The following is a 53,915-nucleotide window of genomic DNA, read 5'->3' as shown; positions in this document are numbered from 1 at the left end:
ATGTCCTCGCCGGGACGCGCGGCGGCATCGTCCGACTTGATCAGCAGCCAGTTGTCGCGCTTTTCACCCGCGCGCGGCTTCAGCCGCACCAGATGCCAAAGGCCGTGCAGTTTGTGCCCCTTGAGCTCGAAGCTGATATGGCCCTTCTTCATCGCCTTGGCCGGGTCGATCTCGGGGACCCAGGTGCCTTCGTCCCAGACGATCACCGAACCACCGCCATATTCGCCCTTGGGGATTGTGCCTTCGAACGGTGCATAGTCGATCGGATGATCCTCGACATGCACGGCCAGCCGCTTCTCATGCGGGTCGAGGCTCGGGCCGCGCGTCACCGCCCAGCTCCACAGCACGCCGTCATGCTCGAGGCGCAAATCGTAGTGCAGCCGCGTCGCGGCGTGCTTGTGGATGACGAAGATGCCGCCGGCCTTGGCTTTGGTGTCGCGAGAAACCTTGCCGGCCGGCTCGGCGGTCTTCCTGAAATCGCGCTTGGAATGATACTGTTCGAGGCTGGCCATCGCTTCGTGTCCTCAGGCCGATTTGCGCTTGGGCGCGCCGGCTTTCGGCTTGGCGCGTTTGGCCTTCGCCGAAGCCTTCGTTGAGTCGCCATCCGACGACAGGCTCTTCTTCAGCGCGTCGAACAGATTGACGACATTGGAGGGTTTGGGCGCCGCCTTGGCGTTGGGCGCCTTTCTGCCCGCCTTCTTGGCGCGGACCAGCTCGAGCAGCGCGTTCTCGTATTCGTCCTCGAATTCCGCTGGATCGAACTTCGCTTTCTTCTTGTCGATCATCAGCTCGGCCAGCTCGGTCATCTCCGGATCGGTCTTCACCGCCTTGACGTCGCCGAACACCGTGTCGGGCTCGCGCACCGTTGTGTCGTAGCGCAGCGTCGTCAGCACCATGCCCATGTCGAGCGGTTCGATCACCACGGGGCGCTCGCGTTGATAGAGCACGATGCGCGCCAGCCCGGCCATCTTCTTGCCTGCCATGGCATCGCGGATGACGGCGAACGCCTCTTCCGACACCTTGTCGGCCGGCGTGACATAGTAGGGCGTGTCGAGATAGATCTGCTGGATCGAGGCTTTGTCGACGAACCCGTCGAGAGCCAGCGTATGCGATGCTTCGATCCGCACAGCCTCGATCTCGTCCTCCTCGATTTGAAGGAATTCGCCGTCGTCGACCTCATAGCCCTTGATCTCATCGCCGTCACCGAGCGGCTTGCCGGTTTCGGAATCGACATAGATGCGCTTCACCGTGTTGCCGGTCTTGCGGTTCAGCACCCGAAACGAGACCTTCTCGGCGTGGCTGATGGCATTGGTCAGCTCGACGGCACAGGTGACCAGCGACAGCTTCAGATAGCCCTTCCAGGCTGGACGCGGCGCCATGACTTTTCCCTTCCACGACCCGATGAGGGTGAGAACGGACAGAGCCCGCTCCAGTTCCGCCATCGCGCGACGAATGGAGGTCCAGGTCGGTTTGCGGCGCCGAGGCGCCAAGCACGGAAATTTCGCGGGCGCGGCAAAAGTTGAAACAGAACCGCGCGCAGGCGACATTCAAACGAAACATATGTGATGCAAAAGTCACATTGGCCGGAATGCCGACCAACTGCACGGAAAGACCCCGAATCAGCCGCATTCCAGCCACGAAGCAAGGCATTTTTGACCAGATATTAACATCACGTTCACCGACTATTCACGCCTCGACGCTATGATGACCGCAATTCGGAAGGGACATCCGAAAATCGGGACAGGGACCAAGTAAATGAACTTCCTCGCGCACCTCATCGGCTATGCCGCCGCCATCCGCGAATTCGTCGCGCCGACCTATCGGCCCGAGCGCTATTACATGCGCGGCCCCGGCCCGGCCTGCGCCCGTCGCGGCAATTCGCTGGGCGCGCACTGATCATGGCTTTCGAAAATCGCCACGACAGCCGGATTTGCAGGCCCGCCGCCTCTACCCGCGCCACCACCTATCGCGCCGAGCGTCCCGCTTTCGTCGACAGGCGGCGTGCGACATCGCCACGGCTTTGATGCCATTGCTGGCTGGCTTAGTGTCATAGGACAGCCGAGGCCAGCGTGACCGACCGTCCCAAGTCGGATCGTCCCTCCGAAATATCCAACGACGCACGCCATCCTCATCGTTTTCGATGGCGTCCTGCGTTCTGTGCTCCGGTTTCGTGGGCATGGTGGTCAGGCTCCCTCCGCTCACCGGATTGATCGTGCGCTATCGCGGCTGGCTCGTGCCGTCCGACCCGCACGGTTCCAGCACAATGGAGGCGCCAGCCGCCCTGCCCAGTTCACGGCAGCCCTGAACCGTACACAGCGTCCAGCCGTCGCCGGTGGCACCCGAGGCAGCGAGCACGACGCGCCGCTGCGGACCGACATCAGGCGTATAAATCCACCAGCCGTCTTTCAGCACCGCGCCTTCCGGAGGTTCCATGCCGGCGCCAGAACCTTCGATCCGCGCCTCGACCACCTGCAGGCCGGAAGGCGTCAGCTTCCAGTCCTCCTGCCAGCGCGTCCGTTCCACCGAATGGGTCCAGGACAGCGTGAAGGCGGCAACCGAGAGCGTCACCGTCTTGCCGGCGGCCAGGATGCACAGGCTCATGCGGAGATCGACGCCTGCCGCGTCCGCCAGCAATGCCAGCCGATCCAGGCAAGCGACAGCGCCCAGCCGGCCTCGTCGGTGAGCGGTACCGCGGCGACCAGCAGCACGCCGGCGGCGAAGGCCAGCAGGCGCTCCCACCACGCCATGCGCCTGACGAGGAAGCCGACGGCGGCGGCACCCCACAGCATTATGCCCATGCACGCCTTGGCGACGATGTAGGCGACCTCGACCGGATAGCCGAACTGGGCGGCGATCGGCCCGGCATCCTGCAGCATCAGCGCCGGCGTGTAGACCGCCATGAACGGCACGACGAAGCCGGCAATGGCAAGCTTGGTCGCCTGGATGCCGATCTTGAGGCCACTTTCCTTGGCCATCGGTGCCGCGGCAAACGCGGCCAGCGCCACCGGCGGCGTCAGGTCGGCCATGATGCCGAAATAGAAGACGAACATGTGGCTGACCAGCAGCGGCACGCCAAGCGACAAAAGCGCCGGCCCGGCCAGCGACGAGGTGATGATGTAGTTGGGAATGGTCGGGATGCCCATGCCGAGCACCAGGCAAGTGACCATGGTCAGCACCAGCGACAGGAAAAGATTGTCCTCGCCAATCGAGATGATCCAGCCGATGAAGGTCGAGGCGATGCCGGTCAGCGTCAGCGTGCCGATGACGATGCCGACGATGGCGCAGGCGATGCCGACCGGCAGTGCGTTCTTGGCGCCTTCGGCGAGCGAATCGACGCAGATCCGCAGCGTTTCGCGGCCGCCCCTAGAGGTGAAGCAGGCGACGACCAGCGCGGCGATGACGAGGCCGAGGAGGTTGACGCCGAATTTCATGAACGAAGCCGCCGCAAGCCCGAGGGCCAACCAGAACACGATGCGGAAGGCGAGCGGCCCGATCGCCGCCGCCAGCGGCGTGCCGAGGATGAGCACGATGGTCAGCGCCAGGCCCATCGTGCCCGCGAAGATCGGCGTATAGCCGGCGAACAAAAGATAGATGAGGGCTGCGAGCGGCAGCACCAGCGGCCAGTGCTGTTTCACCGCGTCCCACGGGTTGGGCAGGTCCGCCTTCGCCATGCCGTGCAGGCCGGCCTTGCCGGCTTCTAGATGCACCTGCCAGAAGCAGGCGCCGAAATAGAGCAACGCCGGGATGATCGCCGCCTTGACCACTTCGGCATAGGGCACGTTCAGCGTTTCGGCCATGATGAAGGCGACCGCGCCCATCACCGGTGGCATGATCTGGCCGCCCATCGAGGAGGTCGCCTCGACGGCGCCGGCGAAAGCCGAGCGGAAGCCGAAGCGCTTCATCAACGGGATGGTGAACTGGCCGCTGGCTACCACATTGGCGACGCCCGAGCCGGAAATGGTGCCCATCAGCGCCGAGGACAGCACGCAGACCTGCGCCGGGCCGCCGCGCCATGTGCCGACAAGGCCCAGCGCGAAATCGTTGAACAATGCGATCATGCCGGCGCGTTCGAGAAAGGCGGCGAAGACGACGAAGATGAAGATGTAGGCGGCTGAAACATAGATCGGCGTGCCGTAGATGCCTTCGGTGCCATAGGCGAAGGTGTCGACGAGTTGGGCGAAATCATAGCCGCGATGGGTCAGCGGCGGCGGCAGATGATTGCCGACGAAGCAGTAGGCGAGGAAGATGAAGGCGATGACCGCCAGCGGCAAACCCATCAGCCGCCTCGCGGCCTCGAAGACCAGCACCACCAGCACGGCGCCGACGATAAGGTCCGGCGTGGTCAGGAAGCCGGAGCGGCGGATGAGGTCGGTATAGAACACCCAATTGTACAGGCCGGTGCCGAAGCCGAGCGCGCCGAGCGTCCAGAACGCGGCTTTCGCCGGCACGCTGGTGGCGCGCAGATTGGCGATCAGGCCGAAGCCGAGCAGCAGCAGGAAGCCGACATGCATGGCCCGCACCACCTGGCTCGGAATGCTGCCATAGGCTGCGACGTAAATCTGGAACACGGAAAAGGCGACGGCGATGAGAAAGGCGGCCTTACCGGCGAGCCCTTCGCCGAAGCCCGGCGGCAGGCCTTCTACCTGCTCTTCGGCGGGCGCAAGCACGGTCGGGGTTTTCGGATGGACGTCAGTCATTGGCGGGTTCCTGGCGGTGCTTTCCCTCCCCCTCGAGGGCAGGGCCGAGCGAAGCGAGGCGGGCGGGGTCATTGCGGCAGTGCGCGGCCTGGACCGACCCCACCCGTCCACCCGCCTTCGGCGGCTGTCCACCCTCCCCTCAAGGGGAGGGAAAGGCGCTTACTTCAGCAGCCCCTTCTCCTTGTAATACCGCTCAGCCCCCGGATGCAGCGGCACCGGCATGCCGTCGAGCGCCTTGGCCGGGTCGATCGCCTTGGCGGCCGCATGCGCCGCGGCAAGCTGGTCGAGATGCTCGAACAGGAGCTTGGTCATCTGATAGGCGGTTTCATCGGAGACATCGGCGCGGGTGATGAGGAAATTGCCGACGGCGGCGGTGGCGACATCCTCGCTCTGGCCCTCATAGGTGCCCTTGGGAATGACCACCGAAAGATAGGGCGCACCGATCTTGGCGACGTCCTGCTCTGGCACGGCAACGACGTTGATCGGCACGGAGGTGGCGAGGTCGCGGATCGAGGCGACGCCGAGCCCGGCCGATTGCAGCGTGGCGTCGAGCTGGCGGTTCTTGATCAGCTCGACCGATTCGGCGAAGGGCAGATATTCGACGCGGCCGAGATCCTCGTATTTCAGCCCGGCGGCGGCGAAGATGGCGCGCGCGTTGAGCTCGGTGCCGGAGGCTGGCGCGCCGACCGACAGGCTCTTGCCCTTGAGATCGGCCAGCGTCTTGATGCCGGATTCCTTGCTGGCGACGATCTGGATGTAGTTGGGATAGATGGCGGCGATGCCGCGCAGTTTGTCGAGCTTGCCTGGATATCCGGCCTCGGTGTTGCCCTCGGCGGCCAGCTTGACGGAATCGCCGAGCGCAAAGGCGATCTCGCCCTTGCCCTGCTGCAGCAGATTGAGATTTTCGACCGAAGCCTTGGTCGCCTGCACCTGGGTGCGCGCGCCTTCGATGCCCTTGCCGTAGATTTCAGACAATGCGACGCCGAGCGGATAATAGACACCGGACGTGCCGCCGGTCAGCACGTTGATGAATTCCTGTGCCTTGGCTGAGACAGCGCCCAGGCCAAGCGAGAGCGCCACGGCGCCGGCCGCAACGAATTTCGTTCTGAAATGGAACATCGGATCTCCTCCCTGAAAATATCGACGACCGCACCGCCTCCCAGGTGCGAACCGGAGCGAGTTTAGACAGCGAGCCGCAAATGCCAACCCGCAATTGTGCTCGTTGGACGAACGGTTGAGGGATCGGGAAACAGATGGCGGCTTGCGCAAAAAGCCAGCGCAGCCGAAAGTTTTTTTGAGCTGCCTGTCGAAATCGCGCGCTGCCGCGCGACATACGTCCGGCTCGCAACGAAGCGGCCTTCGAAACAACGGGAGAAGACCATGCGATACATGATTTTGATCAATAACGACGAAGCCGCATTGGCGAACACGCCGATCGAGAAGGCCCAGCAGATGAGCGCGGCCTATGGCGCCTATACCGAAGCGTTGAAGAAATCCGGTGCGTGGCTGGCTGGCGAAAGGCTGCGCCCGACCCAGGCAACCACCTCGGTGCGGATCGCTGACGGCAAGACCAACGTGATTGACGGCCCCTATGCCGACACCAAGGAGCAGCTTGCCGGCTTCTACATGATCGAGGCGGCCGACATCGATACAGCCATCGAATGGGCGGCACGCTGTCCGGCGGCCAGCACCGGCACGGTCGAGTTGCGGCCGATCTGGGAAATGGCCGACTACATGCCCAAGAAATGACGAGGTGATGGACAGTCGCCCGGAGATCGCCTGGGCGGCGGCGGAAACCGCCGCCCGGCAAAGCTACGGCAAGCTGGTCGCCTGGCTCGCGGCGCGCACGCGTGACGTGGCCGCCGCCGAGGACGCGCTGGCTGACGCCTTTGCCGCGGCGCTCGAACGCTGGCCACGAACCGGCGTGCCCGAAAAGCCGGAAGCTTGGCTGCTGGCGGTGGCAAGGCGGCGCCGCGTCGATGCGGTGCGGCGGCGGCTGACCAGCGAGGCCGGCCGCGAGCATCTCAAGCTGATTGCCGAGGAGATGGAGGCGCGCATGACCGACGAAGACCTTCCCGACGAACGGCTGCGGCTGATGTTCGCCTGCGCCCATCCGGCAATCGAGCCCGGCATTCGTTCGCCGCTGATCCTGCAGACCGTGCTCGGGTTCGACGCGGCAACGATCGCCTCCGCCTTCCTGGTGTCACCGGCAACGATGGGCCAGCGCCTGGTGCGCGCCAAGAACCGCATCCGTGAAACCGGCATTCCGTTCCGCGTTCCAGACCGGACCGAACTCGGCGAAAGGCTGGATGCGGTGCTGGAAGCGATCTACGCCGCCTTCGCAGAAGGCTGGTCCGATCCCGCGGGCACCGAAACGCGGCGCCGCAATCTGGCCAGCGAAGGCATCTGGCTCGGCCGCCTGATGGCTTCGCTGATGCCGGAAGAGCCCGAGGCGCTGGGCCTGCTGTCGCTGATGCTGTTCGCCGAGGCGCGGCGCGCGGCACGGCGCGATGCGGCCGGAGATTATGTTCCGCTGGCCGAGCAGGATCATACGCTGTGGGATGGCGCTTTGGTCGACGAAGCGGAATCCCTGCTCCGCCGCGCCGCCACCATGGGCGTCATCGGCCGCTACCAGCTTGAGGCGGCGGTTCAGTCCGCACATGCGGCACGACGGCTGACCGGCCGCACCGACTGGGTGGCGGTACGCGAGCTCTACGACGCGCTGCTTTCGATCGCAGGATCACCGGTGGTAGCGATCAACCGCGCGGTGGCGATCGCCGAGGCCGAGGGTGCCGTGGCTGGACTGGCGGCCCTCTACGTGCTGGGCGACGACAAGCGGCTTGATGAGTATCAGCCCTATTGGGCAGCCCGCGCCGGTCTCCTGGCCAGGCTCGGCCAGGCACCGCGGGCGTGCGAAGCCTATGACAGGGCGATCGGCCTGGAGCGCGACCCAGCGGTGCGCCGGTTCCTGCAGGGCAAAAGGGCAGCGCTCAAAAATTGAGCCTCGCTAACGGCCGTCAGTTCAGCCTGGCCACATCTCATGCGATGTGTTGAGCGTCTTCATCAGGGGATGCTCGCGCAGCTTCGACCACAGACGCTCCATATCAGGCCAGGCCGCCCGCGCCCTTTCGGCGTCGGGATGCCAGGCCACCAGCATGGCGAGGTAGATGTCCGCGAGCGACATTCGGTCGCCGACCAGCCAGTCACGGCCTTCGAGAGAGGCATCGAGGACGCCGAAGCCGCGGTCCATCTCGGCGACGGCTGCCTGCTTGACCGCGTTGGTGCCTTCGGCATCGGTCGTGTAACGATGCGCGTAGTAAAGCCGTAGGATCGCCGGATAGAGCACTGATGACATGAAGGCCATCCAGCGGAGGAAGTCGGCGCGGGCAGGCGCGTCGGCCGCCGGCGCCAGGCTGGCATTGGGATGACGCTCGGCAAGCAGGATGCAGATCGCCGCCGATTCGGTCATCGAGCTTCCGTCCGGCAACGTCAGCACCGGCACTTGGTTCAAGGGGCTGATGTCGAGGAAGGCCGGATCGGGCCGGTCCGTCTTCGGCACGTCGATCTGCTCGAACGGCGCGTTCGCCATCGCCAGCGCCGCCTCGACGACGAAGCCGCCGCTGCCCGGACGAGTGTAGAGCTTGTACATGAAATCCTCCCGGGCCGCGAAAGGCGGACCGGTGGGATATGAACCGGAAGCAGGGTGCCGCTCAAGCCGGTGGCTGGCGCCACGAGGGACTTTTTTCAGCGGGCCAGCCTAGTCGCGAAGAAGCGTAGGACTACGAGCCCAGCCCCTCGAACAGGATGGTCGACAGATAGCGCTCGGCGAAGGACGGGATGACCACGACCAGGTTCTTGCCCTTGTTTTCCGGCCGCGAGCCGACGACGATGGCCGCCTGCAGGGCGGCGCCCGACGAGATGCCGACCGGTACGCCTTCGAGTCGGGCGACGAGGCGGGCATTTGCGACCGAATCCTCGTTCGACACCGTGACGATCTCGTCATAGATCGTCGTGTCGAGGATTTTGGGCGCAAAGCCGGCGCCGATGCCCTGGATCTTGTGGGGGCCGGGCTGGCCACCCGACAGAACCGGTGAGGAGTCCGGCTCGACCGCGACGACATGCACCGAGGGCTTGCGCTTCTTCAGCACCTGGCCGACGCCGGTGATGGTGCCGCCGGTACCGATGCCGGCGACGAAGATATCGACCTCGCCATGCGTGTCGTTCCAGATTTCCTCGGCCGTCGTCGTGCGATGGATTTCCGGATTGGCGGGGTTCTCGAACTGCTGCGGGATGATCGCGTTGGGGATCGTCGCGGCCAGTTCATCGGCCTTGGCGATGGCGCCCTTCATGCCTTTCGGGCCCTCGGTCAGCACCAGCTCGGCGCCAAGCAGCGCCAGCATTTTCCGGCGCTCGATCGACATCGTTTCCGGCATCGTCAGGATCAGTTTGTAGCCCTTGGCGGCGGCGGCGAAGGCAAGCGCTATGCCGGTGTTGCCCGACGTCGGTTCGATCAGCGTGGTTTTGCCGGGAGAAATCTTGCCGGCTGCCTCCAGCGCCTCGATCATCGCCACCCCGATGCGGTCCTTGACCGAGGAGATCGGATTGAAGAATTCGAGCTTGGCGATCAGATTGGCGACGATGCCCTTTTCCCGAGCGAACTTGTCGAGCCGCACCAGGGGCGTGTCGCCGATCGTATCGGTGATGGAATCGTAGACACGGCCGCGACCGGGTACACGGGCAGAGGTGACGGGCTTGTTCATTGGTTTCGCTCCCAGAATTTCAGGCAAGTGGAGAATTTCAGGCAAATGGAATTCAAGCCGGCAAGATAGGGCCTTCGGCCGCGCAAGATAGACTGTCGGCTGAAAATATCCGAGTGGGACCTGTGTCGAAAACGTCGCGCCCCCGGAAAAGCATTTCGCGAAAAGGCCTGTTTACGAAATACTTTGGCCGAAAAGCCCCCTATTGCCGGGCGGCAATCGCCGCGGCGGCGCCGACCATGAAGCCGGCGGCGGTGCGGTTCAGCGCCTTGAGCGCGCGCGGCGACTTCAGGAACCAACGCGCCTTGGCCGCCAGCGCCAGATACGGCACCAGCACCACCAGAAGCACGACGACCGTCAGCGCGACGAGAATGCCGTAATCGATCAGTGTGATGGTCTTCAGGTCGACGATGGTCGGCGTGATCGCGAGGTAGAAGATCATCGTCTTCGGATTGCCGAGCGTGACGGTCAGGCCCGCAAGGAAGCTCGACAGCAGCCCGCCCTTGCCCTTCTTCGCCTCGACCGTCTCGAGCGTGATGCCGCTGTTCCAGAAGCGCCAGCCGAGGAAGGCGAGGTAAGCGACACCGAGCCATTTGATGGCGAGAAAAACCATGCCGAAGGTCTGCGCCACGAAGGCGAGACCGAGCACCACGGCGGTCAGATAGGTGAGGTCGCCAACCATCAGGCCAAAGGACATCGCCAGGGATGAGCGGAAGCCGGAGCCGAGCGCACGCGCGACGAGCGCGGTGACGCCGGGACCAGGAATGGCGGCGGCGATGCCGAGGGCGGCACTGTAGGCGAGGAATCCGGTGAGGGTCATGGTTGCGGCCTTGCGCGCGACGCTGTTGTCGCAGCTTCCTATCGCACAAAGTCCGCCAGACGTGAATTCCCTGCCCCCGAATTCGATTGCACCACGCCGGCATGCGAATTTGCGCTCAGGAGCGACCGCCGTCATGGGTGACGCGCCAGATGGTGCCGTTGCCGTCCTCGGTCACGATCAGCGCGCCGTCCTTCGCCACCGCCACGCCGACCGGCCGACCCCAGACCTCGCCGTTGGAGACGACGAAGCCGGCGATGAAATCCTCGTATTCGCCGGTCGGCTTGCCGTCGCTGAACAGCAATCTCACCACCTTGTAGCCGGTCCTGTTGCCACGGTTCCATGAGCCGTGCAGAGCGACAAAGGCGTCGCCCTTGTATTCGGACGGAAAGTTCTTCCCTTCGTAGAAGGCGATGTTGAGCGGCGCCGAATGTGCTTGCATCAGCACGTCGGGAATGGTCGCCTTGCCGGCAAGATCGGGGCGCGCGCCCTTGTGGCGCGGATCCTCGTTGTTGCCGATATAGTACCAGGGCCAGCCATAGAAGGCGCCCTCCTTGACCACGGTCGCATATTCCGGCGGCACATTGTCGCCGAGCGCATCGCGTTCGTTGACGACGCACCACAGCGCGCCGGTCGCCGGCTGCACGGCCATGCCCGAACAGTTGCGCAGGCCAGTGGCGACGATGCGACCGTTCTTGCCGTTGGGATCGAAAGCCAGCACAGCCGCGCGGCCATCCTCGGGACCCCAGGCAGCGCCGAGCGGCTGCGACTTCGCCCAGGCGTCGAGGCCGCCTTCCGGTTCGTTGCCCATATCCTGCGCGGCGTTCGAACCAGACCCGACCGATAGATAAAGCGTCTTGCCGTCCGGCGAGAAAGCGATATCGCGGGTCCAGTGATGACTTGAAGGGATGTCGTCGACGATGGCCTCCGGATCGCCTGATGCCTTCAGGTCGCCATTGCGATAGGCAAAGCGCACCACGCTGTCGCTGTTGGCGACATAGACCCATTGCGGGTCGTTGCCCGGAGGATAGAAGCCAATGCCATAGGGCTGGTTGAGATTGCCGGCAAAGATGCCTTTCTCGGTGGGCTTGGCACTGCCGTCGGCGAGGCGGTAGACGCGGATCTGGTTGGCCTCGCTGTCGGCGACGAACAGGTCGCCGTTCGGCGCGACGCGCACGACGCGCGGATTGTCGATGCCCGACGCGATCAGCTCGGCCGAAAAGCCCGGCGGCAGTTTCGGCTTGGCGCCTGCCGGTCTTTCGGCGAGGCCGGCGCTGTTGGAGGCGGAATTGGTGACGTCGGGCTTTGGCAGATCGTTCGGCTTGATCAGGCGGCGCACACCCGGCCTGTCGGCACGCCAGTCGCCGAAGGCGGCGGCACCTTTCAATACGGGCTCCGCCTGCTGGGCGAATGCAGCGGCGGTGAGAAACACCGCGGCGGAGATGGCCAGCCCGGCCAATCGGATCATTCAATCCTCCAAACCCGGTCACACAATGAACGGCCGCAAAGGGGCAAACGAGCGGTTTCGTCTGTTGTTCCGCGGCACACGATCAGTTGAAGTGAAAGCGGAGGTTTTTTGCCTCAGGTCCCAGCGGCGTAGAAATCGTCGTCGAGACGTTTTTCCAGTTCGACGAGATCGGCCGGCAGCGGCAGGCCCATGGCGCGCATTTCCCGCAGTTTTTCACGCAACTGCTCCTGGATCTCGTGCTGGTCTTCCGGCTGGTTGACCATCTCCTCGAGTAGCAGGCTGATCCGGGCTTTGAATTCTTCGAGCGCCATTCTTTTTCTCCTCGGAGGCCTTAGGTTTGGATCTAAGGTGCTGAGATTCAGGTCAGGCCGGCATCCCCGGAATATCAATACACCTAACGCAGCATGCGGGAAATCAGCTGTGCGGTATAGTCGACCATCGGCACGATGCGGGCATAGTTGAGCCGGGTCGGGCCGATGACGCCGAGCGCGCCGACGACTCGGGCGTCCTTGTCTCGATAGGGCGCGACCACCAGCGATGAGCCGGACAGTGAGAACAGTTTGTTTTCCGAGCCGATGAAGATGCGCACGCCCGATCCTTCCTCGGCGAGGTCGAGCAGCTGGATCAGCCCGTCCTGCGTCTCCATGTCCTCGAACAGGTGCCGCAACAGTTCGATATCGGCCTGGGCGGTGACGTTTTCGAGCAGATTGGCGCGGCCGCGCACGATCAGCCGTGCCGGCAGGCCGCTGTCGGCGCCGGCCCACACCGCCAGCCCCTTTTCGACCAGGTCTTGCGACAGCGTGTCGAGGGCGGCCCTGGTCTCTTCCTTGATGCGGGCGATCTCGATCCGCGCCTCGGCCAGCGTGCGGCCGCGGATATGGGCGTTGAGGAAGTTCGAGGCCTCGTGCAGCTGCGAGACGGTGATGCCGGCGGGCAGCTCGACGACGCGGTTTTCGACATCGCCATTCTGCGACACCAGCACCGCCAGCGCCTTGGTCGGCTCGAGCTGGATGAATTCGATGTGCTTCAGCGCCACCTCGTTCTTGGCGGCAAGCACCAAGCCGGCGCCGCGCGACATGCCCGACAGCATCTGGCTGGCCTCGGTCAGCATGTGTTCCAGCGTCGCGCCCGAGCCGGATGCCCGCACCTGCGCCTCGATGGCGCGGCGCTCCTCGTCGGAGAGATCGCCAAGCTCCATGAAGGCGTCGACGAAGAAACGCAGGCCGGCCTGCGTCGGCAACCGGCCGGCCGAGATGTGCGGCGCGTAGATCAGACCGAGATGCTCGAGGTCGCTCATCACGTTGCGGATGGTGGCCGGCGACAGCGAGGACGGCAGGATGCGCGACAGGCTGCGTGATCCCACGGGTTCGCCGTCCTTGAGATAGGAATCGACGATGCGCCGGAAGATGTCGCGCGAGCGCATATCCAAAGATTGAAGCGCGGGCGACTGCGAACTCGGGTCGACTGGCTTGGTCATTGCGGCCAAAAACCTCCGACCCAAGGATATAGACTTCGCTACGGCCCGCGCAACCCGGTGTGTGCGCGTCAGATCACCCGGTGTCTGTGTCGGATCGTCGGGCCATTTTCCTTTGCGCCGTGCGTCCCATGCGGTTACAAGCCGGCCAAGATTCCGAAAATGACAAGAAAGCAGTCTGAATGCGCCCTTCCAAACGTCAATTCGACGAAATGCGTGCCATCTCCTTCGAGCGCGGCGTCTCCAAGCATGCCGAAGGCTCGTGCCTGGTGAAGTTCGGCGACACGCATGTCCTGTGCACGGCCAGCCTCGAAGAGAAGGTGCCGGGCTGGATGCGCAATTCCGGCAAGGGCTGGGTGACGGCGGAATATGGCATGCTGCCGCGCTCGACCGGCGAGCGCATGCGCCGCGAGGCTTCCGCCGGCAAGCAGGGCGGCCGCACGCTGGAGATCCAGCGGCTCATCGGCCGCTCCTTGCGTGCCGTGGTCGATCTGCAGGCGCTGGGCGAGCAGCAGATCACCGTCGACTGCGACGTCATCCAGGCCGATGGCGGCACCCGCACCGCCTCGATCACCGGCGGCTGGGTGGCGCTGTATGACTGCCTGCGTTGGATGGAAGCCCGCCAGATGGCCAGCGTCGCCAAGGTGCTGAAGGACCATGTCGCGGCGATCTCCTGTGGCATCCATGACGGCCAGCCGGTCATCGACCTCGACTATATCGAGGACTCGTCGGCCGGCACCGACGCCAATTTCGTCATGACCGGCAAGGGTGGCATCGTCGAGATCCAGGGAACCGCCGAAGGCGAGCCTTTTTCCGAAGGGCAGTTCGCGGAATTGATGGGCTTGGCCAAGAAGGGCATCCAGCGCCTGGTCAGTTTGCAGCAGATGGCAGTGGCTTAGGTTTCGAATGCCGAGCCAAGGCACCCCCCTCTGGCCTGCCGGCCATCTCCCCCGCAAGGGGGGAGATCGGCTGTGGTTGCGGGTTTCGCCAATCACCAACTTTGCAAGTCATGAGCCGGCGCTGATGCTTCCAATCTCCCCCCTTGCGGGGGAGATGCCCGGCAGGGCAGAGGGGGGTGCCTCGTGACGCCCTCTGCTATCCTGGAATCCGCCCTCTACGTCACCGACCTTGCCGCCGCCGAAACCTTCTACACCGGCGTTCTCGGCCTCTCCGTGCTCGGCAAGGTCGACGGCAGGCACCTGTTCTTCCGCTGCGGATCCGGCGTCCTGCTCATCTTCAACGCCGAGGCAACCAAAATCCCGCCGGCGCCCGACGCTAGGCTGCCGGTGCCGCCGCACGGCACGGTTGGCGAAGGCCATCTCTGCTTTGCGGCGACCGCCGAGGAAATCGTGCGCTGGAAAGCGCGTCTCGAGGCAAAGAAGATCGCCATTGAAAGCGAATTTGAGTGGCCGCAGGGCGGTCGTTCGATCTATATACGCGACCCCTCGGGCAATTCGATCGAATTCGCCGAGCCACGAATCTGGGGCCTTTGATGCATTCTCTCGATGGAAAGAAGATCGTCGTCGCCAGCCACAATGAAGGCAAGCTGCGCGAATTCGCCGATTTGATGGGGCCGTTCGGCTTCGAAGCGAAGTCGGCCAAGGAGTATGGCCTGACGGAGCCTGACGAAACCGGCACCACCTTCGAAGAGAATGCCTACATCAAGGCGCTGGCCGCCGCGAAGGCGACCGGCCTGCCGGCGCTGTCGGACGATTCCGGCCTGTGCGTCGACGCGCTCGACGGCGCGCCCGGCGTCTACACCGCCAATTGGGCCGAGACCCCTGACGGCTCGCGCGATTTCCGCATGGCCATGCAGCGCACCGAAGTGGCGCTGCAGGAAGTCGGCGCCGCCTCGGCCGAACAGCGCAAGGGCCGCTTTGTCGCCGTCATCTGCCTGGCGTTCCCCGACGGCGAGGCCGAATATTATCGCGGCGAGGCCGAAGGCACGCTGGTCTGGCCGCCGCGCGGTGACCTCGGTTTCGGTTACGACCCGGTGTTTTTGCCCGATGGCTTCGAAAAAACCTTCGGCGAGATGAGCGCCGAGGAAAAACACGGCTGGAAGCCCGGCCAGCCGACGGCGCTGTCGCACCGCGCCCGCGCTTTCCAGAAATTCGCCAAGGCGAGATTGGGCTCGACATGAGCATGCTGCTCGACCGGGCGCCCGGCTTCGGCGTCTATATCCATTGGCCGTTCTGCGCGGCCAAATGCCCCTATTGCGATTTCAACAGCCATGTCCGCCATCAGCCGGTCGACCAGGATCGTTTTGCCAGCGCCTTCGAGGCCGAGCTTGCGACGATGCACGAACGCACCGGGCCGCGCGAGGTGACCAGCATTTTTCTCGGCGGCGGCACGCCGTCGCTGATGAAGCCGGAAACGGTGGCCAGGGTTCTGGACGCCGTGGCTAGGAACTGGACCGTTCCTGACGGCATCGAGGTGACGCTTGAGGCCAATCCGTCCTCGGTCGAGGCCGAACGTTTTCGCGGCTACCGGGCGGCGGGCGTCAATCGTGTCTCGCTCGGGGTGCAGGCGCTGAACGACAAGGATTTGCGCTTCCTCGGCCGGCTGCACAATGTCGAGGAAGCGCTGCATGCGATCGGTTTGGCCCGAGAGATCTTTCCCAGATTGTCCTTCGACCTGATCTATGCGCGACCCGGCCAGACGCTGGAGGCTTGGGCATCGGAACTCGAACAGGCGATCGGCCACGCCGCCGATCATCTGTCGCTCTACCAGCTGACCATCGAGGAAGGCACGCCGTTTCACGCGCTGCATGCGGCGAAGAAATTCATCATCCCCGACAATGACCACGCCGCCGACCTTTATGCGCTGACGCAGGACATCACATCGGCGCACGGCCTGCCGGCCTACGAGATTTCCAACCACGCCAGGCCGGGCGCCGAAAGCCGGCACAACCTGACCTACTGGCGCTATGGCGAATATGTCGGCGTCGGCCCCGGCGCGCATGGTCGCTTCGTCGAGAACGGCCGCCGCACGGTGACGATCGCCGAACGGATGCCGGAAACCTGGGCCAATCTGGTCGAAGCCAAGGGCCATGGCGTCACCGGCGGCGAGATCCTGACGCGTTCGGAAGAGGCCGACGAGTTCCTGCTGATGGGCCTGCGGCTGGCCGAGGGCATCGACCTCTCCCGCTACGAAGCGTTCTCCGGACGCGGCCTGTCGAGCGCGCGGCTATCGATGCTGCAGGGCGAGGGGCTGGTGGCGCCGATCGGCAATGCGCGGCTGCGCGCCACGCCGGCCGGCATGATTGTGCTCGACGCCGTGGTGGCGGACCTGGCGCGATAGATCATCTGCCGTTAACGCAAGTTTCCTTCAACGAGAATCTCCAGTATCGTTCCGCATTGGGGGGTGTGGAATGACAAGGGACGAATGGCGACTAAAATCTAGGATATTTGCGCGAACTGCGCGAGTGCTTCTAAACAGCAGTGAACACGACGCGGCATACTACATGTCAGGAATTGCCGTTGAATGCGCCCTGAAAGCGAAAATTGCTTCCGCATTTCGGGCCAACGATCTGCCTGATAAAAACTTTGTGAACCAGATCTATAACAACGGCCACAAGTTGGGTGAGTTGGTGAAATTGGGGCAATTGGCCGCCGCTTTGGCAGCAGAGGAGCAAGCAAGTGCCGCTTTTCGAGCTTACTGGAACACAGTGAAGGCTTGGGATGTCGATTCGCGATATAAGTTTTGGACTTCAGCAGAAGCGACTAACATGGTCACGGCGGTGACCCGTGGCAAAACAGGTGTGTTGGCATGGATAAGACGACACTGGTAGAATCCGACATTGAAGCCGGGTTGACGGCGGTCAAAGCGCTGGAGGCTGCGGGACTGCCCATAGCAGCGGCTATGTGGCTACGGCTTCACGACTCCTCGAAATGGGAACTCTATATCGCGTCGCCCGACGTAGAAACGCACGGGCCGACGACCGTAAACAGATTTATCGACCGTATCCTGCTAGCAATTAACTCACCTATTTCTCTTGACGAAGTGACGGTGGCTAATACCACGAACCACTTCATAAATAAGGCATCTTTGTTGTCAATTCTTACTGGCGGGAGATCGAATTCTTTTACCGTGGCGAGTAATCTAATGCGATTCGCAAATAGCACATTTGACGGTGTTGAGGTGGATGAAGGAGTAATTTACAAGATTGCTCCGGGCGTTAAGGCCTCAAGGGAGGCACCTAAGCCGGACGGAACGGCATTGAAGAAAGCTAGGGCTCTCGCTGCCTAATGAACCTGACCGTTTCCTCCTGGCAATTCTGGGCTCTGCTGTCGGCTGCGTTCGCAGCGCTCACGGCGATCTTCGCCAAGGTCGGCATCGAAGACATCAATTCCGATTTCGCCACCTTCATCCGCACGGTCATCATCCTGATCGTGCTCGGTGCGATCCTGCTGGCCAGCGGCCAATTCCAGTCGCCGGCGACGATCTCGGGAAAGACTTGGGCTTTCCTCGGCCTGTCCGGCCTGGCGACCGGCGCCTCGTGGCTTTGCTACTTCCGTGCCCTGAAGATCGGCAATGCGGCGCAGGTGGCGCCGATCGACAAGCTAAGCGTCGTGCTTGTGGCGGTGTTTGGCGCGGCCTTTCTCGGCGAGCGACTCTCCGGTGCGAACTGGCTTGGCGTCGCCCTTATCGCGGCGGGCGCGGTGCTGGTCGCCTATCGGGGATAGCGGCTCGCCGTTGCGGGCGTTTTTCGTTTCAAGACGGGTGATGAAAATGTCGAAGCGATTGGGCATCGTCCGGTCAGTGCTCCGTCGTGCTGTCGGGCTTGGTGTCGGAAAGCCTGACGTTCGTGGGCAAGCGGGCCTGCTTGGCCAGGCTGGCGTCGGTCTTGGCGGTCAGGCGCTTGTCCTTGCGTACGGCCACGCGGTCGCGGTCGGCATGATAGGGTTCGAAAGCGTCCTGTATCTTCAGGCTATCCATCCTGTCCTCCTCGGGAATCAGGGGGTAAATCTGCCGTAGCCGGTTTCGTTCCCTACTGTGGCAAAGGAATGGCGAGTTCCTTACATCGACGTCAGCTTTTGCAAGCCGGCGCCGGCCGTGCCAAACAGGGCTGAATGGAGAAGGCATCAGTGACCGGCGAGACGGGCAAGCGCAGCTATGTGGTCGGTCAGACCGAGATCGCGGCGCGGCCGCTCGAGCCGGCGCTCTATCTGGTGGCAACGCCGATCGGCAATCTCGCCGACATCACGCTGCGCGCGCTGGAGACGCTGGCCGCCGCCGACATCGTCGCCTGCGAGGACACGCGGGTGTCGCGCGTGCTGCTCGACCGCTACGCCATTCGCCGCCGCACCACGGCCTATCACGAGCACAATGCCGGCGAGGCCGGGCCGAAGCTGATCGCGGCGCTCCAGGCAGGACAGAGCGTGGCGCTGATTTCCGACGCGGGCACGCCGCTGGTGTCCGATCCGGGCTACCGGCTGGTCGGCGAGGCGCTCGACCACGGCATTCGCGTCGTGCCCATCCCCGGCCCGTCGGCGCCGCTCGCGGCGTTGACGGCATCCGGCCTGCCGTCGGACGCCTTCCTGTTCGCCGGTTTTTTGCCGGTCAAATCAGGGCAGCGGCTGACGCGGCTGGGGGCACTGAAGGCAGTGCCGGCGACGCTGATCTTCTTCGAATCGCCGCGCCGGCTGGCAGAATCCCTCGGCGCCATGGTCGAAGCGCTCGGCGGCGAGCGCAAGGCCGCGATCGGCCGTGAATTGACCAAGACCTTCGAGGAGATGCGCACCGGCACCCTGCAGGCGCTGGCCGACCACTATGCGGCGGCCGATACGCCCAAGGGCGAGATCGTCGTCTGCGTCGGTCCGGCCGAGGCCAAGGCCGACGAACCGGCCGATATCGACCGGCTGTTGCTGTCGCTCGCCGCCGAGATGCCGGCCTCCAAGGCGGCGGCGGAAGCCGCGAAAATGACAGGCGGCCAGAAACAGGCGCTCTATCGGCGGCTGCTTGAGCTCAGGGATGCCGCTGGAGAAAGCGACGTTGGCTGAGCGGCCGAGCGCAAGCCGCCAAAAAGCCTATCGGCGCGGCCATCGCGGCGAATGGCTGGCGGCGGCGGCGCTGATGCTGAAGGGCTACCGGATCCTCGCGCGCCGCCATCGCACGCGCTTCGGCGAGATCGACCTGATCGCGCGGCGCGGCGATCTCGTGCTGTTCGTCGAGGTCAAGGCCCGCCGCACGCTGATGGAAGCCATGGAGGCGATCGGCCATGAATCGGAGCGCCGCATCGAGGGTGCCGCCGATATCTGGCTGTCGCGCCAGACGGACTACGGCCGACTGTCGATGCGCTTCGACATGGTCGCGGTGCTGCCCTGGCGCTGGCCGGTGCATGTCGAGAATGCGTTTTATGGGCGGAGTTGAGGGTAAGCTCACCCCCAGATCATCAAGCCAACCAACCCCACACCACCCACCACCAGCCGCCACCAGCCGAACAGCGAGTATCCGTTGCGAGAGACGTAATCGAGCAGGAAGCGCACGACGATCAGCGCGGTGACGAAGGCGGCGACGAAGCCGACGGCGATGATTGGCAGGTCGGCGCTGCTCAGCACGTTGCGGTTCTTGAACAGGTCGAAGGCGAAGGCGCCGACCATCGTCGGGATGGCGAGGAAGAAGGAGAACTCCGCCGCCGCCCGCTTGTCGACGCCCAGCAGCAGCGCGCCGACGATTGTCGAACCCGAGCGTGACGTGCCGGGAACGAGCGACAGGCACTGGAAAAGCCCGATCTGTAGGTAAAGCCGGGTCGGGAATCGCTCGACGTCGCGATAGACCGGCTTGAGGTTCATGCGGTCCACCGCCAGCAGCACGAAGCCGCCGATGATCAGCATGATACAGATCATCCGTGGCGATTCGAACAGCACCGTCTTGATGAAATCATGCGCCAGTGCGCCGATGATCGCCGCCGGCAGGAAAGCGATCAGGATGCCGATGGCGAAATGACGTGTCAGCCGGTCACGCGGCAGGTCGACCAGCATTTGCCACAGCCGGCGGAAATAGACGCTGAGGATCGCCAGGATGGCGCCGAGCTGGATCAGGATCTCGAAGGCCTTGCCGGTCGAGTGGAAGCCAAGGAAATGGCCGGCGAGCAGGATATGGCCGGTGGATGAGACGGGGATGAACTCAGTCAGCCCCTCCAGCAGGCCGAGCAGCAGGGCTTCGACGATTGGCTGGCTTTCCATGGCTACCTCGGAATTGGCGTGACGGCTGACAGAACGGCTTGCTTGTCATGGCGTGCAAGTCCCCCTATAGGTCGCAACACCCTGACGGCCCGCTAACCGGGCGGCCAAGACTTACCGGTGCGCCCTGCGATTCGCCAGTGCGCTTTATCATCGCGGAACCATGCTGACGCTTTTCCACCATCCCATGTTCGCCACCTGTCGCTTCGTCCGCCTCGCTTTCGGCGAATATGGCGAGGAGCTGGCCCTGATCGAGGAAAAGCCGTGGACACGGCGCAAGGAGTTCCTGGCGCTGAACCCGGCCGGGACACTGCCGATCCTGCTGGCCGAAGGCGACGTGCCGATCGTCGGCGCGACGGTGATCTCGGAATATCTCGATGAAACACGCGGCGTCTTGAAGCGCGAAAAGCGGCTGTTCGCCGAGGATCCGATGCAACGCGCCGAAATACGCCGGCTGATCGACTGGTACCTCAACAAGGCCGAAAGCGAAGTCACCCGCCATCTGGTGCGCGAACGGGTGCTGAAGCCGGTGATGCCGGAGACCGCGGGCGGCGGCTCGCCCGATTCGGGCGCGATCCGGGCCGCGCGCGCCAACATCCGCCAGCACATGAAATACACCAACTGGCTGGCCGGCACCCGCCATTGGCTGGCCGGCCCAAGGGTCACCTATGCCGATCTGGCCGCCGCCGCGACGCTGTCGGTGCTCGATTACCTCGGCGAGATCGACTGGCGCGAGCACCCTGCGGCGCGCGAATGGTACACGCGGGTCAAGTCACGGCCCTCCTTCAGGCCGCTTTTGACCGACCGGGTGCGCGGCCTGTCGCCGGTGTCACATTATGCGGACCTCGACTTCTGACGCCGCGAAACTGCGCGCGCTGATCGACGCGGAGGCGCGTCGCGCCGGCTTCGATGCCGTCGCCGTCACCACCCCCGATGCGATCCCGCTGGCGCCGGCGCGGCTGGCCGAATTCGTCGCCGACGGCTTTCACGGCTCGATGGACTGGATCGCCGAGACGCTGCAACGCCGTGGCGAACCGACGGCACTGTGGCCGCAGGTGCGCTCGATCATCGTGCTGGCGATGAATTACGGTCCCGACCATGATCCGCGCGGCGTGCTGGCCAAGCGCGACCGCGGCGCGATCTCGGTCTATGCGCAGAACCGCGACTATCACGACGTGATGAAGGGCCGGCTGAAGGAAATCGCCGGCAAGATCGTGGCCCGTGCCGGCGGCGACGTGAAGGTGTTCGTCGACACCGCACCGGTGATGGAAAAACCGCTGGCCGAGGCCGCCGGGCTTGGCTGGCAAGGCAAGCACACCAACCTGGTCAGCCGCGAATACGGCTCCTGGCTGTTCCTCGGCACCATCTTCACCACCGCCGAACTGGTGCCCGACCGGGCGGAGATCGATCATTGCGGCTCCTGCCGCGCCTGCCTCGACGTGTGCCCGACCGATGCGTTCCCGGCGCCCTACCGGCTCGATGCGCGGCGCTGCATCTCCTATCTCACCATCGAGAACAAAGGCCCGATCCCGCATGAATTCCGCGAGAAGATCGGCAACCGCATCTATGGCTGCGATGATTGCCTGGCCGCCTGCCCGTGGAACAAGTTCGCCCGGGCGGCCTCGGAGGCCAAGCTTGCCGCGCGCGACGAATTGCGCGAGCCACCGCTCGCCGACCTGTTGCGATTGGATGACGCGGCGTTCCGCGTCTTCTTCTCCGGTTCACCGATAAAACGCATCGGCCGCGATCGTTTCGTCCGCAACGTGCTGATCGCCGCCGGCAATTCCGGTGATGCGGCACTTGCCGGCACGGTGCGTACCTTGCTCGGCGATCCGTCGCCGCTGGTGCGGGGCGCGGCAATATGGGCGCTGGCGCGGTTGGTGCCCGATGCCGAATACTCAGAACGGGCAGCTATCAGCCTGAAAACCGAGACCGATGCAGCCGTGCGCGACGAATGGCGTCTGGCGCGGCCAACCAGGACGCATGTATGAGCGAGAAACAGGTCTTCATCTTCGGCGCCGGCTATTCCGGCAAGGCCTTTGCCCGCGCCAACAAGGGGGCCGCCAACATATTCGGTACGACGCGGTCGCCGGAAAAGTTCGAGGCGCTGCGCCAGGCCGGCATCGCACCGCTGCTGTTCGATGGTGTGCTGACCGACGAAGTCGCGGATGCGCTGGAAAAAACAACGCATCTGGTGATCTCGGTCGCCCCGGAAGAGACCGGCGATTCCGTTCTGAATGCCGCGCGAGAGGCAATCGCTCAAATGCCGGCGCTCGAATGGATCGGCTATCTCTCGACCGTCGGCGTCTACGGCAACTACGACGGCGCATGGGTCGATGAAAACGCCGAATGCCGGCCGGTGTCGAAGCGCTCGGTGATGCGGGTCGCCGCCGAACAGGACTGGCTGCAACTGGGCAAGGACATCGGCCGGCCGGTGGCGATCCTGCGCCTGTCCGGTATTTACGGGCCGGGCCGCAACGCCCTGGTCAATCTGGAAAACGGCACCGCAAGGCGGCTGGTCAAGCCGGACCAGGTGTTCAACCGCATCCATTGCGACGACATTGCCGGTGCGCTTTGGCAGCTGATCGAAGGAAACACAGGCGGCATCTTCAACGTCACCGATGATCTGCCGGCGCCGCCGCAGGATGTCGTGGCCTATGCCGCTTCGCTGATGGGTGTCACACCGCCGCCCGAAATTCCCTTCGACGACGCCCAACTTTCGCCCATGGCGCGGTCCTTCTATGGCGAGAACAAGCGTGTCGCCAACACGGCGATCAAGGCGGCGGGCTATCGCTTTCGCTTTCCGGACTACCGCGCCGCCTTCGACCACATGTGGGCAAGCGGCGACTGGCGTGACGGCGAGCCGCGCAGCCCGATGAAGCGCTAACGGTCGAAGCCGCGGGCGCGGCGTGCTATGATTCGACCTCGGGATTGCGGTGGGAAACCGGTTTCATGAAAACAGCGATGCGGCCATTTCTAAGCAAAAAACCACTGCTGGCAGCCGCGCTCGGCCTGTTTGCAGTGCTCGGGCTCGCGTCGCAGCCGGCAGCGGCCGAGGAACGGGCAAAAGACCTGTTCGGCGCCAAGAAGCTGCCGGCGGCGGCCGCCGCGCAGTCGATCGGCTTCTATTCCAAGGGCTGCTTCGCCGGCGGCGTCGCCATTCCCATGTACGGTCCTACCTGGGAGCTGATGCGGCCGTCACGCAACCGCCGCTGGGGCCATCCGGCGATGATCGCGGTGATCGAGAAATTGTCGCGCGACGCAGCGGTCGATGGTTGGCCCGGCTTGCTGATCGGCGACATTTCGCAGCCGCGCGGCGGCCCGATGATGACCGGGCATGCCTCGCACCAGATAGGGCTCGACGCCGACATCTGGCTGACGCCGATGCCCAGCCATCCGCTGTCGATGGCGCAGCGCGAATCGATGAGCGCCACCTTGATGGTCGACGAGAAGACCCATCTGGTGAAGGACGCGCTGTGGACGCCCGCGCATACAAGGCTTCTGAAGCGGGCGGCGAGCTACAGCCAAGTCGAGCGCATCCTGGTCAACCCGGGCATCAAGAAAAAGCTCTGCGACACCGTCAAGGGCGACCGCTCATGGCTGCGCAAGATCAGGCCGTTCTGGGGTCACGACTATCATTTCCACATGCGCCTCGGCTGCCAGCCGGGTTCGCCCGGCTGCAAGGCGCAGGAAGCGACGCCGGACGATGATGGCTGCGGCAAGCCGCTGGCCTGGTGGTTTACCGAGGAGCCATGGCGCCCCAACAAGAACCCGGATGCGCCGAAGGCACGCGACCTGATGACGATGGCAAACCTGCCCCAGGAATGCCGCGCCGTGCTCGACGCGCCGGGGCCGGCCTCCGCCGAGGCCGCGACCTACCATGGCGGCGCCGTGCCGGTTGCGGTGGCCACGTCCGAACCCGAAGCGCCGTCGCTGCCCGCCACCCCGGCCGCGGCCGGATTACCAAGCTCGCTGAACGCCTTCACCGCGACCCCCGAGATCGGCATCCCGCTGCCGCGGCCACGGCCGCCTGGAAACTGACCGTCAGGGCGCGCTCGAGCTCCAACTTGTGCTGGAGACAAATTGTTTGCCGAAGCTGGCAGGCAGGTGAGGGGCAGCGCCAACGCTGGACGGGTAAGCCCTGGCCCGACGCCGAAGCGGCTTTCCCTTTGCAAGGTCATGCGCTAGTCAACGACGAGGCGGTGAGAGGCTGCCAGGAACGAGACGGACAAAAGCATGGCAGGTGACGACGATACTTTGTTGCGGTTTCCGATCCTGATCGGCGACATTGGCGGGACCAATGCGCGCTTTTCGATCGTGCTCGACGCCAATTCCGAGGCCGGCGAGCCGACCATCGTCCAGACCGCCAATTACAACACCATCGACGAGGCGATCCAGGCGGCCGTGCTCGACCGCTCGTCGGTGCGTCCCAATTCGGCGGTGCTGGCTGTGGCCGGCCCGGTCGACGGCGACGAGATCGAGCTCACCAACTGCCCGTGGATCGTCAAGCCGAGAAAAATGTTCGCCAGCCTCGGCCTGAGCGACATCGTCGTGCTCAACGATTTCGAAGCGCAGGCGCTGGCCGTCGTCGCGCTCGGCGAGGAGCACATGGAAAAGATCGGCGGCGGCACGCCGGAGCCCAATGCCGGCCGCGTCGTGCTCGGTCCGGGAACCGGGCTCGGCGTCGCCGGGCTGGTCCATGCGCTGCGCCACTGGATTCCAGTGCCCGGCGAGGGCGGCCATATGGACATCGGCCCGCGCTCGGCCCGCGATTTCGAGGTTTTCCCGCATATCGAGAAGCTCGAGGGTCGCATTTCGGGCGAGCAGATCCTGTGCGGGCGCGGTCTGGTCAACGTCTACCGGGCGGTGGCCAAGGCGGATGGCAAGCCGTCGCCCTTCACCACGCCGGCCGAGGTCACCGCCGCCGCACTGGCGAAAGCCGATGCGGTCGCGGAGGAAGCGCTGGAGACCTTCGTCACCTGCCTCGGGCGCACCGCCGGCGACCTCGCTCTGGTGTTCATGAGCCGTGGCGGCGTGTTCCTCACCGGCGGCATCGCGCAAAAGATCGTGCCGGCGCTGAAAGCCGGCAATTTCCGCGCCGCCTTCGAGGACAAGGCGCCGCACAGCGCGCTGATGCGGACCATGCCGGTCTATGTCATCACCCACCCGCTGGCCGCACTCCTGGGCCTTGCCGCCTACGCCAGGAACCCCTCGCTGTTCGGCGTCCAGACAGAGGGCCGGCGCTGGCGCGACGAAGTTAGTCATCCCAAGGCATAGGCAAGCCGGCTCCTTGGCGTTAAGAGGGGTGCCGAATTGCCCGGCCGCGGGAAGCGGAAACCTACGAAGCGCTCCGATTTGACATTTCAGCCCCCCAACCTGTCGAAACCCCGTGCGGGCGAGATCGTGGCGGTCATCCGCCGCATCCTCCAGGAAAACGGCCGCGAATATCGAGGCGCGTACATCTTCACGATCCTCTGCCTGCTGACCGTGTCGGCGACGACGGCGCTTGCAGCCTGGATCATGAGCCCTGTCGTGAACCAGATATTCTATGAACGGCGCGGCGACCTGATCCCATGGATCTGCGCGGCACTGCTCGGCGCTTTCATCCTGCGCGGCCTTGCCGGCTACGGCCAGGCGGTGACGATGGCCAGGATCGGCAACAATCTGGTGGCGCGCTACCAGCAGCGCATCTTCAACCATCTGATGAAGCTCGGCGTCTCCTTCTTCAACGACACAAGGTCCGGGCGGCTGGCCGCGCAGGTCAACGAGAACGTCAACGGCATTCGCGACCTGTTGTCGATGACGGTGACCTCGACGGCGCGCGACGCCGTCTCGCTGATCGGCCTGGTCGGCGTCATGATCTACCAGGATCCGATACTTTCGCTGAGCTCGCTGCTGATCGGGCCGCCGCTGATCTGGACCGTCACCTACCTGATGCGCCGGGTGCGCCGCATCACGCGCGAATCGGTGCAGATCAACTCGCGGCTGATCGGCGCCATGCAGGAGGCCACGCAAGGCATCGCCATCGTCAAGGCCTTCACCATGGAAGACGAGCTGTCGCGCAGGATCAGCAAGCTTGCCGAGGATGCGGAACAGCGCTCGAACAAGATCGCCCGCGTCTCCGAGCGGCTGACGCCGGTTTCCGAGCTGCTGGCCGGCATCGCTTTCGCCAGCGTCATCGCCTATTCCGGTTATCGGGCCACCGTCCTCGGCCAGCCGCCGGGCGCGGTGTTTTCTTTCATCACGGCGCTGACGCTCGCCTATGATCCGGCCCGCCGGCTGGCGCGCATGCAGGTCGGCATGGAACGCGCGCTGGTCAATGCGCGCATGATCTATGAGCTTCTCGACATCGAGCCGCAGCAAAGTGACGCTGCTGGCGCCGCCGAGGCGAAATTCACCTCTGGCGAAGTGCGCTTCGACAAGGTCTCCTTCCGCTATGTCGAGGAGGCGCCGGTCCTGCACGATCTGAGCTTCGTCGCCGCCGCCGGCAAGGTGACGGCCATCGTCGGCGCCTCGGGCGCCGGCAAGACGACATTGGTGGCGCTGCTGCAGCGCTTCTATGACGTCGACGCGGGCAGAATCGAGATCGACGGCCAGGACATCTCGAAGGTCACAAAGCAGTCGCTGCGCGGCTCCATCGCCTATGTCTCGCAGCAGCCCTATCTGTTCGAAGGCACCATCCGCGACAACATCCGCTACGGCCGGCTGAGCGCCACCGATGCCGAGATCGAGCAGGCCGCAAGGCAGGCCGCGGCCGACGATTTCATCCGCCAGCAGCCGCAGGGCTATGACACGCCGGTCGGCGAAAACGGCGTGACGCTGTCGGGCGGCCAGCGCCAGCGCGTGTCGATTGCGCGCGCCATCGTGCGGCAGGCGCCGATCCTGTTGCTCGACGAGGCGACATCGGCGCTCGACAACGAGGCCGAGGCCCGCGTCCAGCAGGCGCTCACAAAGGTCATGGAAGGCCGCACCACCATCGTCATCGCGCACCGGCTGTCGACGGTGGTCAACGCCGACCACATCATCGTCATGGAACAGGGCCGGCTGGTCGAAGAGGGCACGCATGCCTCGCTGATGGCCGATCCGCACAGCGTCTATGCGCGTTTCCACCGCATCCAGGGCGTCAAGGGCCTGGGGCTTGTCGACGACAGCGCTCCGATCCAGACTTCGGCCCAAGGCCCAATTCGCAACATCCAGACGCAAAGCATCGCCGGGAGCACGACATGAGCGAGACGCCCGCAACCGACAGGATCGCAAGCGATATGGGCCTGGTGGTGGTCGGCGCCGCCGGCCGCATGGGCCAGACGCTGATCCGTGCCATCCACACCATCCCGGGTGCTCGCGTCATCGGCGCGGTCGAGCGTGCGGGTTCGCCCCATCTGGGCAAGGACGCAGGCGAACTCGCCGGCGTCGGCCGCATCGATGTGGCGATCGGCGATGACCCGCTGCCGGTCTTCGCCAAGGCCGATGGCGTGCTCGATTTCACCACCCCGGCCTCATCAGTCGAGTTCGCCGGCTACGCGGCGCAGGCGCATATCGTCCATGTCATCGGCACAACCGGATGCACGGCCGACGACAACGCCAAGATCACCGCGGCGGCGCGTCATGCGACGATCGTCAAGTCGGGCAATATGAGCCTTGGCGTCAATCTTCTGGCGGTGCTGGTCGAACAGGCGGCGCGCGCGCTCGATGCAGACGATTTCGACATCGAGATCCTCGAAATGCACCACAAGCACAAGGTCGACGCGCCGTCGGGCACCGCACTTCTGCTCGGCGAGGCCGCTGCCGCCGGGCGTGGCATCGCGTTGGCCGGCAATGATGTGCGCGTCCGCGACGGCCATACCGGCGTGCGCAAGACGGGCTCGATCGGCTTTGCCACGCTGCGCGGCGGCTCGGTGGTCGGCGATCACAGCGTGCTGCTGGCCGGCACCGGCGAGCGCATCACGCTGGCTCACCATGCCGAGGACCGCGCCATCTTCGCCCGCGGCGCCATCAAGGCCGCCCTGTGGGCGCGCGGCCGCAAACCGGGACTGTATTCGATGCGGGACGTGCTCGGCCTCAGCTGAGCGGCCAATCCGCCAACTTGCCGATCTGCCAACCCGAAGGAGCAAACATGTCGAGAACCCTCGTGCTCGTGCGCCACGGCCAGAGCGAATGGAATCTGAAGAACCTGTTCACCGGCTGGCGCGATGTCGACCTGACCGAGCAGGGCCACGCCGAGGCCAAGGCCGCCGGCCAGAAACTCAAGGCGCGCGGCCTGAAGTTCGACATCGCCTTCACCTCGGCGCTGATCCGGGCGCAGAAGACCTGCCAGCACGTTCTCGACGCCGTCGGCCAGAGCGATCTGAAAACCATCCGCGACCAGGCCCTGAACGAACGCGACTATGGCGATCTTTCCGGCCTCAACAAGGACGACGCCCGCAAGAAATGGGGCGAGGAGCAGGTGCATGTCTGGCGCCGTTCCTATGACGTGGCGCCGCCCGCCGGCGAAAGCCTGAAGGACACCGGCGCCCGCGTCTGGCCCTACTACCTGCACGATCTGCAGCCGCATGTGCTGCGCGGCGGCACCGTGCTGGTCGCCGCGCACGGCAACTCGCTGCGCGCGCTGATCATGGCGCTGGACGGCAAGTCGGGCGAGGAGATCGTCAAGCTGGAACTCGGCACCGGCGTGCCGGTCATCTACCAGCTCAACGCCGATTCGACCGTGGCTTCGAAGGAAGTGCTGGAGGGCTGACAGTCCTTGAGCCGGCAAGCAGCAAACGGCTTTGAAAAAAGCGCGTTGACACACATCGCTTGCCCGCTTACATGAGCCCGCACCAGCCCAGATGGCGGAATTGGTAGACGCGCACGGTTCAGGTCCGTGTTCCGCAAGGAGTGGAGGTTCGAGTCCTCTTCTGGGCACCAAATTCCCGTTTCGAACCATTCGACGGTTCAGAAACTCAGAGAAAAAGCCCGGTTCGTCCGGGCTTTTTCTTTGCCGCCAACCTCCCCTTCCGGCCAGTCCCCTAACAAACCGCTTCAAACTCCGCGGCCGCTTCGATACGCTCGAAGCCATGTCGCAATCCACCAACCCGATCTTCGGCGCTCGTCGCGATCAAGCCTTCCCCACTCTGGCCGAGGCGGACATCGATCGCATGCGCCGGTTCGGCGAGGCCAGCACCTATGCCGCCGGCGAACCCATCGTTAAAGCCGGCGATGTGGCGCCCGGCCTGATCGTGGTCCTTTCCGGTAAGGTGGACATCACCCAGGATGGTGGGCTCGGCCGGCGCGAGACGATCGTCACGCATGGTGCGGGCAGTTTCGTCGGCGAGCTGGCCCAGCTTTCGGCGCGTCCGTCGCTGGTCAATGCCGAGGCCGCCGAACCGGTGGAGGCGTTCGTCATCCCCTCGCAGAGGCTGCGCGATCTGATGGTGCAGGAGGCCAATCTCGGTGAGCGCATCATGCGGGCGCTGATCCTGCGCCGTGTCGGGCTTTTGGAAAGCGCCACCAGTGGGCCGATCATCATCGGACCTGTCGCCAATGCCGACGTCTTGCGGCTGCAGGGCTTCCTGGCCCGCAGCGGCCAGCCGCACCGCGTGCTGGATTCCGACAGCGATCCTTGCGCCAGAACCCTGGTCGAGCGCTTCGAGGTCGACCCTCACCATCTGCCGATCGTGCTGTGCCCGAACGGCAGGCTGCTGCTCAATCCCGGCGAAAAGGACCTCGCCCGCTGCATCGGCCTGCTGCGGCCGATCGATGCCGACAAATTATACGACGTCGCCATTGTCGGCGCCGGACCGGCGGGGCTGGCGGCCGCGGTCTATGCGGCGTCCGAAGGGCTGTCGACCATCGTGCTCGATTGCCGTGCCTTCGGCGGACAGGCGGGCGCCTCGTCGCGCATCGAGAACTATCTCGGTTTCCCCACGGGCATTTCGGGCATGGCGCTGATGGCGCGCGCCTACAACCAGGCGCAGAAATTCGGCGTCGAAATGGTGATCCCCGACGAGGCGAAGCTTTTGAGTGCAGCCACTGACGGCGCCCGCTACAGGCTTGACGTCGGCGACGGCGAGACCGTGCGCACGCGCAGCGTGGTGATCGCCAGCGGCGCGCGCTATCGCCGCCTCGATGTCGCCAATCTGGCGCGGTTCGAGGGAACGTCCGTGCACTATTGGGCGTCGCCCATCGAAGGCCGGCTTTGCGCGGGCCAGGAAGTGGCGCTGGTCGGCGCCGGCAATTCGGCTGGGCAGGCGGCTGTCTATCTGGCCAGCCATACGCGGAAAGTGGCGCTGCTGGCGCGCGGCGGCAGCCTCGATGCCAGCATGTCGCGCTATCTGGTCGAGCGCATCAGGGCGCAACCGAACATCGAGGTCCTGACCGGGACCGAAATCGTGGCTTTGGAAGGCGACGAGGGCAATCTTGCCACTGTGCGCTGGCGCAACCGCGCCAGCGGCGCGGAAACGACGCGCCCGATCCGCCATCTCTTCCTGTTCATCGGCGCCGACCCGAACACCGACTGGCTGGCGAACTGCGACGTGGCGCTGGACGCCAAGGGTTTCGTGCGCACCGGACCGGAGCTGGGATCGGCGCAGATGGAGACAAGCCGCAGCGGTGTGTTCGCCATCGGCGACGTCCGCTCCGGCTCGGTCAAGCGCGTCGCGGCGGCTGTCGGCGAAGGCGCCCAGGTGGTCGCGGCATTGCATGCATATCTCGCGGGCGGCAACGCCGACGCACCTCAAACGGCAGGGAGACCATGATGGATGAATGCAGACATACGCGCGACATCAGGAAGGTGACGCCGAGTGCGCTCGGCTGCGAGGAATGCCTGAAGAGCGGGTCGGAATGGGTGCATCTGCGGCTGTGCCGCACCTGCGGCCATGTCGGCTGCTGCGACGACTCGCCCAACCGCCACGCCACCAAGCATTTCCACGCCACACGCCATCCGATCATCGAGGGCTACGACCCGCCGGAAGGCTGGGGATGGTGCTACGTCGACGAGGTCTTTCTCGACCTCGGCGATCGAACCACGCCACAGAACGGCCCAATCCCGCGCTTTTATTGAGGCAGCGCCAGGGACGTGGCCGGTAGTTCAGCTGTCACGCTGGCTTATGTCGTCGCACGACCTTCCACTCTTGCCAGATCAGCACCATGACGACCGCATCGAAGACGGTCAGGACGAGCAGGCCGGCCGAATGGGTGTATGAGTAGCGGTAGACTTGATAGACCATGAATAAGCCCAATGCCGCGAGCGATGCCGGGTACGACCAGAGCTTGCCTCTCAAGAGCCCGGCAACCAAGGCCAGCTTTGTCAGGCCGTGGCTGAGCAGGTAGAAGGCATAAAACTCCTTGCTGGCGATCGAAAAATGGCTTGCCATCTGCGACAGATAGCCAGCTATGAAATCGTTCGGATCCTCGATCAACTCCTCTGCGGTGAAAGCATTGACCCAGGAGGCAATGGCATCGGTGGTGACAATATAAAGCAGGATCCCGCCGATGCATTCGATCAGGGCATGCGCGCCCTTGAGCCATACGCTGACTTCGAAAATCTGATGGATGCGGTGTTCATCGACGGGTTTCAAAAATCCACCTCACGATCAACTACGGAACTGACGCCAAATGGATGCAGCATTAACGCACTGGATAAACGCCGAGGCCGGGATCAGCCCTTTTCTTGATAAAGCAATGATCGGCGTCTCACAAATCGGCGTTCCCCTCATGGTGGTGGCTGTGGTCCTGCAATGGTGGGCGAAGGTTGACCGTTACCATGTTCGTCACACGGCCGTGTCGGCCGGTCTGGCGTTCCTGCTCGGTCTTGCGGTCAACCAGTTCATTCTTCTGTTCGTCCATCGGATACGGCCCTATGATGCTGGCGTAACGCATCTGTTGATCGCGCCCAGCGCCGACTGGTCATTTCCTTCCGATCATGCGACAGCCACCGTCACGATTGTTGCGGCTTTTGCGATGCAAGGTCTCCCGCGCCGGACGATTGCGCTTCTCATCATGGCATTCCTGATCTGCTGGTCGAGAATCTACATCGGGACGCATTACCTGACCGACGTTATCGGTGGGGCCATGACTGGCGTCCTGGGTGCCATCGTGGTGCGACTGGCTTTCCGCGAGAACTCCCGGCTCGACAATTTGGTGACCAAAATTCTTTAGCTCGGCGCTGCTCGAAGGCGCGTTCGGGAACGCAATCGAGCTGTTCCGCACCGGAACGCGACTTCAGAATCAGCCAGCGAAGTATCGATACCCCAGCCATCCCGCCAGCGCGGCCGAAGCGACCCAGATGCAAGCGATGATCACCGCCGCGATACGGCTCACCGGCCTGTCAGCGGCAAGGGCGGCGGCCTCCCGGTGTTCCGCCATCACCTCGGGCGGTATCATCTTGACGACCGCAAGGATACCCAAGGGGACCAGGATCGCGTCGTCGAGGTAGCCAATCACCGGGATGAAATCGGGGATCAGGTCGATTGGAGACAAGGCGTAACCTGCGACACACACGGCAAGCGCCTTGGCGTACCACGGCGTTCGGGGATCACGCGCGGCAAGGTAGAGCGCATGCACGTCGCGCTTGATCGTTCGCGCCCACTGGTTCAATGACGCAGCCATTGGATGACCTTAGCGCTAAACGACAATGCGCTGATAGCTCGATCAACTGGTCACTGCCGGCTATCGGGCCGTTTTATCGTACGGAGCCCGTGACGGTCCGGTCAATATCTGGAACGGATTTGCGTTCGTTGCCGGCAAGTGCCGCGATGATCAGCAGGCTGGCAACGACCGGGACAAACAGGATGGCAACGCGGGCTTGCACATAAAAAATCGCGCGCCATTCATTGCGCTTGTCAGGGCTGTTGCTCATCATGCTCACTTTGTCAGACCCCCCGGAGCGGGACATAGCCGCGAACGGTTAAGCAACTCCTTACGACTTCGTTAATGGGCGGAATTGAGGCGGAGTTCTCGGTGACCCGCGCCTTCCTAGTTCGGGGCAGGCATGCGATTCTGCCGGGATGATTCGGGAGATCGAGACCGCGATGCTCTTTCGTACGACAGCACTTGCGGCTTTGGTCTTCACCACCTCGGCGCAGGCCGCCGACATGGCCTTCTTCATCAAGAACCTGCGCAAGGAAGCGGTTGCGGTCGAGCTGTTCAGCCGCGAACGCGAAACGGTCTGGCCGGGCAACGACAAGGTATTCCTGATCGACCCCGGCTCGCAGAAATCCGTGCCGCTGTCGTGCAATCAGGGCGAGCACATCTGCTACGGCGCCTGGGTCGATGGCAACGACAGCATTTCCGCCGGCGTCGGACCGGACAATGACCAGCCCTGCGACACCTGCTGCTTTATCTGCGTGGAGCACTCGACCGAGACGATCGACCTGGTGCCATAGGGGAGACGCACGCCGATATCCCCAAAATCAGTTCGGGAATTGTTGCAATCATCCCTTTAGCGATTCAATGCGGCATGCGATGGTTGCTCCGCGGCCGGATGGGCCGCTACTTCAGGGGGTTACCATGTTTTATACCTATGCGCGCCGCACGCTGGTCGCGCTTTCTCTCGTCATGGTGTTCGCGCCGGCGGCACATGCCGACGATGTCACCTTTGCCATCAAGAACAGCCATCCCAACGCCATGCGCGTCGAGCTCTACAGCCAGGACCGTGACTATGTCTGGCCGGGTGAGGACAAGGATTTCTACCTCGACGACGGCGAGACCAAGCAGCTGCCGATATCCTGCAACGCCGGCGAATCGATCTGCTACGGCGCCTGGGTCGATGGCGACGAGGGGACCTATTGGGGTGTCGGCCCCGGCAACAAGGAAAAATGCGAGGATTGCTGCTATACCTGCAGCGGCGGCGAAACCGAGGAGATCAATCTGGTCCCCTGACCGGTTTGCCAGCTTGACGGTCGTCCTGCCGGAGCCATAGACCAATTCCAGGAAAAGTGTGGAGCGGTTTTCCGTCCGGAATTGCGTCAAAAGAGAACCTGCACGAATACCCAGAGCGCGCCGCGCCGGTTGACGCGACGCGCTTCAGGCAGAAGGAGCACGGCAATGGCCGGTATGGTCGAAGGCGACAAGATCGACGTCGGGTTTTCCGGCAGGCGCTGCATCCATTCGCGAAACTGTGTGCTCGGCGATCCGCATGTCTTCGTGCCCAACGCTCCGGGCCAGTGGATTCATCCCGAGGCGGCAAGCGTCGAGAAGATCGTCGCCATCGCCGAAAGCTGCCCCTCGGGCGCCATCACCTACATCAGGAAGGATGGCGGGCCGCAGGAGCAGCCGCCGGTGGTCAACACCGTTCGGTTGCGGGAAAACGGCCCGCTGGCCGTGCACGCCGAGATCGTGCTCGACGGCGAAACGTTTTACCGCGCCACGCTGTGCCGCTGCGGCGCGTCCGAAAACAAGCCGTTCTGCGACGGCAGCCACAACAAATCAGGTTTTGCCGCCACCGGCGAACCGCCGCTGAAGGACACGCCGGCGCTCGAGGCGAGGAACGGCCCGCTGACGGTGACGCCGACCACCAACGGCCCGCTCAAGCTCGAAGGCAATGTCGAGATCGTCACCGGCACCGGCCACACGGTCGATCGTACCCGACGCACCTTCCTCTGCCGCTGTGGCCATTCCGCCAACAAGCCGTTTTGCGATGGTACGCACAAGAAGGTGGGGTTTGTCGGGTAGCCAGCGGGTAGTCGTTTTGGCTTACCCGCCAGGGCGGCGATCCTTCACACCCCCCTCTGTCCTGCCGGACAGAGGGGGGTGCTGTCCCGCTGACCTTGCTTGTTCCCGACAACAACCACGCCTGGTGGCCCAGCGCTCGCGGCTTTATTGCCCGCTCCGTATCGGCTAAGGGCAGGGGCACATAAATTCGCCAGCCGGACCGCCGCAAAAGATGATCACCAAGACCAAGCCAAGGCCACTGTTCCTCGGGATCGACACCGGCGGCACCTATACCGATGCCGTGCTGTGGTCCGAGACGGAAGGCAAGCAAGAGGGGCCCAACAAGGGCAAGGTGCTGGCCAAGGCCAAGGCGCTGACCACACGGCATGATCTGGCCGTCGGAATTTCCGGCGCCGTCGACGCGGTGCTGCTGAAGGCCGGCACCGATCCCGCCGCCATCAAGCTGGTTTCGATGTCGACGACGCTAGCCACCAACGCATTGGTCGAGGGCCAGGGCGGCCGCGTCGCGCTGGTGATGATCGGCTTTTCCGAGGGAGACCTCGCCCGCGACGGACTGAAAGCCGCACTCGGCACCGACCCGGTGGTTTTTTGCCCGGGCGGCCACGACGTGCACGGCAATGCCGCCAAGCTCAATCTGTCCGGGCTGGAAATGGCGCTGCCGGAACTCGGCGCCTCTGTGTCCGGCTTTGCCGTCTGCGCCTATTTCGCCACCCGCAATCCGGCGCACGAGATCGCCGCCCGCGAGCTGATCCGCGAAAAGACCGGCCTGCCGGTCACATCAAGCCACGAACTGTCTGCCAAGCTCGGCGGCCCTCGCCGGGCGCTGACCACGCTGCTCAACGCCAGGCTGATCTCGATGATCGACCGGCTGGTGGCGGCGACCGAAGGCTTCCTCGAGCAGCGCAACATCGCGGCACCGCTGATGGTGGTGCGTGGCGACGGCGCGCTGGTTTCGGCGGCGTTCGCCCGCCAGCGGCCGATCGAGACCATCCTCTCCGGCCCGGCCGCCAGCCTGGTCGGCGCCCGCCACATGACCGGGCTCGACAATGCCATGGTGTCCGACATCGGCGGCACCACCACCGACGTCGCCGTGCTCGACGGCGGCCGGCCGCGGCTCGATCCGGAAGGCGCCACCGTCGGCGGCTTCCGCACCATGGTCGAGGCCGTCGCCATGCGCACCTTCGGCCTCGGCGGCGATTCCGAAGTGACGCTGGAGGATGGCGCGCTCAACCCAAAAATACTGCTCGGACCGCGCCGCCTGGTGCCGCTGGCGCTGGCCGGCATGGCGCATGGCAATGCCGTCACATTGGAACTCGAACGTCAGCTGCGGGCGCCCAATCCCGGCCGCATGGACGGCCGCTTCGCGGTGCGCACCGGCGTGCCGGACCGGCTCGCCGCGGGACTGACCGGCGCCGAAGCCCGGCTCTACGAGATGATCGGTGCCACGCCGGTCGCCATCGACAGGCTTTTGACCTCGAACGCGCAGAACGCGACGCTGAACCGGCTGGTGTCGCGCGGGCTGGTGCATATCGCCGGCTTCACGCCGTCGGATGCCGCCCATGTGCTGGGCAAGCAGGCGAACTGGGATCCGGTCGCGGCTCGCCTCGGCGCCGAGCTGTTCGCCCGCAAACGCGACGGCCGTGGCCAGCCGATCGCCGCTTCGCCGGAAGCGATCTCGGAGCGCGTGCTGGTGACGCTGACGCGCTGGTCGGCCGAATATATTCTCGAAACCGCCTTTGCCGAGGACGGCCTCGACGGGGCGTCGACGGTGGCGCACGCGCTGGTCCAGCGCGCCGTCGACGCGCATCCCGGCATCGCTCGCCTGAGCGTCGCACTCGACCGCCCGGTCATCGGCCTCGGCGCCTCGGCGCCGCTGCACTATGCGGGGCTACCGCCCTTGATCGGCAATGAGTGCGTGGTGCCGGAAGATACCGATGTCGCCAATGCGCTCGGCGCCGTCGTCGGTCAGGTCAGGGTGTCGGCCGAGGCGCGGGTCAGCCAGCCCAAGGAAGGGCTGTTTCGTCTCGCCTCGGGTGAAACCGTGCGCGATTTCCTCGACGAGGCGGCGGCGATCGCGGCGGCCGAGGCCGATGTCCGCGCCATCGTCGCGGAGCGCGCGAAGGAAGCCGGCACCGACAGCGCCGAAATCGACGTCGCAACCGAATTCCGCGTCTCGACCGTCGAAGCCCAGCGCATGTTCATCGAGGCGCATGTGGTGGCGGTGGCGTCTGGGCGGCCAAGGATTGCGGTGTGACCGCGTAATCTCCCCCCTTGAGGGGGAGATGTCGCCGAAGGCGACAGAGGGGGTCGGTCCGACCGGGCGCGATCTTCAGCCAGAGACGAGGTTGGCGCTCCACGCGCGGCGACCCCCTCTGGCCTGCCGGCCATCTCCCCTCGATGGGCCCTCGACCGGAGAGATTGGCAGCTGCGCCGGCCGCTTAAATACGCCACCTTCACCCTAAGCTGAATTGACCCTGCCACCCTGACATGCCAAAGGCCCGCAAAGCCTTTCATCTGGAGTAGCCTGATGACCGATCGCAGCGAGATCGCCGGATTGCGGATCGCCCGCGAGCTGCATGAGTTCGTGGCCAAGGAAGCGCTGCCCGGCACCGGCATCGAAGCGGACGCCTTCTGGAACGGGTTTTCAGCCATCGTCCATGACCTGGCGCCGAAGAACCGGGTACTGCTCGAAAAACGCGACGCCATGCAGGAAAAGCTCGACGGCTGGTATCGCGAGAATGGCGCGCCCGTCGACATGGAGGCCTACAAGGGCTTCCTCAGGGAGATCGGCTATCTCCTCCCCGAAGGTCCGGCTTTCAGCGTGTCGACCGACAATGTCGACCCGGAAATCGCAGTCGTGGCCGGCCCGCAGCTGGTGGTGCCGGTGATGAATGCGCGTTATGCGCTGAACGCCGCCAATGCGCGCTGGGGCTCGCTCTACGACGCGCTCTACGGCACCGACGCGATCCCAGAGACGGACGGCGCCGAGAAGGGCGGGAAATTCAACCCGGCGCGCGGGGCCAAGGTCGTCGCCTGGACAAAGGGCTTTCTCGACGAGGCTGCCCCGCTCACCTCGGGCAAGTGGGCAGGCGTGAATGGCCTGTCGGTGGCCAATGGCGCGCTGAAGCTCGGCGCCGGTGCCGGCTCGACGACGCTTGCCGATCCCAAACAATTCGTCGGCTATCGTGGCGATGCCGCCAATCCGGGTGCCGTGCTGCTGGTCAGGAACGGCCTGCACATCGAGATCGTGATCGACCGCAACAACCAGATCGGCCGCACCGATCCGGCAGGCGTCGCCGATGTCATTCTGGAATCGGCGTTGACCACCATCCAGGATTGCGAGGATTCGGTCGCGGCGGTGGATGCGCAGGACAAGGTCGTCGTCTACCGCAACTGGCTCGGCCTGATGAAGGGCGACCTGGCGGAAGAGATCACCAAGGGCGGCAAGAGTTTTGTCCGCAGGCTCAATCCCGACCGCTCCTACACCGCGCCCGGCGGCGGCACGCTGACCGTGCCTGGCCGCTCGCTGATGCTGGTCAGGAATGTCGGTCACCTCATGACCAGCCCGGCAATCCTTGACCGCGACGGCAAGGAGGTGCCGGAAGGCATCATGGATGCGGCGATGACGGCGCTGATCGCGCTGCACGATGTCGGGCCTGAGGGGCGGCGGATGAACTCTCGCGCGGGCTCGATGTATGTCGTGAAACCCAAGATGCACGGGCCGGAGGAAGTCGCCTTCGCCGTCGAGATATTCGACCGTGTCGAGGCCCTGCTCGGCATGGCCAGGAACACCATCAAGATGGGCATCATGGACGAGGAACGGCGCACCACCGTCAACCTCAAGGAGGCCATCCGCGCCGCGAAAGAGCGCGTGGTGTTCATCAACACCGGCTTCCTCGACCGCACCGGCGACGAGATACACACCTCGATGGAAGCCGGCCCGATGATCCGCAAGGGCGACATGAAGCAGGCCGCCTGGATTTCCGCCTACGAGGCCTGGAATGTCGACACCGGGCTCGAATGCGGCCTAGCCGGCCGTGCCCAGATCGGCAAGGGCATGTGGGCGATGCCGGATCTGATGGCGGCGATGCTGGTCGAGAAGATCGCCCACCCCAAGGCCGGCGCCAACACCGCCTGGGTGCCGTCGCCGACGGCGGCGACGCTGCACGCCACCCACTACCACAAGGTCGATGTGCATGCCGTGCAGGCGGCGCTGAAGAGCCGGCCCAAGGCGAAGCTCGATGACATCCTGTCGGTGCCGGTGGCGGTTCGGCCGAACTGGACGCCGGACGAGATCCAGCGCGAACTCGACAACAACGCGCAAGGCATTCTCGGCTACGTCGTGCGCTGGATCGACCAGGGCGTCGGCTGTTCGAAAGTGCCAGACATCAACGATGTCGGGCTGATGGAAGACCGTGCCACGCTGCGCATCTCCTCGCAGCACATCGCCAACTGGCTGCGCCACCATGTCTGCTCGCGCATCCAGGTGATGGATGCCTTGCAGCGCATGGCGACCATCGTCGACCGGCAGAATGTCGGCGATCCGCTCTACCGCCCGATGGCGCCCGACTTCGACAACTCGATCGCCTTCCAGGCGGCCTGCGACCTCGTGTTCAAGGGCAGCAATCAGCCCAACGGCTACACCGAGCCGGTGCTGCACGCGCGACGGCTGGAATTGAAGGCGAAGCAGGGCTGAACAGGCACAAGCGGCGGCGAAATTGTCGTCGACGGTCTTGATCGGCTGGGGTTTTTCTTCTCGACCAGCGGCTGCTGCCGTCAATGGGCGGCAGGTCTTCGACCCTGCTGCCGGCCAGAGAGAAGGCCTTAGGAAGCTGTGTGGTCCAGGAGCCGAATGGTGGGATCGCGGCGGTATTCGGAGTTGACGCGATCGACGCCTTCCACCGTAATCGCGATCGTCCCGTTTTCCACTCTTGCTATCCAGCCTTTTGCTTTTAGATACCAGAGATGAAACTCGAGATGTTCTCGCGGACAGCCTGACAAGCGTTCGAGTTCTACATCTCCGATCCCAGGGTTGGTGACGTCGTGACGGCGCTTCGCGTAAAGCAGCGAGAGCAGTTTGGCCTGGATCACGACATCCCGCTCGATGCCTTTGGTGTTGCTGGCTTCCTCGGTCAACTCGCGGCGAAGGCCGGCGTGGTCTTTATACGCGATGTCATATTGAGCGCGCTTGACCGGATCCTTGAGCGTATTGTGGGCTTCCACGATTTCGCTGAAGCGCGCTTCATCGCCAGTCTGCTGATTGTCTGGATGATAGCGCATCGCAAAATAGCGGAATATGCGCTCCAGCGTCTCCGAGTTGGCGTTCGGGCTGACTTCCAAAACTTCGTAATAGTCTATGAACATAGCGGTACACCCTCTCCTGCCACCATATTCGTATTGTCTGAATAAGGAATGTCCAATGCAGCAGCCAAGGCTTTAGTCCGGCATCGACGACGGCCACGCTTCTGGACGAGGAAAAAAGGGCCGGCGCCCGTTCGGTGGGGGCCGTTGGGTGGTGAGGACGCCGGCCAAGCGGACAATCAGGTCCGCCGCACTGCAGAGATGGTCGATTCGTAAGGGAATGGTTATGGCGTGATCGCGGAAGGCAACGTGGCGTTCCCAACGCGACGAGGCGCGCACCTTGATCCCCTAAGCTTGCAAATTCGCTAAATTAGTGAAAACTTAACTAACAGGTGATCAACCGGGTGGCAAAACGATGTATTTTCCGCGGTTCCTGGTGGGCATGTCCGCCACCACAATCATCGTGGCGATCTGGGCCTACATTGAAGCCGGATCGGTCTGGGTGGCGTTCGGATGGGCCATTCTTGCAATGGTCGTGCTTCAGGTGGGATATTTCGGCCTCGTGGTTCACTTGATATTCAGGCGAGCACCGGAAGTGTCCGACGCCCGTGCGACGCCGGCAGACCCAACGTCACCGTTGATGTTGTGGCCCTGGTGAATGGTCGTTCGGCAGGGTTGGCTTGACGCGCCAACATGCTGCCGGATTTTCGACGGCAGGGACCAAAATCACAACCGCAAGCATAGCGATCGGCAGCCAGCAGCCTACGCGGCCTGCGCCATGCGCTCCGAACTCATACGGTAGGAAATTGCCTCCGCCAGGTGGATGCGGCCGACGGTTTCGCTGGCGTCGAGATCGGCCAGCGTGCGCGCCACCTTCAGCACCCGGTGGTAGGCCCGCGCCGAAAAGGCGAGCTTTTCGCTGGCGTCCTTGAGCAGCGAGAGGCCGGCGGCGTCGGGCATGGCGATCTCCTCGATGACCGAGGGCGAGCAATGCGCGTTGGTGGTGGCGCGGGTGGCGCCGAGCCGTTCGAAGCGCTCGCGCTGGATGGTGCGGGCGCGCGCCACGCGCAGCGCCACATCGGCACTTTTCTCCGCCCGGTCGGGCCGGATGAGATCGCTGGCCGAGACCGCCGGCACCTCGATCCGGAGATCGATGCGGTCGAGCAGCGGGCCCGAGATGCGCGCCTGGTAGTCGGTGCGGCAGCGCTCGCCGCGCAGGCAGCGATAGCCCGGCTCGCCAGCCATGCCGCAGCGGCACGGGTTCATCGCCGCGACCAGTTGAATGCGCGCCGGATAGGTGACGCGATGATTGGCGCGCGCGATCATGCAGTCGCCGGTCTCGAGCGGCTGGCGCAGCGCATCGAGCGTCTGCGGCGTGAATTCGGGAAACTCGTCGAGAAACAGCACTCCATGATGGGCGAGCGACACTTCGCCCGGCCGTGCGCGGATGCCACCGCCGACCATCGCCGCCATCGAGGCCGAATGGTGCGGCGCGCGGAACGGCCGCCGGTCGGTCAACTTGCCTTCGCCGAGTTCTCCCGCCACCGAGGCGATCATCGAGACCTCAAGCAATTCCTTCGGCGCCAGCGGCGGCAGGATCGACGGCAGCCGCTGCGCCAGCATCGATTTGCCCGAGCCGGGCGGCCCGATCATCAGAAGGTTATGACCCCCGGCCGCAGCCACTTCCAGCGCCCGCTTGGCGGTCTCCTGGCCCTTGATGTCGGCAAGGTCGGGCAGGTCGCGCGCCGCGGCGTGGATGCCGGCTTCCGGCCGCGACAGCACCTGCGTGCCGCGAAAATGATTGGCGATAGCGATCAGGCTGCGCGGCGCCAGAATGTCGATTTCCTTGCCTGCCCAGGCCGCTTCCGGCCCGCAGGCAAATGGGCAGATCAGGCCCTTGCCCTCTGCATTGGCGGCGATCGCCGCAGGCAAGGCGCCGGCGACCGCGGCAATCGTGCCGTCGAGCGACAATTCGCCGAGCACGACATAGCCGGCCAGCATGTCGCCGGGAATCGCGCCAAGGGCCGCCATCAGGCCGAGCGCGATCGGCAGGTCGTAATGGCTGCCCTCCTTCGGCAGGTCGGCGGGCGCCAGATTGACCGTGACCTTCTTCGACGGCATCGACAGGCCCGATGCATGCAGCGCCGCCTGCACCCGCTCGCGGCTTTCCGCCACCGCCTTGTCGCCAAGGCCGACTATATGCATGTTGACCTTGCCGGGCGCGATCATCACCTGCACGTCGACCGGCACGGCCTCGATGCCCTGGAAAGCGACCGTGCGAACCCGCGCCACCATTTTCCCACCCCGAATGTGGGCTTGCCCGAGCCCGCGCCATTAGGGCGTTAGAGCCCCTTTGGCGAGACAATCACAATTCCCCGGCCAAATCAAGAACATTACAGGAACACGTTAGCGCGTAGGTTGCAACCGAACAGAGCTCGGTTGCAAAATGAGGAACATGGTTAAGATCAAATGAAGACGGTTACTTCCGTCGCTTGTCCTCGACCGCGTCCCAGAACAGGCTGGCGATGTCGGCGCCGCCGAAGCGCTGCACTTCGCGCACGCCGGTCGGCGAGGTCACGTTGATCTCGGTCATGTAGTCGCCGATGACATCGATTCCGACCAGGATGAAGCCGCGCTCTTTCAGCGACGGCCCGATACGGGCGCAGATCTCGCGCTCGCGTTCCGTCAGCTCGGTCTTTTCGGCGCGGCCGCCGACATGCATGTTGGAGCGGGAATCGTGTTCGGCCGGCACCCGGTTGATGGCACCGACCGGTTCGCCGTCGATCAGGATGATGCGCTTGTCGCCCTTGCGAACGTCCTTCAGATAGCGCTGCACGATATAGGGCTCGCGGAACATCTGGCCGAACATTTCGAGCAGCGAGGCAAGGTTGCGGTCGGCCTCGTGCAGATGGAAGATGCCGGCGCCGCCATTGCCGTAGAGCGGCTTGATGATGATGTCGCCGAACTCCTTGCGGAAGGCGGCGACCTCAAGCGGATCCTTGGTGATCAGCGTGTCCGGCATCAGGTCGGCAAATTCGGTGACGAAGATCTTTTCCGGGCTGTTGCGCACCCAGGCCGGATCGTTGACGACCATCGTCTTGGGATGGATGCGTTCGAGGATATGCGTGGTGGTGATGTAGTTCATGTCGAAGGGCGGATCCTGCCTGAGCAGGATGACGTCCATCTCCGACAGATCGGTGCGCACCTTCTCGCCCAGCGAATAGTGGCTGCCCTTCTCGTCGCGCACCTGCATTTCCTCGATGCGGGCAAACACCTTGCCGTCGCGCAGCGACAGCCGCTCGGGCGTGTAGTGGAACAGTTGGTGGCCGCGCCGCTGCGCTTCCAGCGACAGCGCGAACGAGGTGTCGCCGGTGATCGACACGGTGGAGATGTGGTCCATCTGGACGGCGATTTTCAACTTCATGGCGGGTCTCCGGCGGACTCGGATGCGACTGTCTTGCCTGTACAGGCTCACCGTGCGTCTGCCAATCGCGACATTTCCAGGATTGGCATATGCAAGGCGCAAAGCCAGGCCGGCCCCGATCTTGCCGGCCACATGGAGACAAGGCGAGGCGCCGCGTCATCCAGCGGCGGGAAACGACTGAAGACGTGCGTGAAAACAAAGGTTTGACGCACCCCGTCTCGACCTTCCCGAAGGTCATGCGCTTTACCCGTGAAAAATCTATTTCGCGATACGTTTCCTAAAGGGTTTGCTGCCAGTCTCGAAATAAATTCCGACGTCACAAAACAGGGACACCGATGCAAACTTCGTTTGGCACCGGTCAGGCAAACAGGGAGAGCACGGATCTGGCATTCACAGATCCGTTGACCGGGCTTGGCAACCATCGCCGCTTCTTCGACAAGGTCGATCGCCTGATCAGCGACCGTGCCGACGACCCCGCGCCCTTCACCGTCGGCATCCTCGACCTGGACGGCTTCAAGCCGATCAACGACCTGTTCGGACACAAGGCCGGTGACGACATCCTGATCCAGGTGGCGATGCGGCTGCGCGCCTCGATGGACGACTATTCCACGGTCTGCCGCATCGGCGCCGACGAATACGCTTTTCTGTATCCGATGGTGTTCAGCGAGGAGGCGGCGGCTGAAAAATCCCGCATGCTGATCGAGATACTGTCGGCGCCCTATGATGTCGGCGAACGCACCGCCAGGCTCACGGCTTCGGTAGGCTGCTCGCTGTTCTATTCGGGTGACGAGACCACCGAGATCCTCATCAACAAGGCGGAAACGGCGCTCTATCACGCCAAGCGCTCCGGGCGTGGCCGCGTCGTCGTCTACACCCGCGAGATGGAAGAGGCGGCCAAGCGCGTCACCCGCATCGAACAGGCGCTGCGCCGCGCCGTCTCGGCCGGCGAGGTGGAGCCGCATTTCCAGCCGATCGTCGACCTCAACACGCGCCGCACCATCGGCTTCGAGACGCTGGCGCGTTGGACCGATCGCGACCTGGGCTCCGTGCCGCCCACCGTCTTCATCCCCATCGCCGAGGAGCGCGGCATCATCGGCCCGCTGTCGCAGCTGGTGCTGCGCAAGGCGACCGAGGCGGCCCGGAGCTGGCCGAAGGACCTGTTCCTGTCGTTCAACCTGTCGCCCTCGCAGCTCGTCGACCAGAATACCGGCCTGCATATACTGGCGATCCTCGAGCGAACCGGCTTCGATCCGCGCCGGCTGGAGATCGAGATCACCGAGACCGGCCTGATGAACGATCCTGCCTCGGCGGCGCAGATCGTCGAAGACCTGCGTCGCGTCGGCATCCGTGTCTCGCTCGACGATTTCGGCACCGGCCAGTCCTCGCTCGGCCGCTTGCGCGAATTCCATTTCGACAAGCTCAAGATCGATCGCGCCTTCGTCTCCTCCATTCTCAACGACCGTCCGTCGGAACACATCATCCGCGCCATTCTCGCCATGTGCGAGGGGCTCGGCATGGACGTCGTCGCCGAAGGCATCGAGCAGGAAGCACAGGCCGACCGTCTGGTCCAGTTCGGCTGCGCCGGCGGGCAAGGCTATCTGTTCGGCAAGCCGGTCGATGCCGACGCCACGCTAGGCTATCTCCGCGATTCTTTCCGCGGCGCCCTGCGCGCCAACGCGATCTGACCGGCGATCTCGAACCGCCGCCAATCCCGACGATGCCGCTGTCCGCAATCCAGTGCGGCGCATTGTCGTTTTGTCTGACATATGCCCAAAAATCCGACCGTTCGCCCTTGCCCACGCTGCTTGCGTGGCTAGGATGCGCGCCGGTCTGACTACAGCGCCGCGCGTCCTTCAGGACGTGCAAGGACGCTGTAGCACTTTATATTCGCGCATGATCCCTTTCCGAAAATCGGTCCGATTTCGGGGTCAGGCTGGGAGACGAGAGAGATGATGCCATCGGCGCATTTTGCCGACCTCGAAGGCGCCTCGGTGCTGATCACCGGCGGCGGCTCCGGAATTGGCGCGGCACTGACCGAGGGTTTTGTGCGCCAGGGCGCCAATGTCGCCTTCATCGACATCGCCGACGGGCCAAGCACGATACTTGTCGACCGCATCGAGAAAGAGTTCGGCAAACGGCCACTCTATCTCAAGACCGATCTGCGCGACGTCGAGGCCTTGCGGGCGTCGGCAGCCAGGGCGGCCGAGGCGCATGGCGATGTCACCGTGCTGGTCAACAATGCCGCGTGGGACGAACGCCACGCCGTCGAGGACGTGACGGTCGAATTCTGGGACAACAACCAGGCCATCAATCTGCGGCCGCATTTCTTCACTGCGCAAGCGGTGGCGCCCGGCATGAAGCGAGCCGGCGGCGGCTCGATCATCAACTTCACCTCGACATCCTATCTCATCAACCACCCCGACATGCCGTCCTACACGGCCGCCAAGGCCGGCATCCTCGGCCTCACCAAGGGGCTGGCCGGCAAGCTCGGCGTCGACGGCATCCGCGTCAACGCCATTGCGCCGGGCTGGGTGATCACCGAGCGGCAGAAAGAACTCTGGGTGACCGAACAGGCGCTTGCCGCCCATGTCGCCAAGCAGTGCATCAAGCAGGTCATGCAGCCGGACGACATCGTCGGCACCGTGCTGTTCCTCGCCTCGGACGCCTCGCGCATGCTGACCGCGCAGATGCTGATCGTCGATGGAGGTTTCCTGTGAGCCCTGGGTTTGCCAGCAACGCGCCGGCGGTAGCGGCCGTCGACTGGGGCACGACCCGCATGAGGGTCTGGCTGATCGACGGGCAAGGCAAGGTGCTAGCCGAACGCCGTGGCGACGATGGCCTGATCACTGCCCAGCAAAAGGGCTTTTCGACTATTCTCGAAGGGCATCTCGCGGCGATGGGAGCACCGGGAGCGCTGCCCGTCATCATCTGCGGCATGGCCGGGTCTCGCCAGGGCTGGCTTGAGGCGCCCTACGTCACCGTGCCAGCGCCGCTCAGTGCCATTCTCGGCGGCGCTGCCAAGGTGCCCGGCCAGAGCCGCGACATCCGCATCGTTCCTGGCCTCGCCCAGCGGCTGGCCGACGCGCCCGACGTCATGCGGGGCGAGGAAACGCAGCTCGCCGGCACCGGCCTGCCGGCCAAGGGACGCCAGCTGGTCTGCATGCCCGGCACCCATTCGAAATGGGTGCTGGTCGAGGACGGCGCCGTCGCCGGTTTCGGCACCTGGCCGACCGGCGAGCTGTTTTCCGTGCTTGCCGCGCACTCGATCCTGCGCCATTCGCTCGGCGAACATCCCAAGCCCGTCACATCAGGCAATCCGTTCTTCCGCCGCTGGTGCGAAACCGCATTGGGCGAAGGCGGCGATGTCACCTCGCGGCTGTTTTCCATCCGCGCCGCCGGCCTGCTGCAGGATCTGGAAGCCGACGATGCCGCGGCCTGCCTGTCCGGCCTTCTGATCGGTGGCGAGATCGCCTCGGCCAGCCGCCGTCATGGCGCCGGCGCGGAACCTGTCGTGCTGGTCGCCTCCGGTGCGCTCGCCACGCTTTACAGTGAAGCGCTCGGCCTTGCGGGGCTTGAAGTCCGGGCCGTCGATGCCGACGAAGCGGTGCGTGCCGGGCTCATTGAAGCCGCGCGCGAAAACGGCATGATCGACAGAATTGGAGCAGCCCGATGAGCCAGACCGCACCTTTCCCCAAGCTCAAGCGCGGCTTGGTCGCCATCCTGCGCGGGCTGAAACCGACCGAGGCGATCGCGATCGGCCAGGCACTGTTCGACGCCGGCATCGAGGCGATCGAAGTGCCGCTCAATTCACCGGAGCCGTTCTCTTCGATCGCCAGGATTGTCGAAGTCCTGCCGAAAAAGGCCCTGGTCGGCGCTGGCACGGTGCTGACGCCAGCTGATGTCGATAGCTTGCACATGGCTGGCGGGCGGCTGCTGGTCAGCCCCAACATCGATGCCGAGGTGATGGCGCGTGCGATGCACTATGGCATGGTGACGATGCCCGGCGTGTTCACGCCGACCGAGGCTTTCTTGGCGATCAAGCTTGGCGCCTCGGCCCTGAAATTCTTCCCGGCGAGCGTGCTCGGCGCCGTCGGTATTTCCGCGATGCGCGCGGTGTTGCCGGCGCAAACGGTGGTCGGCGCCGTCGGCGGCGTCTCCGAAAAAGACTTTGCCGGCTACAAGGCCGCGGGTGTGACGGCCTTTGGACTTGGCTCCAGCCTGTTCAAGCCGGGCATGAGTGTCGACGAGGTGGCCGCGCGGGCTCGGGCGGCGGTGACGGCCTGGGATGCAGCATTCGGCGGAGACGCATGATGAGCGAAGCGAGCGTGTCGGTTTTCTCCGATCATATCTGCCAGCTCGGCGAAGGTCCGAGCTACGACCCCGCCACCGATGCGCTGTTCTGGTTCGACATCGTCAACGGCCTTTTGCTGGAGCAGGGCGTCGCCTCCGGCGCGCTGAAGATCCATGAGCTTGGCCAGATGGCGAGCGCCATCGCCATCATCGACGACAAGCGCCAGCTGATCGCCACCGAGACCGGCCTTTTTGTCCGCGACGTCGCGACCGGCACCATGACGCTGCATACACCTGTTGAAGCCGACAATGCGCTGACGCGCTCCAACGATTCGCGTGTCCATCCCTGCGGCGCCTTCTGGGTCGGCACGATGGCCAAGGACGAGGCCAAGGGCGCGGGCTCGATCTACTGGTTCTCCAGGGGTGAGCTGCGCAAGCTGTTTTCCGACATCACCGTCTCCAACTCGATCTGCTTTTCGGAAGATGGCGCGCTCGCCTACTACACCGACACCTCGACCGGGTTGCTGATGCGGATCGCCTGCGATCCGGCGACCGGGCTGCCCATCGGCGAGCCGAAAATCTTCGTCGATCACCGCTTGTTCAAGGGTTATGTCGACGGCTCGGTCGTCGATCGAGACGGCGTGCTGTGGAATGCCGTCTGGGGCGGCAAGGCGGTCAAGGCCTATTCGCCTGAAGGCGCGCTGCTGCGCGAAATCCCGATGCCGGTGACGCAGCCATCCTGTCCGGCCTTCGTCGGCAAGAACGCCGACCGGCTGGCGATCACCTCGGCCTGGAAGGGCAAGGACGAGAAGCAGCGCCAGCTCGATCCGCAGGCGGGCATGACCTTCCTGCTCGACATCAAGGTCAACGGCCGCTTCGAGCCGCGCGTGCTGATCGCCTGAACTGCATTCCGCAGTCGGCCGATGTGCTGTCACGCAGGCGCCCGCGCCGTGTCGGTTTCGCGAGAGCCGATTGCCTTCACCGTGCGATGGTGGGCGATCGCATCGCCGGGAATTTGATCTCATGCCGAGCCGCAAGCCCAGACTGATCCTCGTCCATGAGCCGGAAAAGGCCTGCCTGGACCGTCTGGTCGCCGGCGGTCATGCACCGGAGCGTGCCACCGAAATCGCGTCCTATCTGGCGCAGTCGACCGATCTCGCCCCTGAATTCGACGCACTTGGCCGCGCCTGCCAGGCACGCGGCCTGTCGTTCACGCCGGTGGCACTCGACGAGGCCGCAAGCGCGCTCGCCGGCGAAGACCCCGGCACGACCCTGGTCTGGACGCTGACCGACGGCATCGCCTATTTCCGGGGCGGCGCGGCACCCGCTCTGGCGAGACTGGGCGGGTTCAAGACGATCGGCGCCGACGATGCGCTGTTTGCACTCTGCCAGGACAAGTTCCGCTCCGGTGCCGTGCTTGGCGCGCTCGGCCTGCCGGTGCCGCAAGCCGGGCTAGCGCGCGACGGCAAATGGCTGGTCGAGCCGCCGGCTGCGCCCGCCGGTTGGTTCGTCAAGCCCAACCGGCTTGGCGCCAAGATCGGCATCTGGCCGGATTCGCGCTGCAGCGACCTCGGCCACGCGCTGGAGCTCAGCCGGCGTGTGTTCGCCGCCTATCGCGATGATGTCGTCGTGCAGCCCTATGTCGCCGGCCGCAACGTGCGCGCCAGCTTCCTCGGCCTGGTGCCGGGCGCCGGCGTCGAAGCGCTTGGCGTCGCCTTTGTCGATTCAGGCGCGGATTTCCAGACAATGGCGGACAGCCTGGCGCTCTACGGCGACACCGGCGAGGCAGCGAAGGCGGCGGGACACTATGCCGAACCGGAACTCGTTGCGGTTGCCGACAGCCAGCCGGTCGCCGACGCCAGGATTCGCGCGATCGCCGAGCGGCTGATGAACGGGCTCGGCCTGCGCGACGTGTTTTCCATCGATGTCAGGGTCGAGGCCGACGACACCGTCCATCTCATCGAGTTCGAGGTCTGCCCCGGCCTGCCCTGCTTCGATTTTCGCGCCTATTGCCGCCAGCAATGGGGCCTCGAGCTTGTCGACGCCATGGCCGAAACCGCGGCAAGCCGGCTGATAGCCTAGATCGGGTCGAATCTCGGAAGCGTCGGACCTGAAGAACAATTTCGGTCGTTCGGCACTCAGCCGAACTACCTACGGCATTCGCTCGATTGCCTGCAAGGACGAGTCCATCGTGTCCCAGGCATGGCCGTGGACCGTGTAGGTGACCACCTGCGGATCGAACTGGCCAGGATCGTCAAGGCTGGCCGCGTGGACCGCTATCAGCTCCGGCATGGCGACGGATATCAGAAAGACCGGCGTTCCGCAGGTTGGACAGAAGGCGTGGATCTTTTCATTGCCGCTGGCGGCCGCCACCCGCCAAGTGCTCGCTTCGCCGGTGATTGCCATATCGGCGCGCTGGCCGAAGGTAAGATAGGAGCCGTGGCCCGTGCCGCTGCGCTTCTGGCAATCGTTGCATTGGCAGTGGTTCTGGAAGATGGGCTCGTCGCTGGTTTCGTAACGGATCGCGCCGCAAGCACAGCCGCCGGTATAGCGCTTGGTCATTGTGATTCTCTCGCTTGCGATCAGGCCGATTTCGGCTTGGCGAAAATGTCGATGCCACTGCCAGTTTCGAGGAAGGATTTCAGGCTGGACAGCACGGCCGGCCACCCTTGGCTGATGCCTTTCGCCATGCCGCTGCCGGCTTCGAGTTCGTCATGGGTGACGGTCAGCCGCACCATGGCGTCGTATTCCTCGATGCCGAACGTCACCCGGCTGTACTTCGACGGATCGTCGGCCTGCGAAGCGTTCGCCCAAGTGATGACGAGACGGGTCGGCGGCGAGATCTCGACGACCTTGCCGACGAGTTCGACGGTCCGTTCGTCATTGGCGCGGATATGTTCCCATTTCGAACCCGCCTTCCAATCGGAGACATTCTCGTGTCCCCAGTAGCGCCTTGCGATCTCGGGCTTGATTATGGCCTCGAACACCTTCTGCGGTGTCGAACGGATATAGGTCACGTAGACAAAGCTGGTCGTTTCCCTGGTCATTGATGGTCTCCTTCGAGTTCTTGTTTCAGGTCGTGCAGCAGGCTGAGCCGCTGCCGTTCGAATTTCCGCACCCAGCGCTCGTAGACTTCGTGCAGCGGTATGGGGTTGATGAAATGCAGCTTCTCGCGGCCACGCTTGACCGTGCTCACCAGATTGGCTGCCTCCAGCAGGTCGAGGTGCTGGGTGGCGGATTGTCTTGCCATGTCCAGGTGTTCGCAAAGCTGACCGAGCGTCTGCCCGTTCTGCTCACACAGAAGGTCAAGCAGCCTTCTGCGTGTCGGGTCGCCCAGCGCTTTGAAAACTTTGTCGGCGTCCATCGGCCTCACTCTGTGGTGGAGCCTATAATATGCAGGTAAATACCTGCATGTCAACTGGCAATTATCCGGCCTCGCAAGATTGGATGCGGGCTATTCGGACTCGGACGTTGATTGCGCGATGGGCCGCGCCGGCCATGTACCTGATGTCGGAGCCCTGCTTAGCGGCACCAAACTACGGACGTGAACCTGCAGGATTTCGTCTGAAGGCCTGCTATTAGCGCTGCAGCAGGGATTTGACAGGATGCCTATCGACCGCCGAGATTTCATCGTTCGTCGGTGGACCATCATAAGCATTCGAGATTGTCCGAAGCTTCCCAACTTCGTCATCCTAGGGCGAAGCAGGAGCGAAGCTCCGTCGCGGAGACCCTGGGATCCATGCCGCGACCTTGGCCGAAAATGCAGCGGAGCAGAATTCTACACCGCTGCAACGCTTTGAAGTCGCGGCATGGATCCTCGGGTCTGCGCTGCGTCGCTACGCTCCTTGCTTCGCCCGTGGATGACGAAGGCGCTGGGCGTTTGCGCCAATCGCCAAGGTATGCCCGCGATTCGTCAAAACTGCTCCAGGCGGATTTTAGGCGCCCTCGACCAGCACGATCTCGCCGTCGGCGACCTTCTGGCGGATGGCGGCGGCGCGCTGGTATTCCGGCGAGTGGTAGCAATCATGTGCGGCGGCGAGCGATTCGAACTCGATGATGACGTTGCGTGCGCGGCCCGGCCCTTCGGCCTTTTCATGTTCGCCACCGCGCGCCAGGAATTTCGCGCCGAAGCGCTCGAAGGCAGGCTTGGCGGCGGCGACATAGCCCTTGTAGCCTTCGGCGTCGCGTACATCGACGCGGGCGATCCAGTATCCCTTGGGCATTTGTTGTCTCCGAAGTCGTTCTTTTGGATTATGCGGCGCGCATTTCGTCAAGGATGGCTTCGGCCGCTGCGCGCCGGTCGCTTGCCGCGACGATAGGCCGGCCGACGACGAGGTGGCTGGCACCGTTGCGGATTGCCTGTCCCGGTGTCACGACGCGCTTCTGGTCGCCATGGTCGCTGCCGGCCGGCCGGATGCCGGGCGTCACCACCGCCATGTCGGGCCCGACGATGCGGCGCACCGCTTCGGCCTCCGCCGCCGAGCAGACGATGCCGCCCATGCCGGCATGCAGCGCCTGTTCCGAGCGCCGCAGCACCAGCGTATGCGGGTCGTACTCATAGCCGACGTCGATCATGTCCTGCTCGTCCATCGAGGTCAGCACACTGACGGCAAGCAGGCAAAGGTCGCTGCCGCGTGCTGCATCCACAGCCGCGGCCATCGCCTTGGGGTAGGCGTGGATGGTCAGCATGGTCATGCCCATCTTGACGATGTTCTCGACGCCCTTGGCCACCGTGTGGTCGATGTCGAGCAGCTTCATGTCCAGGAATATCCTCGTTCCGCCGCTGGCCAGTTCCCTGGCGAAGTCGAGCCCGCCAGCGAAGGCCAGCTGATAGCCGATCTTGTAAAACGAGACGACGCCATCGAGTTCGAGCACCGCCTGCTCGGCTTGCTTCACGGTCGGTACATCGAGGCCGACGATCAGTCTTTCTTGCATGGATTGGGCCTGCATCGTTCCGGCAATCATGTCTCGATCCGGGTGGACAGCATGCGCGAGGTTTCGATCAGCGTGCGGCATAGGTGCTCCATCGATTTATGCAGTCTTTCGTCACGGAAATGGCCGTCCTCGTCGAAGGCGTCGCCGCCCTCCGGCACCGAGCATTCCGGCGTCACCACCTCCATCTGGCAGCGCACCAGGACCGCGCGCAGATGGTTGATGCAGCGAATCCCGGCAAAGCGGCCCTTGGAGGACGAGCAGAGGCCGGCAACCTTGCCGGCCAGCGGCCGGACGGATCGGCCACCATCCCTGCGCACCCGACTCACCCAGTCGATCGTGTTCTTGAGCAGCGGTGGAATGGAGCCGTTATATTCGGGCGTGGCGATCAGCAGCCCGTCATGGGCGATAATGAAGCGGCCGAGTTTCACGGCGTTTTCGGGAACGCCTCTTTCCTTTTCCAGATCCTCGTCGAGGATCGGCAAGGGATAGTCGGCGAGCGAGATGCGGGTCACCTCGGCGCCTTGCATGGCGAGTTCCTTTTGCGCCACGTCGGCGGTCCTGCCGCTATAGGCGCCGCTGCGCACCGAGCCGGCGAAGACGAGGATTTTCGGGATCACTGCCATTGGCCACCCTTGTTCCCGGACAGGTACAGCCAAGGTTCGAGCAAATCAACGCGTTGGCGCCACAAAACGTTCGAGATTAGCAGAAGCCCCCGAACTTCGTCATCCCTGGGCGAAGCAGGAGCGAAGCTCCGTCGCGGAGACCCTGGGATCCATGCCGCGACGATGGTCGGAGAGTGCCGCGGTGCAGAATCTTGCGCCGTAGCGGCGCCCAAAAGTCGCGGCATGGCAACTGTGTTCATGCGAAAGCTTTTTTGTCTCGAATGATGGCGTTTAGGACGACGAGAAGCTTCCTTGCG

At 64.3% G+C, this 53,915-nt stretch carries 60 protein-coding genes and 1 tRNA gene (1 of these 61 running past the window's edge); 36 read left to right on the top strand and 25 right to left on the bottom strand.

What is annotated here, in order from left to right:
- Together ligD and ku are read right to left on the bottom strand one after the other, a co-directional pair.
- Positions 1-512, bottom strand: partial view of a DNA ligase D gene (ligD, locus tag NKH02_RS17855; RefSeq protein WP_352880375.1) — the beginning only. It extends 2,002 nt beyond the left edge of the window; the window shows 512 of its 2,514 coding nt (coding positions 1-512); it begins with the start codon at positions 510-512; the stop codon falls past the left edge of the window.
- Positions 513-524: 12 nt separating this feature from the next.
- Positions 525-1,379, bottom strand: coding sequence for a non-homologous end joining protein Ku (gene ku, locus NKH02_RS17850; RefSeq protein ID WP_352880374.1), 855 nt, complete (start codon positions 1,377-1,379; stop codon positions 525-527).
- Positions 1,380-1,755: 376 nt separating this feature from the next.
- On the opposite strand from ku, the gene NKH02_RS17845 reads away from it, so the two are divergent.
- On the top strand, positions 1,756-1,896 hold the full coding sequence (locus NKH02_RS17845) for a hypothetical protein (RefSeq protein ID WP_013528645.1): 141 nt from the start codon (positions 1,756-1,758) through the stop codon (positions 1,894-1,896).
- A 321-nt stretch (positions 1,897-2,217) separates the two neighbouring features.
- Here NKH02_RS17845 and NKH02_RS17840 read toward each other — a convergent pair whose 3' ends face one another.
- From NKH02_RS17840 to NKH02_RS17830, 3 genes are all read right to left on the bottom strand, one after another.
- Positions 2,218-2,601 carry a DUF1850 domain-containing protein gene (locus tag NKH02_RS17840; protein ID WP_352880372.1) on the bottom strand — a complete coding sequence of 128 codons (384 nt, stop codon included), beginning with the start codon at positions 2,599-2,601 and terminating at the stop codon, positions 2,218-2,220.
- Positions 2,598-4,697: a TRAP transporter permease gene (locus NKH02_RS17835; RefSeq protein ID WP_352880370.1), complete on the bottom strand. Its 2,100-nt coding sequence runs from the start codon at positions 4,695-4,697 to the stop codon at positions 2,598-2,600. The genes NKH02_RS17840 and NKH02_RS17835 overlap by 4 nt, the downstream gene beginning before the upstream one ends.
- Before the next feature lie 159 nt (positions 4,698-4,856).
- Positions 4,857-5,816 carry a TAXI family TRAP transporter solute-binding subunit gene (locus NKH02_RS17830; RefSeq protein ID WP_352872386.1) on the bottom strand — a complete coding sequence of 320 codons (960 nt, stop codon included), beginning with the start codon at positions 5,814-5,816 and terminating at the stop codon, positions 4,857-4,859.
- A 261-nt stretch (positions 5,817-6,077) separates the two neighbouring features.
- Between NKH02_RS17830 and NKH02_RS17825 the strand changes: the two genes are divergently transcribed.
- Together NKH02_RS17825 and NKH02_RS17820 are read left to right on the top strand one after the other, a co-directional pair.
- Positions 6,078-6,446: a YciI family protein gene (locus tag NKH02_RS17825; protein ID WP_352872385.1), complete on the top strand. Its 369-nt coding sequence runs from the start codon at positions 6,078-6,080 to the stop codon at positions 6,444-6,446.
- A 7-nt stretch (positions 6,447-6,453) separates the two neighbouring features.
- A complete protein-coding gene (locus NKH02_RS17820) occupies positions 6,454-7,698 on the top strand; it encodes an RNA polymerase sigma factor (protein WP_352880369.1) in 1,245 nt (414 codons plus the stop codon).
- A 21-nt stretch (positions 7,699-7,719) separates the two neighbouring features.
- Here NKH02_RS17820 and NKH02_RS17815 read toward each other — a convergent pair whose 3' ends face one another.
- From NKH02_RS17815 to hrcA, 6 genes are all read right to left on the bottom strand, one after another.
- Positions 7,720-8,346 (bottom strand): glutathione S-transferase family protein, encoded by a 627-nt coding sequence (locus NKH02_RS17815; protein WP_352880367.1) that lies wholly within the window; start codon positions 8,344-8,346, stop codon positions 7,720-7,722.
- A 130-nt stretch (positions 8,347-8,476) separates the two neighbouring features.
- A complete protein-coding gene (gene cysK, locus NKH02_RS17810) occupies positions 8,477-9,457 on the bottom strand; it encodes a cysteine synthase A (RefSeq protein ID WP_352880366.1) in 981 nt (326 codons plus the stop codon).
- 199 nt (positions 9,458-9,656) lie between these two features.
- Positions 9,657-10,274, bottom strand: a complete 618-nt coding sequence (locus NKH02_RS17805; protein WP_352880364.1) for a LysE family translocator — start codon at positions 10,272-10,274, stop codon at positions 9,657-9,659.
- Between the two features lie 115 nt (positions 10,275-10,389).
- Positions 10,390-11,739, bottom strand: coding sequence for a PQQ-dependent sugar dehydrogenase (locus NKH02_RS17800; protein WP_352880362.1), 1,350 nt, complete (start codon positions 11,737-11,739; stop codon positions 10,390-10,392).
- A gap of 113 nt (positions 11,740-11,852) precedes the next feature.
- Entirely contained in the window at positions 11,853-12,050 is a 198-nt protein-coding gene (locus NKH02_RS17795) for a hypothetical protein (protein ID WP_013528634.1), read from the bottom strand.
- A gap of 83 nt (positions 12,051-12,133) precedes the next feature.
- Entirely contained in the window at positions 12,134-13,216 is a 1,083-nt protein-coding gene (gene hrcA, locus NKH02_RS17790) for a heat-inducible transcriptional repressor HrcA (protein ID WP_352880360.1), read from the bottom strand.
- Positions 13,217-13,395: 179 nt separating this feature from the next.
- Here hrcA and rph point away from each other — a divergent pair, with 179 nt between their 5' ends.
- The 7 genes from rph to NKH02_RS17755 all read left to right on the top strand — a co-directional run bounded on the left by rph (position 13,396) and on the right by NKH02_RS17755 (position 17,898).
- Positions 13,396-14,112 (top strand): ribonuclease PH, encoded by a 717-nt coding sequence (gene rph, locus NKH02_RS17785; protein ID WP_023762602.1) that lies wholly within the window; start codon positions 13,396-13,398, stop codon positions 14,110-14,112.
- A 183-nt stretch (positions 14,113-14,295) separates the two neighbouring features.
- The gene (locus NKH02_RS17780; RefSeq protein WP_352880359.1) at positions 14,296-14,706 is read left to right on the top strand and encodes a VOC family protein; all 411 of its coding nucleotides are present in this window, start codon (positions 14,296-14,298) and stop codon (positions 14,704-14,706) included.
- Positions 14,706-15,353, top strand: a complete 648-nt coding sequence (gene rdgB, locus NKH02_RS17775) for an RdgB/HAM1 family non-canonical purine NTP pyrophosphatase (protein ID WP_352880357.1) — start codon at positions 14,706-14,708, stop codon at positions 15,351-15,353. Before NKH02_RS17780 ends, rdgB begins: the two co-directional genes overlap by 1 nt.
- The gene (gene hemW, locus NKH02_RS17770; RefSeq protein ID WP_352880355.1) at positions 15,350-16,513 is read left to right on the top strand and encodes a radical SAM family heme chaperone HemW; all 1,164 of its coding nucleotides are present in this window, start codon (positions 15,350-15,352) and stop codon (positions 16,511-16,513) included. Before rdgB ends, hemW begins: the two co-directional genes overlap by 4 nt.
- Positions 16,514-16,676: 163 nt before the next feature.
- Positions 16,677-17,003: a hypothetical protein gene (locus NKH02_RS17765; protein ID WP_352870316.1), complete on the top strand. Its 327-nt coding sequence runs from the start codon at positions 16,677-16,679 to the stop codon at positions 17,001-17,003.
- Positions 16,982-17,461, top strand: a complete 480-nt coding sequence (locus NKH02_RS17760) for a hypothetical protein (RefSeq protein WP_352870315.1) — start codon at positions 16,982-16,984, stop codon at positions 17,459-17,461. Before NKH02_RS17765 ends, NKH02_RS17760 begins: the two co-directional genes overlap by 22 nt.
- Complete coding sequence (locus NKH02_RS17755) at positions 17,461-17,898, top strand: EamA family transporter (RefSeq protein WP_352880353.1); 438 nt, start codon at positions 17,461-17,463, stop codon at positions 17,896-17,898. The genes NKH02_RS17760 and NKH02_RS17755 overlap by 1 nt, the downstream gene beginning before the upstream one ends.
- A gap of 73 nt (positions 17,899-17,971) precedes the next feature.
- On the opposite strand, the gene NKH02_RS17750 is transcribed toward NKH02_RS17755, so the two are convergent.
- Complete coding sequence (locus NKH02_RS17750; protein ID WP_352880352.1) at positions 17,972-18,151, bottom strand: hypothetical protein; 180 nt, start codon at positions 18,149-18,151, stop codon at positions 17,972-17,974.
- A 149-nt stretch (positions 18,152-18,300) separates the two neighbouring features.
- Between NKH02_RS17750 and rsmI the strand changes: the two genes are divergently transcribed.
- Positions 18,301-19,215 carry a 16S rRNA (cytidine(1402)-2'-O)-methyltransferase gene (rsmI, locus tag NKH02_RS17745; RefSeq protein WP_352870312.1) on the top strand — a complete coding sequence of 305 codons (915 nt, stop codon included), beginning with the start codon at positions 18,301-18,303 and terminating at the stop codon, positions 19,213-19,215.
- On the top strand, positions 19,208-19,585 hold the full coding sequence (locus tag NKH02_RS17740) for a YraN family protein (RefSeq protein ID WP_352870311.1): 378 nt from the start codon (positions 19,208-19,210) through the stop codon (positions 19,583-19,585). Before rsmI ends, NKH02_RS17740 begins: the two co-directional genes overlap by 8 nt.
- A gap of 8 nt (positions 19,586-19,593) precedes the next feature.
- Here NKH02_RS17740 and NKH02_RS17735 read toward each other — a convergent pair whose 3' ends face one another.
- Positions 19,594-20,400: an undecaprenyl-diphosphate phosphatase gene (locus NKH02_RS17735; protein WP_352870310.1), complete on the bottom strand. Its 807-nt coding sequence runs from the start codon at positions 20,398-20,400 to the stop codon at positions 19,594-19,596.
- 160 nt (positions 20,401-20,560) lie between these two features.
- Between NKH02_RS17735 and NKH02_RS17730 the strand changes: the two genes are divergently transcribed.
- The 11 genes from NKH02_RS17730 (at position 20,561) to NKH02_RS17680 (ending at position 31,435) form a co-directional block, all read left to right on the top strand.
- Complete coding sequence (locus NKH02_RS17730) at positions 20,561-21,253, top strand: glutathione S-transferase family protein (RefSeq protein ID WP_352880350.1); 693 nt, start codon at positions 20,561-20,563, stop codon at positions 21,251-21,253.
- Entirely contained in the window at positions 21,234-22,388 is a 1,155-nt protein-coding gene (gene queG / locus NKH02_RS17725; RefSeq protein WP_352880348.1) for a tRNA epoxyqueuosine(34) reductase QueG, read from the top strand. Before NKH02_RS17730 ends, queG begins: the two co-directional genes overlap by 20 nt.
- A complete protein-coding gene (locus NKH02_RS17720; protein ID WP_352880346.1) occupies positions 22,385-23,284 on the top strand; it encodes an SDR family oxidoreductase in 900 nt (299 codons plus the stop codon). The genes queG and NKH02_RS17720 overlap by 4 nt, the downstream gene beginning before the upstream one ends.
- A gap of 65 nt (positions 23,285-23,349) precedes the next feature.
- Positions 23,350-24,438 (top strand): penicillin-insensitive murein endopeptidase, encoded by a 1,089-nt coding sequence (gene mepA / locus NKH02_RS17715; RefSeq protein ID WP_352880344.1) that lies wholly within the window; start codon positions 23,350-23,352, stop codon positions 24,436-24,438.
- Between the two features lie 195 nt (positions 24,439-24,633).
- The gene (locus NKH02_RS17710; protein ID WP_352880342.1) at positions 24,634-25,674 is read left to right on the top strand and encodes a glucokinase; all 1,041 of its coding nucleotides are present in this window, start codon (positions 24,634-24,636) and stop codon (positions 25,672-25,674) included.
- 78 nt (positions 25,675-25,752) lie between these two features.
- Positions 25,753-27,624, top strand: a complete 1,872-nt coding sequence (locus NKH02_RS17705) for an ABC transporter ATP-binding protein (protein WP_352880341.1) — start codon at positions 25,753-25,755, stop codon at positions 27,622-27,624.
- Complete coding sequence (dapB, locus tag NKH02_RS17700) at positions 27,621-28,463, top strand: 4-hydroxy-tetrahydrodipicolinate reductase (RefSeq protein WP_352880339.1); 843 nt, start codon at positions 27,621-27,623, stop codon at positions 28,461-28,463. The genes NKH02_RS17705 and dapB overlap by 4 nt, the downstream gene beginning before the upstream one ends.
- Before the next feature lie 47 nt (positions 28,464-28,510).
- Positions 28,511-29,131 carry a 2,3-bisphosphoglycerate-dependent phosphoglycerate mutase gene (locus NKH02_RS17695; RefSeq protein ID WP_023762619.1) on the top strand — a complete coding sequence of 207 codons (621 nt, stop codon included), beginning with the start codon at positions 28,511-28,513 and terminating at the stop codon, positions 29,129-29,131.
- Positions 29,132-29,216: 85 nt separating this feature from the next.
- Positions 29,217-29,301: transfer RNA gene (locus NKH02_RS17690), tRNA-Leu, on the top strand.
- Positions 29,302-29,450: 149 nt separating this feature from the next.
- Positions 29,451-31,130, top strand: a complete 1,680-nt coding sequence (locus tag NKH02_RS17685; protein ID WP_352880337.1) for an FAD-dependent oxidoreductase — start codon at positions 29,451-29,453, stop codon at positions 31,128-31,130.
- Positions 31,127-31,435, top strand: a complete 309-nt coding sequence (locus NKH02_RS17680) for a UBP-type zinc finger domain-containing protein (RefSeq protein ID WP_352880335.1) — start codon at positions 31,127-31,129, stop codon at positions 31,433-31,435. The genes NKH02_RS17685 and NKH02_RS17680 overlap by 4 nt, the downstream gene beginning before the upstream one ends.
- A gap of 34 nt (positions 31,436-31,469) precedes the next feature.
- Here the strand turns inward: NKH02_RS17680 and NKH02_RS17675 are convergent, their stop codons facing one another.
- Entirely contained in the window at positions 31,470-31,952 is a 483-nt protein-coding gene (locus tag NKH02_RS17675; protein WP_352880333.1) for a DUF2127 domain-containing protein, read from the bottom strand.
- 37 nt (positions 31,953-31,989) lie between these two features.
- Here NKH02_RS17675 and NKH02_RS17670 point away from each other — a divergent pair, with 37 nt between their 5' ends.
- Positions 31,990-32,532: a phosphatase PAP2 family protein gene (locus NKH02_RS17670; RefSeq protein ID WP_352870299.1), complete on the top strand. Its 543-nt coding sequence runs from the start codon at positions 31,990-31,992 to the stop codon at positions 32,530-32,532.
- A gap of 69 nt (positions 32,533-32,601) precedes the next feature.
- On the opposite strand, the gene NKH02_RS17665 is transcribed toward NKH02_RS17670, so the two are convergent.
- Positions 32,602-32,982: a YkvA family protein gene (locus NKH02_RS17665; RefSeq protein ID WP_352880331.1), complete on the bottom strand. Its 381-nt coding sequence runs from the start codon at positions 32,980-32,982 to the stop codon at positions 32,602-32,604.
- A 73-nt stretch (positions 32,983-33,055) separates the two neighbouring features.
- The gene (locus NKH02_RS17660) at positions 33,056-33,241 is read right to left on the bottom strand and encodes a hypothetical protein (protein WP_352880417.1); all 186 of its coding nucleotides are present in this window, start codon (positions 33,239-33,241) and stop codon (positions 33,056-33,058) included.
- A gap of 163 nt (positions 33,242-33,404) precedes the next feature.
- On the opposite strand from NKH02_RS17660, the gene NKH02_RS17655 reads away from it, so the two are divergent.
- The 5 genes from NKH02_RS17655 to NKH02_RS17635 all read left to right on the top strand — a co-directional run bounded on the left by NKH02_RS17655 (position 33,405) and on the right by NKH02_RS17635 (position 39,742).
- The gene (locus tag NKH02_RS17655) at positions 33,405-33,758 is read left to right on the top strand and encodes a hypothetical protein (RefSeq protein WP_352870297.1); all 354 of its coding nucleotides are present in this window, start codon (positions 33,405-33,407) and stop codon (positions 33,756-33,758) included.
- Positions 33,759-33,882: 124 nt separating this feature from the next.
- Positions 33,883-34,254, top strand: coding sequence for a hypothetical protein (locus tag NKH02_RS17650; RefSeq protein WP_352880329.1), 372 nt, complete (start codon positions 33,883-33,885; stop codon positions 34,252-34,254).
- 165 nt (positions 34,255-34,419) lie between these two features.
- Complete coding sequence (locus NKH02_RS17645; protein ID WP_352870295.1) at positions 34,420-35,046, top strand: CDGSH iron-sulfur domain-containing protein; 627 nt, start codon at positions 34,420-34,422, stop codon at positions 35,044-35,046.
- Positions 35,047-35,257: 211 nt separating this feature from the next.
- On the top strand, positions 35,258-37,300 hold the full coding sequence (locus NKH02_RS17640; RefSeq protein WP_352880327.1) for a hydantoinase/oxoprolinase N-terminal domain-containing protein: 2,043 nt from the start codon (positions 35,258-35,260) through the stop codon (positions 37,298-37,300).
- A 273-nt stretch (positions 37,301-37,573) separates the two neighbouring features.
- Positions 37,574-39,742: a malate synthase G gene (locus NKH02_RS17635; protein WP_352880326.1), complete on the top strand. Its 2,169-nt coding sequence runs from the start codon at positions 37,574-37,576 to the stop codon at positions 39,740-39,742.
- A gap of 128 nt (positions 39,743-39,870) precedes the next feature.
- Here the strand turns inward: NKH02_RS17635 and NKH02_RS17630 are convergent, their stop codons facing one another.
- Positions 39,871-40,410 carry a DnaJ domain-containing protein gene (locus NKH02_RS17630; protein WP_352870292.1) on the bottom strand — a complete coding sequence of 180 codons (540 nt, stop codon included), beginning with the start codon at positions 40,408-40,410 and terminating at the stop codon, positions 39,871-39,873.
- Positions 40,411-40,762: 352 nt separating this feature from the next.
- Between NKH02_RS17630 and NKH02_RS17625 the strand changes: the two genes are divergently transcribed.
- Complete coding sequence (locus NKH02_RS17625) at positions 40,763-41,005, top strand: exopolysaccharide production repressor protein (RefSeq protein WP_352870291.1); 243 nt, start codon at positions 40,763-40,765, stop codon at positions 41,003-41,005.
- Positions 41,006-41,109: 104 nt separating this feature from the next.
- Here the strand turns inward: NKH02_RS17625 and NKH02_RS17620 are convergent, their stop codons facing one another.
- Both NKH02_RS17620 and gshB read right to left on the bottom strand, forming a co-directional pair.
- On the bottom strand, positions 41,110-42,642 hold the full coding sequence (locus NKH02_RS17620) for a YifB family Mg chelatase-like AAA ATPase (protein ID WP_352880324.1): 1,533 nt from the start codon (positions 42,640-42,642) through the stop codon (positions 41,110-41,112).
- A 184-nt stretch (positions 42,643-42,826) separates the two neighbouring features.
- The gene (gene gshB / locus NKH02_RS17615) at positions 42,827-43,771 is read right to left on the bottom strand and encodes a glutathione synthase (protein ID WP_352880323.1); all 945 of its coding nucleotides are present in this window, start codon (positions 43,769-43,771) and stop codon (positions 42,827-42,829) included.
- A 335-nt stretch (positions 43,772-44,106) separates the two neighbouring features.
- On the opposite strand from gshB, the gene NKH02_RS17610 reads away from it, so the two are divergent.
- The 6 genes from NKH02_RS17610 to NKH02_RS17585 all read left to right on the top strand — a co-directional run bounded on the left by NKH02_RS17610 (position 44,107) and on the right by NKH02_RS17585 (position 50,143).
- The gene (locus tag NKH02_RS17610) at positions 44,107-45,456 is read left to right on the top strand and encodes a putative bifunctional diguanylate cyclase/phosphodiesterase (protein ID WP_352870288.1); all 1,350 of its coding nucleotides are present in this window, start codon (positions 44,107-44,109) and stop codon (positions 45,454-45,456) included.
- Positions 45,457-45,720: 264 nt separating this feature from the next.
- Positions 45,721-46,488 carry an SDR family NAD(P)-dependent oxidoreductase gene (locus NKH02_RS17605; protein ID WP_352880321.1) on the top strand — a complete coding sequence of 256 codons (768 nt, stop codon included), beginning with the start codon at positions 45,721-45,723 and terminating at the stop codon, positions 46,486-46,488.
- The gene (locus NKH02_RS17600; RefSeq protein WP_352880320.1) at positions 46,485-47,444 is read left to right on the top strand and encodes a 2-dehydro-3-deoxygalactonokinase; all 960 of its coding nucleotides are present in this window, start codon (positions 46,485-46,487) and stop codon (positions 47,442-47,444) included. Before NKH02_RS17605 ends, NKH02_RS17600 begins: the two co-directional genes overlap by 4 nt.
- Complete coding sequence (locus NKH02_RS17595; RefSeq protein ID WP_352870285.1) at positions 47,441-48,082, top strand: 2-dehydro-3-deoxy-6-phosphogalactonate aldolase; 642 nt, start codon at positions 47,441-47,443, stop codon at positions 48,080-48,082. The genes NKH02_RS17600 and NKH02_RS17595 overlap by 4 nt, the downstream gene beginning before the upstream one ends.
- Positions 48,082-48,963: an SMP-30/gluconolactonase/LRE family protein gene (locus NKH02_RS17590; RefSeq protein WP_352880318.1), complete on the top strand. Its 882-nt coding sequence runs from the start codon at positions 48,082-48,084 to the stop codon at positions 48,961-48,963. The genes NKH02_RS17595 and NKH02_RS17590 overlap by 1 nt, the downstream gene beginning before the upstream one ends.
- 121 nt (positions 48,964-49,084) lie before the next feature.
- Positions 49,085-50,143, top strand: coding sequence for a D-alanine--D-alanine ligase family protein (locus NKH02_RS17585; protein ID WP_352880317.1), 1,059 nt, complete (start codon positions 49,085-49,087; stop codon positions 50,141-50,143).
- A 69-nt stretch (positions 50,144-50,212) separates the two neighbouring features.
- Here NKH02_RS17585 and NKH02_RS17580 read toward each other — a convergent pair whose 3' ends face one another.
- The 6 genes from NKH02_RS17580 to NKH02_RS17555 form a co-directional block, all read right to left on the bottom strand.
- On the bottom strand, positions 50,213-50,623 hold the full coding sequence (locus NKH02_RS17580; protein WP_352880315.1) for a GFA family protein: 411 nt from the start codon (positions 50,621-50,623) through the stop codon (positions 50,213-50,215).
- A gap of 20 nt (positions 50,624-50,643) precedes the next feature.
- Positions 50,644-51,108, bottom strand: coding sequence for an SRPBCC family protein (locus NKH02_RS17575; protein WP_352880313.1), 465 nt, complete (start codon positions 51,106-51,108; stop codon positions 50,644-50,646).
- Positions 51,105-51,425 carry an ArsR/SmtB family transcription factor gene (locus NKH02_RS17570; protein WP_352870280.1) on the bottom strand — a complete coding sequence of 107 codons (321 nt, stop codon included), beginning with the start codon at positions 51,423-51,425 and terminating at the stop codon, positions 51,105-51,107. Before NKH02_RS17570 ends, NKH02_RS17575 begins: the two co-directional genes overlap by 4 nt.
- 571 nt (positions 51,426-51,996) lie before the next feature.
- Positions 51,997-52,284, bottom strand: coding sequence for a DUF1330 domain-containing protein (locus NKH02_RS17565; RefSeq protein WP_352880311.1), 288 nt, complete (start codon positions 52,282-52,284; stop codon positions 51,997-51,999).
- Between the two features lie 28 nt (positions 52,285-52,312).
- On the bottom strand, positions 52,313-53,026 hold the full coding sequence (gene pyrF / locus NKH02_RS17560; protein WP_352880309.1) for an orotidine-5'-phosphate decarboxylase: 714 nt from the start codon (positions 53,024-53,026) through the stop codon (positions 52,313-52,315).
- The gene (locus NKH02_RS17555; protein WP_352880307.1) at positions 53,023-53,619 is read right to left on the bottom strand and encodes an NADPH-dependent FMN reductase; all 597 of its coding nucleotides are present in this window, start codon (positions 53,617-53,619) and stop codon (positions 53,023-53,025) included. Before NKH02_RS17555 ends, pyrF begins: the two co-directional genes overlap by 4 nt.
- Positions 53,620-53,915 lie beyond the last annotated feature (296 nt).

Source organism: Mesorhizobium sp. M1396, from assembly GCF_040317725.1.
Classification (GTDB): Bacteria; Pseudomonadota; Alphaproteobacteria; order Rhizobiales; family Rhizobiaceae; genus Mesorhizobium.
The sequence above is the reverse complement of the archived record's forward strand: the minus strand, read 5'-3'. Positions and strand labels throughout refer to the sequence as shown.

What these genes read in the sequence shown, in the direction of transcription:
- NKH02_RS17605 (WP_352880321.1), top strand. Translation starts at nt 45,721, where the DNA reads ATGATGCCATCGGCGCATTTTGCCGACCTCGAAGGCGCCTCGGTGCTG.
- NKH02_RS17655 (WP_352870297.1), top strand. Translation starts at nt 33,405, where the DNA reads ATGCTCTTTCGTACGACAGCACTTGCGGCTTTGGTCTTCACCACCTCG.
- dapB (WP_352880339.1), top strand. Translation starts at nt 27,621, where the DNA reads ATGAGCGAGACGCCCGCAACCGACAGGATCGCAAGCGATATGGGCCTG.
- pyrF (WP_352880309.1), bottom strand. Translation starts at nt 53,026, where the DNA reads ATGATTGCCGGAACGATGCAGGCCCAATCCATGCAAGAAAGACTGATC.
- ku (WP_352880374.1), bottom strand. Translation starts at nt 1,379, where the DNA reads ATGGCGCCGCGTCCAGCCTGGAAGGGCTATCTGAAGCTGTCGCTGGTC.
- NKH02_RS17730 (WP_352880350.1), top strand. Translation starts at nt 20,561, where the DNA reads ATGCTGACGCTTTTCCACCATCCCATGTTCGCCACCTGTCGCTTCGTC.
- NKH02_RS17800 (WP_352880362.1), bottom strand. Translation starts at nt 11,739, where the DNA reads ATGATCCGATTGGCCGGGCTGGCCATCTCCGCCGCGGTGTTTCTCACC.
- hrcA (WP_352880360.1), bottom strand. Translation starts at nt 13,216, where the DNA reads ATGACCAAGCCAGTCGACCCGAGTTCGCAGTCGCCCGCGCTTCAATCT.
- NKH02_RS17765 (WP_352870316.1), top strand. Translation starts at nt 16,677, where the DNA reads ATGTCAGGAATTGCCGTTGAATGCGCCCTGAAAGCGAAAATTGCTTCC.
- NKH02_RS17580 (WP_352880315.1), bottom strand. Translation starts at nt 50,623, where the DNA reads ATGACCAAGCGCTATACCGGCGGCTGTGCTTGCGGCGCGATCCGTTAC.
- NKH02_RS17735 (WP_352870310.1), bottom strand. Translation starts at nt 20,400, where the DNA reads ATGGAAAGCCAGCCAATCGTCGAAGCCCTGCTGCTCGGCCTGCTGGAG.
- NKH02_RS17620 (WP_352880324.1), bottom strand. Translation starts at nt 42,642, where the DNA reads ATGGTGGCGCGGGTTCGCACGGTCGCTTTCCAGGGCATCGAGGCCGTG.
- NKH02_RS17835 (WP_352880370.1), bottom strand. Translation starts at nt 4,697, where the DNA reads ATGACTGACGTCCATCCGAAAACCCCGACCGTGCTTGCGCCCGCCGAA.
- NKH02_RS17565 (WP_352880311.1), bottom strand. Translation starts at nt 52,284, where the DNA reads ATGCCCAAGGGATACTGGATCGCCCGCGTCGATGTACGCGACGCCGAA.
- NKH02_RS17680 (WP_352880335.1), top strand. Translation starts at nt 31,127, where the DNA reads ATGATGGATGAATGCAGACATACGCGCGACATCAGGAAGGTGACGCCG.
- NKH02_RS17820 (WP_352880369.1), top strand. Translation starts at nt 6,454, where the DNA reads ATGGACAGTCGCCCGGAGATCGCCTGGGCGGCGGCGGAAACCGCCGCC.
- NKH02_RS17845 (WP_013528645.1), top strand. Translation starts at nt 1,756, where the DNA reads ATGAACTTCCTCGCGCACCTCATCGGCTATGCCGCCGCCATCCGCGAA.
- NKH02_RS17805 (WP_352880364.1), bottom strand. Translation starts at nt 10,274, where the DNA reads ATGACCCTCACCGGATTCCTCGCCTACAGTGCCGCCCTCGGCATCGCC.
- NKH02_RS17575 (WP_352880313.1), bottom strand. Translation starts at nt 51,108, where the DNA reads ATGACCAGGGAAACGACCAGCTTTGTCTACGTGACCTATATCCGTTCG.
- NKH02_RS17630 (WP_352870292.1), bottom strand. Translation starts at nt 40,410, where the DNA reads ATGTTCATAGACTATTACGAAGTTTTGGAAGTCAGCCCGAACGCCAAC.
- NKH02_RS17665 (WP_352880331.1), bottom strand. Translation starts at nt 32,982, where the DNA reads ATGGCTGCGTCATTGAACCAGTGGGCGCGAACGATCAAGCGCGACGTG.
- NKH02_RS17635 (WP_352880326.1), top strand. Translation starts at nt 37,574, where the DNA reads ATGACCGATCGCAGCGAGATCGCCGGATTGCGGATCGCCCGCGAGCTG.
- NKH02_RS17585 (WP_352880317.1), top strand. Translation starts at nt 49,085, where the DNA reads ATGCCGAGCCGCAAGCCCAGACTGATCCTCGTCCATGAGCCGGAAAAG.
- NKH02_RS17760 (WP_352870315.1), top strand. Translation starts at nt 16,982, where the DNA reads ATGGATAAGACGACACTGGTAGAATCCGACATTGAAGCCGGGTTGACG.
- NKH02_RS17590 (WP_352880318.1), top strand. Translation starts at nt 48,082, where the DNA reads ATGAGCGAAGCGAGCGTGTCGGTTTTCTCCGATCATATCTGCCAGCTC.
- NKH02_RS17610 (WP_352870288.1), top strand. Translation starts at nt 44,107, where the DNA reads ATGCAAACTTCGTTTGGCACCGGTCAGGCAAACAGGGAGAGCACGGAT.
- NKH02_RS17625 (WP_352870291.1), top strand. Translation starts at nt 40,763, where the DNA reads ATGTATTTTCCGCGGTTCCTGGTGGGCATGTCCGCCACCACAATCATC.
- NKH02_RS17640 (WP_352880327.1), top strand. Translation starts at nt 35,258, where the DNA reads ATGATCACCAAGACCAAGCCAAGGCCACTGTTCCTCGGGATCGACACC.
- NKH02_RS17710 (WP_352880342.1), top strand. Translation starts at nt 24,634, where the DNA reads ATGGCAGGTGACGACGATACTTTGTTGCGGTTTCCGATCCTGATCGGC.
- NKH02_RS17595 (WP_352870285.1), top strand. Translation starts at nt 47,441, where the DNA reads ATGAGCCAGACCGCACCTTTCCCCAAGCTCAAGCGCGGCTTGGTCGCC.
- NKH02_RS17755 (WP_352880353.1), top strand. Translation starts at nt 17,461, where the DNA reads ATGAACCTGACCGTTTCCTCCTGGCAATTCTGGGCTCTGCTGTCGGCT.
- NKH02_RS17650 (WP_352880329.1), top strand. Translation starts at nt 33,883, where the DNA reads ATGTTTTATACCTATGCGCGCCGCACGCTGGTCGCGCTTTCTCTCGTC.
- cysK (WP_352880366.1), bottom strand. Translation starts at nt 9,457, where the DNA reads ATGAACAAGCCCGTCACCTCTGCCCGTGTACCCGGTCGCGGCCGTGTC.
- NKH02_RS17840 (WP_352880372.1), bottom strand. Translation starts at nt 2,601, where the DNA reads ATGAGCCTGTGCATCCTGGCCGCCGGCAAGACGGTGACGCTCTCGGTT.
- NKH02_RS17670 (WP_352870299.1), top strand. Translation starts at nt 31,990, where the DNA reads ATGGATGCAGCATTAACGCACTGGATAAACGCCGAGGCCGGGATCAGC.
- mepA (WP_352880344.1), top strand. Translation starts at nt 23,350, where the DNA reads ATGAAAACAGCGATGCGGCCATTTCTAAGCAAAAAACCACTGCTGGCA.
- queG (WP_352880348.1), top strand. Translation starts at nt 21,234, where the DNA reads ATGCGGACCTCGACTTCTGACGCCGCGAAACTGCGCGCGCTGATCGAC.
- NKH02_RS17570 (WP_352870280.1), bottom strand. Translation starts at nt 51,425, where the DNA reads ATGGACGCCGACAAAGTTTTCAAAGCGCTGGGCGACCCGACACGCAGA.
- NKH02_RS17720 (WP_352880346.1), top strand. Translation starts at nt 22,385, where the DNA reads ATGAGCGAGAAACAGGTCTTCATCTTCGGCGCCGGCTATTCCGGCAAG.
- NKH02_RS17830 (WP_352872386.1), bottom strand. Translation starts at nt 5,816, where the DNA reads ATGTTCCATTTCAGAACGAAATTCGTTGCGGCCGGCGCCGTGGCGCTC.
- gshB (WP_352880323.1), bottom strand. Translation starts at nt 43,771, where the DNA reads ATGAAGTTGAAAATCGCCGTCCAGATGGACCACATCTCCACCGTGTCG.
- NKH02_RS17795 (WP_013528634.1), bottom strand. Translation starts at nt 12,050, where the DNA reads ATGGCGCTCGAAGAATTCAAAGCCCGGATCAGCCTGCTACTCGAGGAG.
- NKH02_RS17750 (WP_352880352.1), bottom strand. Translation starts at nt 18,151, where the DNA reads ATGGATAGCCTGAAGATACAGGACGCTTTCGAACCCTATCATGCCGAC.
- rph (WP_023762602.1), top strand. Translation starts at nt 13,396, where the DNA reads ATGCGCCCTTCCAAACGTCAATTCGACGAAATGCGTGCCATCTCCTTC.
- NKH02_RS17695 (WP_023762619.1), top strand. Translation starts at nt 28,511, where the DNA reads ATGTCGAGAACCCTCGTGCTCGTGCGCCACGGCCAGAGCGAATGGAAT.
- NKH02_RS17685 (WP_352880337.1), top strand. Translation starts at nt 29,451, where the DNA reads ATGTCGCAATCCACCAACCCGATCTTCGGCGCTCGTCGCGATCAAGCC.
- hemW (WP_352880355.1), top strand. Translation starts at nt 15,350, where the DNA reads ATGAGCATGCTGCTCGACCGGGCGCCCGGCTTCGGCGTCTATATCCAT.
- NKH02_RS17815 (WP_352880367.1), bottom strand. Translation starts at nt 8,346, where the DNA reads ATGTACAAGCTCTACACTCGTCCGGGCAGCGGCGGCTTCGTCGTCGAG.
- NKH02_RS17825 (WP_352872385.1), top strand. Translation starts at nt 6,078, where the DNA reads ATGCGATACATGATTTTGATCAATAACGACGAAGCCGCATTGGCGAAC.
- NKH02_RS17645 (WP_352870295.1), top strand. Translation starts at nt 34,420, where the DNA reads ATGGCCGGTATGGTCGAAGGCGACAAGATCGACGTCGGGTTTTCCGGC.
- NKH02_RS17555 (WP_352880307.1), bottom strand. Translation starts at nt 53,619, where the DNA reads ATGGCAGTGATCCCGAAAATCCTCGTCTTCGCCGGCTCGGTGCGCAGC.
- rdgB (WP_352880357.1), top strand. Translation starts at nt 14,706, where the DNA reads ATGCATTCTCTCGATGGAAAGAAGATCGTCGTCGCCAGCCACAATGAA.